This window comes from uncultured Anaerococcus sp., from assembly GCF_963510575.1.
In the GTDB taxonomy this organism is placed as follows: domain Bacteria; phylum Bacillota; class Clostridia; order Tissierellales; family Peptoniphilaceae; genus Anaerococcus.
Genome location: NZ_CAUPFR010000005.1, coordinates 1 through 40,972, shown reverse-complemented (window position 1 = coordinate 40,972; position 40,972 = coordinate 1). Strand labels below are relative to the sequence as shown.

The window sequence follows — 40,972 nt, the reverse complement described above, 5'->3', positions numbered from 1 at the left end:
TCGCTCTCGGCCGCTAGGGCAGGATGTTCCCACATCGGGTCCCCCTTAAACCCCCGACAAGCCCGTCGGCTCGTGTAGACTTACCCCCTCCGGGCGACCCCTAGCGGGGGATATTGTGTTTGCCTACGGCAAACCTCTTTATTAAGTGGAATGACTTCGTATTAGTTTTCTTAACTCCCAACTGATTTCTAATCGTCAGGTTGCTAAAACTGATAACTCGCTATCGCTCAGTCCTCAACGAGCCGGACGGGCTTGCCATCAGTTTTCTTGACGCAACCTTCGATTAAAAATCTTCGCTTGGTAAATAATAGAATTATTTTCTAAGTTCTAGATTTTGCTAGGCCCGTTTGGATTTTGCCATATTTTGCTTATTATTATCATATATCAATCACATTTTTAAAAGTATTTTTCTCGTGCTTCTTATGTGTCACAAATTAATCATATCTTTCAAATTTTATTTTATAATCCCAGTAACACCACTATCCAGGCCTGGACTATAGATGCTATTGGAATTAGTAATAATGGCATCAAGATGAAATGTTCCTTAATGGCCAAATGCTTCATCCAATTTCCAAATTCGTAGTCCTCATGTCCTTCTGTGCCTGGTATTACTATCTTATCCTTGTACTTTCCTTGGAACAAAAGTACATCCAATAGAAGGAAATCTCCCAAGTTTAATATTGTCCACTGAATATAGCTCATCCAAAAAAGATCTCTAAGTCCTCTAATTCCTGTATGTAAAAGTGAGGTCACTCCATATATAAATACGATTCCTGAAATTATAATCGTAAGTATTAAATTTATTCTTTTTTCTTCTTTTGTCATCTTTTCTGTAGCCGAATTTTGTATTCCCTTTGGATAGGAATCGAAGAAAAATCTCGGGTTAATCAGTACAAAAGCTGCCACCGAACCGTTAAATATAGCAGCCATTGCAATTCCATCTAATATTGCTCTTGTTATATCCATAATGTTCTCCTTATTTGTCTTTCAAAAATAGTTTTACTTTTTCAGCGTATTCTTTGGGATGTTCATGAAGAAATTGTCCGTGACCAATTCTTTCAAATACTTCTGTTCCCATTTGTGGAATATACTCTCTTAATATCTTTTCACTTTTTGCAGGAATTAGATCATCGCTTCCTCGCCAAAATAATACTGGATTTGAAAACCTACTTAAATTTTTTGGAATTTTGTAATAATAGATAAATTTACAGGCATTTTTAATCGTATTTTTTGATATTTGCGGATAGGTCATTTCTATTACACTTAAATTATCCTTGCCCATAAGCTTATCTAATAAAAATTTAAGTATGGGCTTCTTATTTTTGATCCTACTTGTCCCAATGATAAAGGCATAGGTAAAAGGCACTGCCATCAAGCCCAACTCATTTCTACTCCATTTATAATTAATTAATCACAATTTTACAAATTTTTACCAATTAATAATTTCTGAACCATACGCCTTGTCATATTTTTCTATAAGAAATTTCTTCATAGGACCTTTAAATAATAAGGAATAAAAACTCTTATATTTTATCTTGCATGCCCCAGAAATTTTCTAATTTTTTATACTAATTTATATTTAATTTTATTATTTTCTCCCAATAAGAAGAGTTGAGCCGTGAAGCCCTAACAATAAAGCTTCTTTAGGATCCATAAAAAGACCATCTGTTGTGTCAATTAATTGCACATCTTCATAGCCATCTTTTTTAAGCTTTTCAATAAATTTACTCATATCTCCGTATCTTGACTTATTCATCAAATCATGAATAACAAATACTCCACCTTTTTTTAGCACACGAAACGTTTCCAATAACAGTTTTTGTTTATTTTGCCCCATTATATTATGATAAACGTAGTTGCTAGTCACTAGGTCAAAACTTTCATCTTCAAAAGGAAGATTCACTGCATTTCCTTCTTCAAATCTCACATTTTCTACTTGCTCAGCCTTAGCATTGTCATAACAGAGCTTCTTTGAAAATTCGGCCTTGTATGGACCACTCCATATGTCACAACCCACCATGGTCGCTTTTGGATTTCTTTTTGCACAGGCTATAGTAAGGGCTCCACTGCCACAGCCCACATCTAAGCCCACTCCACCATCTTGGAGCTTTACATAGTCGGCAGTCCCCTCTATTATAACTTTAGCGAGCTTTCTTTTACCCTTGTAATCAAAGCTCCTATATAAGATGCTAACCCACATAGTTATTAATAGGAGTATAAGGCATCCTATTCCTAGGATAATTCCCCAGACAATCCTTTGCCTTCCTTGAAGGATAAGGTCACTTACACCAAATAAGATGAATAAAATAAGACATACTAGACTTTCAATAATCTTAACCTTCAACAATCTTTTAGGAAGCCAGTTTCCGTAATTAGGTTTTGTTTTCTTATCAAAAACATTGTATTCCCCATCCTTGTGAAATGGAGTCATCTTACCAAAGATTGCACTCTTATCAATATGCTCAAAAATCTTTGCAGAATAAGGATGTATTCCACTATGTCCGGTACAAACATATTTTAAATCATAATCTTTTAACCTATCTCTTAGTTTAACTAAAGACTCTTTATTCTTCTTTGAATCTTGATTGAAAAAGTCAAAGAAAGCATAACCACCATTTTCATTAATAGCAAGACAATCTCCAGAAATTAAAATCTTATCATCAACAACATAAACAGTATGGCCTACAGTATGCCCAGGAACAGGAATGGCTTCCACCTTTATTCCATCAACCTCAAAGATTGAAACATCTTTGATTGGAGTCCAACCATCTGCGATTTTCACACAGTTATGAAATATTGCCTTTCTTCGAATTTCTTTTGTCATATATTTCTCTTCATCGGCACCGATGTAGACATGAGCATTTGGAAAAATATTCCTGCCTGTTATATCAATTCCGCCGGCGTGATCAACATCTAGATGTGTTAAAAATAAATGTCTGATTTCATCTGGATTTATTTTTATTTTCTTAAACTCCTTATCTATACTATCATAGTTGATGTGACCGCTATCAAAAGCAATGGTTCTTCCATTTTTGGTATAAAACCATAGATTTACATCATATTCTCTAATGGCACTTATCCCATCAAGGAGGATGCCAGTATCTTCTGGCTTACAGTAAAATTTCCCACGCATGGTAATAGGCTTTACTTTATCATCAAAAAAATATAAAAGTTTCATAGATTTGCTCCTAAAAAATTCTAATTAAAACTAATAAGTAAAGATATCTAGTAAATAAAATATAATAAGTTAAACCAATCTCCGCGAATAATCATAGGAAGTCTCTCGATTATCGAAGTAAAAATAAGGAGGAATATAGGTATAAATAAAGCTTGCCAGCTTGGAAATACCGTAAATCCAAATAAAATCAGCAATGCAATTGCTATATTTGCTAAAACCAATTCCAAAAACTATTTTTGCCTGGAGTTTTAAAAATTTTAAAAATTCATAAAAAGCTCCCTTATTTTCGTATCTTGATAAAAAACCTAAGTAGGCACACTGAATCTGATAAGCACCTCCTAAGATTATGCCAAAAGCACTTATTAAAAATACAAACCATCCAAGCTTTAAATACTTTTCGTTTATGCTCAAAACAATATGAAAAATCCTTTATAATATATAAAAGCACATATGGAACCCAAAATACCTATCAATATACACTTTATAAGGTCACTATTAAGCGCCCTCTTTCATTAAATGATATCGATTATCAATTTAATTATACCACTGGTTTCCAAATATTTTATAATTTTCCACATAAAAACCACCACATTTAAAAACGTGGTGGTTGCTTTTTCCTTAGATTCTTTCTAATAGTTCTACTAAGAATTTAAAGTTATTTTCTACAGATTTTATGTTTACTCTTTCATCTGGGCTGTGGGCGCCTTCTATTTCTGGGCCGAAGGAGATCATTTCGGTGTCTTTTAGGGTTTTCTTGAAGAGTCCACATTCTAGACCACCGTGGGTTGTTGCTATTTGCATTTCATCGCCATGGACATCTTTCCAAACTTCTTTGGCTAGGTCAATTATTGGGCTGTCTTCTCTTTGCCAACCTGAATATTCGCTGGTAATTTCTGCCCTTGCTCCAAATTTTTCTACAATTTTCTTTGAGATTGCTGCTTTGTAGAATTTTTGGGAGTCTATTTCTGATCTGAACATTGAAGATATCCAAATTACCTTATCCCTATCTTCGATAAGACCAAGGTTTGAGCTGGTTACGATTGAATTTCCTACTTTTTTATAAAGGCCGTCTGGGATTACAAAGAGGAGGTCAATGATGTTTTTAGAAAGTTCTTTTGTTAGAACCTCTCCATCAAAACTAGCTTCTTTTACCCAAATTTCTCCATTTGGATCAACGTCTTTGTATTCATTCTTAACTTGAGCAATTCTTTCTTCTATAAGTTTGGTCACATCTTTTTTGTTAGGAACTGCAACAATAGCTCTAGCTGCAGATGCGATTGCATTTCTTTTAACTCCACCTGAAATTGTTGCGATTTGTAGGCCTTCGATGCCTTCTAATAGTCTGCCTAGAGTTTTATTGGCATTTAGCCTAAACTCGTCAATTTCCATACCTGAGTGGCCACCTGCAAAGCCCTTTAGGCCAACTTCAATAAAGTCGCCTTCTGCCTTTTCGAATTTCTTATCAAACTCGATTTCAAGGTCAAGTCCACCTGCACATCCTACTGTAAGGATGCCTTCTTCTTCGGAGTCGATATTCACTAGGTATTTGGCTGTAATTTGAGAAAGATCAAGCTTACCTGCCCCTCCCATAGAAGTTTCTTCTTCGGTTGTAATTATTGCTTCGATTGGGCCGTGTTTTAGGCTATCATCATCTAAAACTGCTAAGATAAAGGCAACACCAATTCCATCGTCAGCCCCTAAAGTAGTTCCATCTGCTGTAATCCAACCATCTTCTTCTAATAATTTGATTGGGTCTTTGGCAAAATCGTGGTCACTTCCTTCAACCTTTACACAAACCATATCCATGTGACCTTGGAGGGCAACAATAGCATGGTCTTCGTAGCCTGCGCTTGCTGGTTTTCTGATAATTACATTTAGGGCCTCATCTTGGCTGACTTCTAAATTTCTTTCCTTGGCAAAGTTTACCAAAAAGTCTGAAACCTCTTTTTCATTGCCAGATTCCCTAGGAATTTTAGCTAATTCTTTAAAATATTTTATAACTTGGTCAGAGTAATTCATTTTTTATCTCCTTAATTCTTCTATCATTTCATTCTTTGCCATGAGATTTTTTTCAAAATCCTGGTAATAATCCCTGAGATTTCTAGGGTTTCTAAACTTTTTACCAGATATCAATTTTGAATTGGCATTCATCCCAAGGCCTAGAATTGAACCAATTTCTTCATTTATGATTACATTATACCTCTGGGCTGTAGATTTTCTTTGGTAACCAACATTTTCGAGGTTTGAAATAATATTTTTTTGCCTGTATAGGTAGTAGGGTTCGTAGGCATTTTCCCTTGTAAACTCCCCTATCTTATCGGCAATTTTTATGGAATCTTCTCTCTCCCCGGTCTTACCTTTTTCGTTATATTTGGAACCTGATTTTATGGCGAGAGCGTGGAAGGTGATATTATCTGGGAGGAGGTCTTTTAAAATAGCAAAATTTTTAGCAAAATCTCCACTCCTTTCACCCTCAAGTCCCACTATAAAGTCCATATTTACGATAAAACCCAAGTCCTTAGCAAATTTATAAATCTTAAGAAAATGCTCCATATCTATGTCCCTATTTAGATTTTTCAAAATTTCTCTGTTAAAGGTCTGAGGATTTAAAGAAATCCTTGAAACTCCACCTGCCTTTAAAATTTCAAGCTTTTTAAAATCCAAGGTATCTTCCCTGCCAGCCTCAAAGGTAAGTTCCTGGTAGGTAAATTTTTGATTTATGGCTTGGAGAATTTTTTCAATTTCTCTATGACCTAAAAAAGAAGGAGTGCCCCCACCTATATAGATGGCATCTAATTTTTCCGGCAAATTTATCCCCTCAATTTCCTTGGCAAGGTAGTCTACTTAGGCTCCCTTGTCGTGGTGGGCGCCGGCCTAGGTCGGGTAGGAACAATAATCACACCTGGTCGGACAAAAAGGTATATTGATATAAAGGCTAAAATCTTCTGGAGAAATGTTGAGCCTATCCTGGTTTTCCTTTACCTTTGCCAGAAGCATTAATTTTTCATCAGAAAGTTTATAAGTATTTTTAATTTCTTCTAAAGTTTTATTTTTCAAAAGCTTTGACGGTTTAGAACCAGTAAGAGTCCCCCAAGGTGACTTGTAGCCGGTTTTTTCTGTCAAATATTCATATAAAATAATTTTTAAATCTTGGTTGGTTTTAAAAGCAAAATCTTTGCCAGAAATATTCACCGACTCATCTTCGATTTTGATTTCTGCACCATTTTTATCATCAGAAAAATCTATATCTTCGTGATCTAGGAAAATATTTAAGATATCATAGGATATTTTTCTTTTATTTTGATCTTTAAGGTATATTTTCATTTTGCCCCCATTATTTTTCAAGCAAAAAAGGGCCTAAGCCCTCTTTTAATTTGCCTTTAGGAAATTTTCTGCCCAGGCCCTGTCAACAAGGTAGGACCTATCTTTTTTGATAGCTTCTCCGTAATTACTTAGGATTGTCTCGTAAAGCAGGTCGGAAAAGTCTAATTTTAGCCCCACATTTAGGACAGTTTCTAGGTAAAATTCCTTTTTGTCAGTAAAAATAAAGTCCTTAACCTGGTCTGATTTATAGGAAAAATCTTCGCTATTGATTAGGAAATATTTCATAAGTTCGATTACCCTATCATCCAAACCTGCTTCGAAAATAGCTATTTTTTCCCTCAAAGCTTTGTAATTATAGGTAAGCCTTAGGGTGTGCTTGATAAGTTCGTCTTTGCGAGCTGCCCCAATGAGTCCCAAACCTGTTGAAAAAGCAAGTCTTGCCTTTTTATCCACAAAGGCTGGGTCATTTACAACCATAAAAAGATTCGCCTCATCCGTATAGGCAAAACGATAATTTAAAATAAATTCATTCGCACATGACGGACAGGTTATATTTCCAAATTTCCCCGAAAGAATCTCATCTTTTTCTACTGTTGAAGAAAAAATCGCTGTTGGCAGACTCTGTTCAAATTTATGACCACACTTAGGACAAGTTATTTCAAATACTTTTTCTCTTTTTTCCATATCAAACCTTTCTCTTTCTTAAGCTTACCTTATATTTACCCAAAAATTATCCTAATCTTCGAATTTTACAGCCTTAAGTAGAGGAATAGCTAGGATTGTCGCTACAATTACAGAAATAACAGCATTTACCATTGATACAGAACCCTTTTGGATAACTTCTGCCATGGTTGCTTCCATAGTCAAACCTAAAACAAGTCTGTTTTTGATAAATGTCTTGCCTAAGTATAAAATTACATAGGTGATTTGACCTAAAGCGCCTGCTATAACTAGCTTTGGTGGGTTTACAACCTTATCTCTGTTTTTGTAAATTATACCTGCCACAAAAGCCATAGCGAACTTGGTGATGAAGGTAATTGGTGCACTTGTAAAATATACCGGATCAAATAAATCAAAAAGCGCAGAACCAACTCCAGCTGAGATACCACCGTAAACTGGCCCTAATAAAATACCACCAAGTAGGCAAAATACGTTTCCTAAGTGGAACCTTGTTTGACCAAGAGGGGTTACTATAGGGATTTGGAAAAATCTCGAAAATATGTACACAAGAGCTGCAAAAAGCGCCATATATACAAGTTTCTGTGTGCTTAATTTTTTCATACTAACTCCTTTTTTCATATTTGACATCAAGTCTTATAAATTATACCATAAAGGAGTAAATTGTGAAAATTTTATCCAAACTAATTTCCTTAAAAAAATCAAAAGAAATGCGAATTCGATTTTTAATTTTTTTACGCCTTAGCTTTGAAATCAAAAAAGAAGCTAGACTTCCTAGCTTCTAAAATCTATGAAAAAATATTTTCTATCTTAACCACTAACCTTGTCAACTTTTTGGTTAGTATCTATTGCTTTTAGCCTATTTTCCTTGATTTCCTTTTTCCTATTATATTCGTGAAGGATTAATGATATTGTAACTATGGCATAGGATATAAAGGTTCTTAAAAATTCTCCAACCATGGCATCTCCTGTCACTTCCTTTCCAGCAAGTGGCATGATTATAAACATCAAGTGGAAGAGGGCTGTACCTATAATTGCATTAACTATAGAGGCCTTTAGGATTGATGCTCCTCCTACAAGGAGGGCCGCAGCTGCATATAAGGCTGCTTGGTCAAGGCCTGCATAAGTTGCAAGGGTGCCGATATTTTGAAGATAGATTAACTGACCAAAGGCTGCAAGAACTGTTGAATAAACAATAGATTTTACCCTAATCTTATCAGCATTTAAGCCTGAGTTATTGGCTACATCTTGGTCAAGGCCAACAGCTCTCATGTTTTGGCCTAGCTTAGTCTTTTTAAAGTAGGTGATAAATACACATAAGATTCCTATTATAAAAATAGTTAAAACTGGCACATCAAATTTTATTTGATCATTGCCTAAAGGTATTTGAATCCTGTATTTCAAAGCATTATCAAGAGCACCTGCTGTTGTAAGTGTAATAGAGTTTTTAATTCCAACTCCTGAAGATAAGAGCATTGACTTATCCCTGATTGGAATAATAGTTCCTGTAAAAAACATGATTACAAGCATATAAACACCAAGCATAAAAAATGAAAGCATCATAGATGTAATCATTTCTCTACCCTTGGCCCTATTAAGGACATTGCCCGAAAATAAACCAAGGACTATAGCAATAGGAAAAGCAATCACAGCAGCCACTGCTATTCCCAGGAGGCCTGTAAAACCTAAATCTTGGGAGAAAATTAGACCTACCTGGGCAGCCATGGCGCCTAGTGGAATACCAAAGTTTATACCCATACCTGCAATGATTGGGATAATCAAGCTTAAAACTAGGAAGGTATTACGGACAAGTCTATTTGCAAGCTCGCTTGTAATAAATCCTAGCTGGGCCCCACTAAGGATGTAACCCACCAAACAAATTACCATAAACATTACAGGGACAAGGTGTCTGGTTGAAAATTTATTTTTAATCATTGTCAATCCTCCTTGTGAGAGCGTAAACTATCATTCCGTTTGTTATGATAAGTCTCATAACTTCTGAAACATCTATAGACAAAAGTCCATTGATAACTGTAGGGGTAAGGGTTATTACCCCTTGAAATAAAAGGGTACCTATGATTACATGGCTAATCTTTGCCTTATTCAAGGTCGCCCCACCTATTAAAATTGATGCAACAGTCTGAAAGGTAAAGGATGCTGGTGCTTGGTAAAGCTGGATAAAACCATAGGATTGCTGGTAGACAACTATACCCATAGCTGCGATTGCTGTTGAAAGAACAATAGCTTTAAGTCTTACCTTTTTAATATTAATACCACTCGCCTTAGCGTATTCGTAGTTAGATCCTACTACGGACATGGCGGTACCTGTTTTTGTCCTAAAAAGTCCCCAAACTAGGAAAGCCATGATAGCAAAAAACAAAAGCATCCCGATAGGAATCCTAACTCCAAAAAGGTCAAAGGCCAAAAAATCCGAAAGAAGTCCTACAGAATTTACTCCTCCTGTAGCACTTTCAACATTTTTCATCCAATAATCAGAAACAGGGATTTGCTGACGAAGGCCGCTTCCCCCATAAGATAGGACTGAAACTGGATTCTTGAAAGGTAAAAATACATAGGCTATACACATAAAGGCTGTGAATGAAAATCCAACATAAGTTGAAATCAACATCTCATCACCGATGATTTTGTTAAGTAAAAGTCCATAAACAAAACCAAAAACCACTCCAATTATAGCGCCGATAGCCATGGCAAGGAAGATGCCTCCAAAGCCTGTGATATTAAATTCTAGGGAAATAACTGCACCTAAAATTCCTGCTACTATACCGATTGGGATGCCGAAGTTAAGACCGCATCCTGCTTCAATCATTGGAATCAGAGATAAAACTAGGATAGCAAACATACCAAATCTTGCAATTACGTTTTCTAGTGAACTTTTTACGCTAATCCCTGCGGCAGGAGCTGCTATAAATAAGCTTAGCAAAAATAGGGCAATAATAAATCTTGCTATACCAACTTTCGCAACGAAGTCTTTAATTTTATTCATTTCCTAGCTCCTCTCCACTCATTAGCAAACCAAAATCCTCCGCACTAGCATCAGGATCAAGGACATCCACGATTTTGCCCTCGCAGACAACTCCTATCCTATCACAAACCGATTGGAGTTCCTCAAGTTCTGAAGAAATCATAATTATAGTTGTGCCATCTTCTCTGTTAGTTTTTTTAAGGGAATCCAAAACCAGCCTCTTGGCTCCTATATCAATTCCCCTAGTTGGTTCAGATACAAATAATAAATCAGGATCCATTGAAAAGGCCTTGGCTAAGCACACTTTTTGTTGGTTTCCACCAGAAAGCCTACCTACAAGTTCATGAGGTCCCTGGGTCTTTATGGCAAGGCTATCTATATATTTGTTGGCATTATCCAGGATTGCCTGGTCATCCCTAAATTTAAAAGCAAAAATTTTCTTTATGAACTTATCGAAAACTTCCATGGCGTTAAAGGCTATATTTAGAGCTATATCTTCGCCAAGCAAAAGTCCCACACCACACCTGTCTTCAGATACAAAGGCGATTTTTTTCTTCAAAATAGAACTTGTATCCGCTAATTTTAGCTCTTGACCATTAAAGAAGGCTCTTCCCTTTACAGGGTAGGTTCCAAGAATACCGTTGGCAATACCGAGTTTACCCTGGCCAGCAAGACCTGCTAGACCAAAGATTTCCCCACGTCTAACCTTAAAATTAGCATCGTAGACCATCTCACCTGGCATTTCTACATAAAGATTTTGGGCTTCAAAGATTATGTCTTCCTCGTTGATTTTTCTTTGGTCATCATCTACATAGGCTGTCCTATTTGACTTGCCCATCATCCAACCTGCAATTTGCTTAATGTTAAGGCCTGCTGCCGGCTTATCTTCAACTATTTGCCCATCTCTAAGGACTATTACCTTATCACAAAGGTCTAGGATTTCTCTTAGTCTATGAGAAATAAAAATAATAGCTATGCCCTTTTCAGAAAGTTTTTTTAGGGAAGAGATTAAAATATCCGCTTCACTTTCAGTTAAAACTGCTGTTGGCTCATCCATTATCAAAAGTTTAATATTTTCCCTTTTTATTTCTCTGGCAATTTCTATAAATTGCTTGTGACCAACAGGTAGTTCACTCACATATTCCTTTGGGTTTAAATCAACTCCTAGCTTATCTAAGGTATTCTCTGTATCTTTTATATTAGCCTTGGCATCTATTAGCTCATAGCCCTTGCCAAAGACAGCTGACATCGGTGTCTTTTTAGTATTTTCCATGTTCAAAGTTACATTTTCAGCAACAGTAAAACCTGGTATGAGGGAAAATTCCTGGTGGACCATGCCTATTCCCGCCTTTAAGGCGTCAATTGGGTTTTTGAAGCTTATTTTTTCCCCATTGAGGATTATCTCTCCTTCATATCCACCAGTATTTTTAATAAATTCCATACCAAAGATAATATTCATTAAGGTAGACTTGCCAGCCCCGTTTTCTCCAACAAGACCTACAACTTCACCCTCATCGATAGTAAAATTTACATTTTTTAATACATTGTTTTGACCAAAGCTCTTACTCAGGCCCCTAATTTCCATTAACATCTATAACTCACTTCTCTTTTACTTAGCAAAGCCTAAGCAGGGTCGAAACATTCCGCTGCTTAGGCTAAAATTTTATTCGAATTTACCTTCGGATTCTTTTTGCTTTTCAACCATATCATCAACGTCTACGTTGATCTTTCTGTACTTATAATCAACTTTTTCTTCTGTCATTCCTAGGTAGCCCTTACCAAATACATAAGTATCTTGGGCAACAAGAGCGTAGTTTGGAAGTTCCTTACCGTCTGCCATATTGATCATCTTTGAAACAACCCACTTAGCTCCCTTAGTTTCACCTTCAAAGGCCTTTTTAATATCATCAGGATTATTTATATCAGCCTTGCCATTTAAAACATCTATAACTAGGTCAACAGCAGCAACTGTACTGGTATATCCAAGTGAATATGCCCATGTACCCATTCTGTCTTTGCCACCTTTTTCGATTACAACTTGCTCTACTCTCTTTAAGATTGCTGGCCAATCGCCTGCTATATCATCAAGACCTATAGAGAAAGCTGATGGATAACCCATGATTGGGCTTGGAAGGTCTGGTTCAACAAAGATTGCTCCACCTGCAGCAACTCCTCTTAAAAGTGGTTCTGTAAGAGCATCGTTAGTTGTGAAGAATGCTGTATCTTTTCCATATTTTTCAATCCATGGACCGATATTTTCAGCTAGGTATTGTTGAGCACCTGGTGTACCAATATCTGTTGTAGGGTCTGGTGCATTTAAAGAAATGAATTCCATGCCCAGGTCCTTACAAGCTTCTTCCATGATAGCACGTCTAATAGCAAGAGTTTCGATTGCCATGTGCCTTGGGAAGGTAATATGAGCAAATTTCTTAGCTCCCATCTTTTGAGCTGCCTTAATCATCCTGTAGCCCCTAGAAATATTATCAGCATCCACAACTAGGTCGGACACATTTGAAGTCATTAAGATGTCTTCTTGTGGAGTTAGGTTTACAAGGATAATATCAGGTCTAGATTTTCTAATATCTGTGAAAGCTGCTGTTGTACCTGGTACTGATTGGTTTACAATAATTGCCTTCATCTTTGGATCGTCAGCCATAGCCTTAATCTTGGAAATTGTTGTTTCCATTTCAGTTTCAATTTTGTCTGGGTATGTATCGTGAACGATTATTCCTCCTTCAGAAGCCTTACCATATTTTTCCATAGCAGCTTGAGCACCACGGAACTCATCCTCACTTTGAGATACTGTAGAACTTACAATTCCTATATGGAAGTCTTCCCCTTCTTTAAGCTTTTCAAACTTAGCCTTGTTATTTACTGCTACTTCGCCAGCATCTTTGTTAGTCTTATCATTAGACTCAGTCGCCTCTTGCTTTGAATCATTTTTTTCAGCTTTATCGTCTACTTTCTGACATCCAACTAGGCCCATAAATACAAAAGCCAATAAAAATAGTGATGTCATTTTCTTCATCATCGGTTTCATTTATTACTCCTTTATCATATTATAGTGATAATTATATACTCACTTTATTACATTGTCAAATAGATTTAATAAATTCTTTCGCAAGTATTTTGTACAAGTCTTAGTATCTTAACATTGTTATCATTTTCCCAGGAATTAATTTTTTTTATTTTTTTATTATTTTCATGCAAAAACGAAAAATTAATTTCAATATAAGGCAATTCTCAAAAAAATTCTCAAATAAAAAACCAAGCTAAAATCCTTCTATAGGATCCTTAGCTTGGAATGACTTGTATATTTTTTAAAGAAATTAAGCTTCTAATATTTCTTTTAATTTGAAATCTATATAATTTACATAAAAAGCGACAAGAACACCTATCAAGGTGTCAATAACCCTGTTTAGGGCAAAGTTAAAGGGGACAAGGTCGCCAGCATGGTTAATTGTTACAGACAAAAACACAATGCCAGCTATGGAAACAGCGTCCTTTTTATTTATCATGGACATCACCCAGATAATCATAGTAACAAGGATGGCAATTACAAAGAGGCCCACAATATCTGGAATTTTTTTATTTGGAAAGGTCAAAAGATAAGTTAGGCCAATTGTGCCACCAAAAAGTGTTCCAATTATCCTGCCTAGGCCCTTGTGGAAGGTCTGGTGGACATTTTGTTGCATGCAGATAATGGCTGCAATCGCTGAATAAAAGGCGAGGCCTTCGCCTGGTCTGTAGTGGGAAATTATCATCGATATCAAAACTGCAAGACCTGTTTTTCTTATCCTTGGACCTGGGAATTTTATTTGCATAGGACAGCTCTTAAATAATCGTAAAAACTTTCTTCGTTGACCTTATTTACCAGGTAGGCTTTCGGTCTGGAATTTGTTTTCTCAAGAATTTTCTCCTCGAAATTCACCTTAAGGCCCGCTTCTTCAAAAATGAAGGCTTCTGGCCTTTGGGATAGGTAGAGAAGTAGAGCGCCTATTAGTGGCTCCCCGTCGTAGGATTTCAAAAGTTTTTCCATTTGTGGATGGTTTTTTATGATATTTGCCAAATCTTTTTCTTCTAAGACAAAGTTTTTGGCAAAGTTTTGGTCAATGACAAATAAATCGATGCCTGAAGATAAAACCAAATCTAGGTCTGTCAAGTCCTCCTTTGATAAGTCCTTTAAATCCGGGATTAGTAAGAAAATATGGTCAATGAAGTCAGTGAAGTCTTCAAATTCACGAATGGCCTTAGCTATATTGGAAAGATCTCCAGATGCGATTATATCTAGCCTTCCACAATCAGATGCCAAGTCATAAAGATTTTCATAGGCGTCGACTTCTTCGAGATAGTCGGCCACTGGTGTGAAAATTTCCTCATCGTGCTTTGATTTCTTATCATCAAAATTCTTTGCTACTGACAAAAATAAATATTCGCTATTTACAAGGCCTAAAATATTTGCTCCAGCAGATTCACTTGACATATAGGACTTGTTAGCAGATAATCCTACAAGTTCAAAGTCAAAGGAATCTAGAGCCATTTTTACAAAAAGTCCGTCAGCTGGACTGAAGTTTGTATCTATATAAATAAAGGGTTTTTGATATTCCATAATTCTTCCTTTCTAGTTACCTACTATACTAAAAAATCCAGCTTTTTAAAGCCGGATTTTTATACGTCCATAAAGCCCCTGGTGTATTTTTTTAGACAAGCTTTTATAACTACAAAAGTAATAAGCAAGACAAGTAGGATAGCTACTCCTGCCCCTAAAAATATATTGTCACTTGCTTCAGTTATTACATAAACTATAAAGCCTATAAGAGCCAAGAAAGCAAAGGAAGCAAGATAAATACCTGCTGCTTTTAATCCTCCACCCTTCTGAATGTCTTGAGGTTTTTTCCACTGGGTGTAGATCATAAAAGTCCCCAAGTAAAGGCTGATTATAGTTGCAAAGGCGCCTGAAAGACAAAGTCCTAAAAATATTAACAAAGCTCCTAAAATTGTCAATTTTAACAAGATGCCAAAGGCTATGGCAATAATAAAGTTAAACCCACAAACTACTGAGTAGGATGAAACAAACCTTGCTAGCATGTGGCTTTTTGGGTCTATTGGCAAGGTCTGGATTAGGTAAAAACTCCTTCCTTCCCTTGAAAGAGATGAATTGGCAAGACCGCCGTTAAGCCAAATAAAAATACCAACTCCGATGGAAATCAAAAAGGCTGTTAGCAAAAATTCTGGAGCCTTGGTATCAATCTGAGTTTCCCTAAAAATAACCGAAGACTGACTTAAACCTATAGCTACAATCATGATTGTAGATGTGATTGGTGCTGCCAAAAAAACTACATTTGAAAAAAGCGTCTTTAAATCCTTTTTTAAAATAGCCTTAAATTGGCTTCCCGCTTCGATTTTTATATCCTTGCTGACACTTACTTCTTTCTTAGAAGTGTCGAGGTGTTCGTCAAAAACAGCTTCGTAATAAAACTTATCGGCTAGTTTATAGGAAATAAAAGTCAAAACCAAACACAATCCTAAAAGTAATCCTGTAAAAATTAGCCTTTGGGTAAGTGTTCCTGCAATAGCTAGGCCGTATATTTTTGCATTAAAAAATATATTTGATACTGTACTCAAAATGTCTGTAATCTGACTAAGATTGACATTCATTCCCATCCCTGTCTGTCTTCCACCATTGAAGGAAAAATAGTAAATCCCACCCATAAAGGTGAACATGATTAAATAGCCAATTGTCTTAAAGAGCTTAGCGTGCCTATTGACATTGGTAAACTTTTTAATTACAAGTAAGAAAAGTGATAAAATCCCATAAGGGAGGTAAACCATTGGCAAATACAATATTAGCCCCATGACTAAAACCCAAGGATCAAAGCCCGCTTGTTTAAAATATATAACAAGACCAATTATTAAATATAAGAAAAAGTCTACAAAGCTTATAACTCCACCAAAGACCCTGCCTACAAAGAGTTCGCCCTCCCTAATCGGCATAGTCTGATAGTTGGCTATGGCCGACTTGGTGTAGAGGCTTGAGAAAATTTGTGGTAGGTAAAATAAGAATACCATGAGGGTCATGGATATGGCAAAGTTCACAAAGTACATATAGGCCATATCATTTGCCACATAAAGGTGGGCAGAAGCCATAAAAACTCCTGTAAAGACTGTTCCAAAAAATATATAGGTCCAGATTAGAATCAAAAGCCTGGCCAAAAATGATTTTGGCATACCAGGGACAGTTTTTCTTGGCATATAAGGGAAAAATGTTTCCTTAAGGCTGTATTTGGCGAGTGTTAGGATATTAGACTTATTCATCTGTAAGCTCCAAGAAAATTGATTCAAGGGTGCCGTCATTGTTGGCTATGTGTTTGATTTCATCAAGAGTGCCCATGGCAATAATTTTGCCCTTAGAAATAATTGCAATTCTATCGCAAAGTTCCTGGGCAACTTCCATAACGTGGGTAGAAAACATGACGCACTTGCCAGCCTTTGCCCTCTCCCTTAAAATTTGTTTGAGATTGTAGGCAGATTTGGCATCAAGGCCAACCATAGGCTCGTCAAGGATTAAAACTTGTGGGTCATGGATTAGAGCACCGATTATGGCAAGTCTTTGGGCCATACCATGAGAATAGGTTGAAATTTGGTCTTTCATAGCATCTCTGATATCAAAAAAGTTTAGGTAATAATCTAGCCTTTCCTTCCTAGTCTCAGTGTCAATCCCGTAGATATCTGCGATGAAATTTATATATTCATTTCCTGAATAATTTTCGAATAATTCCGGATTATCTGGCACATAGGAAAACTGGTTTTTATAAGTCATAGGGTCATCTTCTAGGCTAATCCCATTTATAAAAATTTCGCCCTTGGTCTTTGAATTTATACCGACGATGGACTTAATGGTAGTAGATTTTCCTGCCCCATTTGGGCCTAAAAACCCAAAAATCTCCCCATCCTTAGCCTCAAAAGAAATATCATCAACAGCCTTTTTTTGAACTGTATATTCCTTGGTAAAGTTTTTTACTTCAATCATATTTCACTTCCTTTTTTTATATTATTTTACAACCACAACTAATAAAATTCATTCCATAAATATTCATAAAAATATACTCTTAAACATTTTACCAGTCGGAGAATTTTTTGCATAAAAAAAGCGTCCGCAAAAGACGCTTATAAATTTATCCAATTGAATCTGAATAATCCTTTAACTTACCTAAGGCCTGGTTTTCAATTTGTCTTATTCTCTCACGAGATAAGTCGTAAATTGAACCTATTTGCTCTAGAGTCTTTGGTTTTTCGTTGTCTAGGCCGTACCTGTAAATAATTATTTGCTTTTCCCTGTCTGTTAGCTGGTCAAGAGCCTGCATTAGGAAATTTTCCATATCCTTTTCCAGGATTAGCATATCTACTGGGGTTGACTCGTCGCCTACCATGTCCATCAGCTCATCACCTGTGGAGTCTTCACTATCCAAGTTGATGTTTAGGGATGTGGAATTTACTTGGTTTCTGTTGATTAAGAATAAATCATCTGCTTGTTTTTTATTTATTCCTTCATTTTCTAGAATTCTGTAAATCTCTTCATCGCTTGCTTCTGGATTGGCCTTTAGAATTTGTTTTAATTTATTTAATTTTAAGTACTTACCTGCTGGTATCCTGATTGTATGTCCTTCTTTGTTGATGGCCTTTCTGATTGCCTTGTCTATCCACTTGTAGGCGTAGGTTGTAAATTTGTATCCTAGGGTAAGGTCAAATTTCTCTGCAGCCCTTATCATGCCTAACATGCCGGATTGGACTAGGTCTTCTAGGTCAAGGTCGTTGCCGTGGGACCTAAAGAAATATGAGGCACGGCTTCTTACAAGTCCTTGGTTCTTTTCAACAAGGGCTGAAAGAGCGTTTTGGTTGCCAAGTTGGAATTGCTCCACTATCTCTTCGTTGTTTAGGTCAGATAATTTCATCATGTCCTTGCGTCTGATAGGGGCTAGAGAAGTATTTACTCCTTTTTTGGCAGAACCGATTAGGTCGTCATCGTCATCATCGAAGTCTTCGTCGTCATCTTCAGAAATAATATCTAGAATTTCTTCTCTTTGATCATCTGTCATAGCTTCTACAATTTCAATGAGCTCTTCATCGCTCAAATCGCTTGTATCAAGATAATCTCTAAGCTTTTCTAAAGTTTCCTTATCTTTTAAATTTATTTTATCCATCTTATCACCCGTTTGAATTTATTTACCCACCTAGTCGTCTAGGTCTATTTTCAGCTCATCTAGCTTGGCTTTTAGGGCCTTGGAAATGGGATAGGCGTTGTAATTTTGGTTGAAATTTGCCTTCTTAGTTTTTTTAATCTTGGCCCTTAGGCTATCAAGGTCAGTCTTTAGTTCCAGAGCTGTCATCCTCACTGCTCCCTTTACAAGGGCCATGTTTTGGACTTGGCCATCATCTGTGACCACCTTTACATTATGCCTTCTGGCAATTCTAGCTAGTTCTGCCTCGATATAGGTATCTGCCGTTTGAAACCTCTTGGTAAAAACTATTTTCATCCCATATTTTTCGATATTTGTTTCCTTAAGCCTATCAAGGTTGTAGGCATCAAAAACAATCACCAATTTTTCTCCAGATAAAAAGCTATATTCAGCCAAGTCTTCGATTAAATCTTCCCTAGCTGTTTCTAGACTTTCTCTGGAAGCTTCCCTTAATTTCGGCCACTTGTTAATAACATTATAGCCGTCGACATAGGTTATATTTTCCTTAACTAAAGCCATTTTGTCTTAAAACCTCATACATAGCAATGGCTGAGGCTACTGATGCATTTAAGCTATTTACAAAACCCTTCATAGGTATATTTATAAGTATATCACAATTTTCCCTTACAAGTCTAGATAGACCCTTGCCTTCATTGCCAACTATCAAACAAACCTTGCCCTTAAGGTCTACTTGGTCAATTGGGGAAGAAGCCTCGCCAGCGAGTCCATAGACCCAAAAACCGGCTTCTTTAATTTCTTCAATAGCCCTGTTGGTATTTTTAACCATGATAATATTTATATTGTTGATAGCTCCAGCACTAGTTTTATAAACAATTGGGCTTACTGAGGCACTCCTTCTTTCAGGAATAATCACCCCGTCAAAGCCAAAGCTCTCTGCGCTCCTGATTATAGCACCGAGGTTGTGAGGGTCTTCGATTTGGTCAAGTATAATCAGCCTTTGGTATTTATCCAAATCTGATAAATCTTTGTACTGAAAAGATTCGACCTCTACCATCACACCCTGGTGGTTCAATTCTATTTTATCAAAAAATCTCTTATCTACAAAATTTATCTCAACATTTTCCCTTTGAAGCTTAGAAATAATTTCGTCGATAATCTTAGAATTTTGTTTGATTAGGTAGGCTTTATAGATTTTTACACCTGAATCAATGGCATCAATTACAGGTTTTCTGCCGTAAATCTTATCCATCAGCCTATCTCCCACTTGGTACCTTCTCTGGTATCCTTAAGGATGATGCCCATTTCCTTAAGATCATCCCTAATCTTATCAGCTGTAGCAAAATCTTTTGCTTTTTTAGCAGCATTTCTCTCTGCGATTTTTTCTTCTATAAAGGATTCATCTACTTGGGCTTCTTTCTTTTTGGCAAGAAGGCCTAAAACTTCATAGAGTCTAGCATAAGTTTCGAAAGTTTTTTCCACAAATTCTTTAGAAGATTCGCTAGCTAAGTTTGTATTTATGAATTTTGCCAAATCAAATAAAACTGTAATAGCATCTGCTGTGTTTAGGTCATCTTCCATTACACTTACAAATTCATTTTCCTTTTCACTTAAGATTTGCAATAATTCTTTTTCTCCACTTGAGATTTCCTTTTCGCTTGCCTTTGAAAGAAGGTCTTCTGCCTTAAAATAGGCGTTGTTAAGCCTATCTAAGGAAGCTTGGGCCTGGTCGATTATTTCCTTGGTGAAGTTGATTGGTTGCCTATAAGAAGTTGTTAATAGCCAGAACCTAATGGTCATCAGGTCGTATTCTTTTTTGATATCGTCAAGGGTAAAGAAGTTTCCAACCGACTTACTCATCTTTGACCCATTTACCTGAATCATCCCGTTATGCATCCAATAATTTGCAAATTTTACGTCATTTAGGGCTTCGGATTGGGCAATTTCATTTTCGTGGTGAGGAAATTCCAAATCTTCTCCACCAGCGTGGATGTCGATTGTATCTCCCAAAATTTTCTTATTCATGGCAGAACATTCTATATGCCAACCTGGTCTACCCTTACCCCATGGGCTATCCCAAGCGACTTCGCCCTCAAGTTTAGTTGCCTTCCACAAGGTGAAGTCTGCAGGATTTTTCTTCTTTCCAGCGTCCTTGTCATCTAATCTTTGGCTTGCCCCGTGAACTAGGTCGTCAAGATTTTTTCTTGATAATTTTCCATAGTCGGCTTTTTTGCTTACATCAAAGTAAACATCACCATCTGAAACGTATGCCATGCCCTTGTCAATTAGACCCTTGACGAAATTTATAATATCATCCATAACCTCGGTTGCCCTTGGGTGGATGGTGTCTTCTTCGTCTAGATTTAGGGCCTTGGCGTCAGTCATATATTGGGCAATGTAACGGTCTGTGACTTCCTTGGTTGTGCTGCCTTCTTGGATAGATTTTTTTATAATCTTATCGTCAACATCAGTGAAGTTTACAACATAGGTCACATCATAACCCCTGTAAGTCATAAAACGCCTAAAGGTGTCAAAGATTACCAAAGGCCTAGCGTTTCCTATGTGCATATAATCATAAACTGTAGGTCCACAGACGTACATCTTTATCTTGTTTTCTTCAATTGGTTTAAATACTTCCTTAGTTCTGCTAAGAGTATTGTAAATCTTCATTAAAAATTATTCCTTACGTATTCTAATCTATCCTTAACTAGGTCCTTGCCCATGATTAAAAAGGCATTTGATAGGTCTGGGCCGTGAACAGAACCTGTAACGGCTGCCCTTACTGGGAACCATAGGTTTTTGCCCTTGATACCTGTTTCCTTTTGGATAGTTTTCATAACTGATTTTGCAAAGTCAGCGTCAATTTCATCTACTTGGTCAAGTTGATTCAAAAATGCAGCAAATAAGGTCCTAGCTTCATCTGTTGAAATTGCTTCCTTAGCGTCATCATCATAGTCAACATCTTCACTCTTGATATAGTAATTTTTAGCAAGTTCTGGTGCATCAGAGAACTTGTCGATGGCTGATTGCCATGTTTCTGCAAGGAGAACTAACTTATCTTCTGGATAAGATTCGTCAATCAAACCTGCCTTAAGCATGTATGGTTTGATGTCTTTGGCGAGTTCTTCTGGACTTAATTCTCTTACATAGTGACCGTTAACCCAGTCAAGTTTTTTCTTATCAAAAACAGCGCCAGTTTTATTTACCCTGTCAAAATCAAATTGTTTTGCTAATTCTTCCATAGAGAAGATTTCTTCTTCGCTATCTGGTGACCATCCCAATAGAGAAAGGAAGTTAATAAGGCCTTCTGGTGTGTAGCCTTCTTCTATAAAGTCTTCTACCATGCCATCGCCGTTTCTCTTTGAATATTTTTTGTGGTCTTTATTTAAAACGGTAGGTAGGTGGATATATTCTGGAGCTTGCCAGCCAAAGGCTTCGTAAAGGTAAACGTGCTTTGGTGTTGATGAAATCCACTCATCTCCACGAACAACGTGGGTAATACCCATCAAATGGTCATCTACAACTACTGCAAAGTGGTAGGTAGGAAATCCATCTCTCTTTATAAGAACTTGGTCATCTTGGTCGTCAGTATTAAAGGTAATCTTGCCCTTAATCCTATCATTAAAGGAAATATCATAGTCTTTTGGAAGCTTAAGTCTAACTGTGTGCTCTTCACCATTTGCCACTCTTTGTTTAGCTTCTTCTAGTGGAATAGACCTGCAAAGGCCATCGTATTTTGGTGTAAGACCGTCAGCTCTCATTTGATCCCTAACTTGATCTACTCTTTCTTGGGAGCAGAAGCAATAATAAGCCTTGCCTTCTTCGATTAATTGGTCGATGTATTTGTCATAGATGCCTGCTTTTACCCTTTCTGATTGGATATATGGACCAAAATCACCTTTTTCTGTAACATGGCCATTTTCATCGAGCATAACACCTTCGTCAATTTCAACACCAGACCATTTTAAAGCCTTAAGTAAATTCTCCAAAGCTCCTTCTACAAACCTAGTCCTGTCAGTATCTTCTATTCTCAAAAGCATCTTGCCACCAGTGTGTCTTGCGTATAAGTAGTTAAATAGGGCTGTCCTAAGTCCACCTATATGCAAATATCCTGTTGGGGATGGTGCAAATCTTACTCTAACTTCGCTCATTAATAACTCCTTTTAGTTTTCTTTTCAAATTATTCTTTTAGATGAATAAGTAAATAAGGGAAGTAAAACTTCCCCACAACTTAACCTTAACTCATCTAATTATAACATCTATTACTACAAAAATCAACCATGTCAAGGTTGATTTTTATTTTTTTGATAATTTTTTGCCTTTTATTAAATTATTTTTTCTTCATCGTCAAAAACCGAAGTCCTAATAAAAATTTTTGCCCCTTGGGCTTTGATTTTATCGAAAATTCTCAAATCATCTTCATCCACAGCTACAAGCTCTGTAAGAGATTTTTTGCCGATTGCCAAATGAATTATGCCAACATTAACTTCTTTAATTTCAACACCAGCATCCAAAATTTCCTCTAAGTCAGAAGTATTTTCCACCAAGAGAAAATACTCCCCCTCATTTTTGTCTAGAAAATCCTTCACATCTGCCACTGTTACATAAGTCGACTCAATCTCATCTGGAATTGTGAGGTCCATCACCTCGACTCTGATGGGGTCTTTCGCTGTAAGGTCATTGGCAATTATTACTTTTTTTAGACCATAAGTCTGACACCAATCTTTTACAAGATCCCCATGGGCAAGTCTAGAATCAATTCTCGCTAAGCTTATTTTTCCCATCAGGCTCTCCTGATGACCATTTGGCTTGGCTCATCTATTATAAGGTCAGGATTAGCTTCTTCAAGAACACTCCTATCCCTAAAACCCCAAGAGACCCCAACAGTAAAGATTCCTGCGTTTTTTCCACACTTCATATCCACTTCGCTATCACCAAAATAAATAATATCAGAAAAATCTACCCCAAACTTTTCCTTAAGGATTATAATGCCTTCTGGAGATGGTTTTCTCTGGTAATCTTGTCTGTAGCCTAAAATATCATCAAAATACCCCTCTCCAAAAACAACAGGAATGATCTTCTTACAAGTTTCGTCAGGTTTGTTTGAAAAACAAACAAGGGGTTTTCCTGTTTTCTTAAGCTCATCAAGGGCCTCCTTCACCCCATCATAGGCCTTGGTAAGGTGGGCTGGATTATCATCATAAGCCTTATTATAGGAATCAAGGAAATTTTTCCTAAAATCTTTATCTTTGCTTGCTCCAACATAGTCTAGGATTTTTTCGCATAAGACAACAGGTCCATTGCCAACAAAGGATTCAATCCTATTTTTTTCACAAGCTGGCAAGGCGAATTTTTTTAAAGTTTCATTTATAAAATAAGAAATGGTGTCTATTGTGTATAACAAAGTACCGTCAATATCAAATATATACATCTCATCCTCGCTTTTTTTCTATTATTGTACTTTTCTTTAAAAAATTGTGTACGGTAAATATTTAAAGAAAGTTTTAACTTTTAGGGTATAAATATAAGTAAGAAAATATTTGCAAGAAAATATTGAATGATAAATATTTAAGAAGGAGTATATGAAAGAAATTAGAAACCTAACCATGCTTAGTGATTTTTACGAATTTACTATGGCCAATGGTTATTATGAAAACGGAATGAAAGACTCTGTCGCAGTTTTCGATGCCTTTTACAGGAAAAACCCAGATGAGGCTGGCTATGCGATTTTTGCAGGCCTTAACGATATAATTTCCTATATCAAAAACCTCCATTTCACCGATGAAGACATAGAATATTTTAGGGCCCAGGGTGGCTTTTCCGACGGTTTTTTGGAATATTTAAGAAATTTTAAGTTTACTGGTGATGTTTACGCCTTTCCAGAAGGATCGGTTATGTTTCCAGGCGAACCAATCGTCACAGTCAAAGCCCCAATCATAGAATGTTCTATAATCGAAACCTACTTGCTTTTGTCAATGAATTTTAATTCACTTATAGCAACCAAGACAAATAGGATTGTATCTTCTGCAGGCGACAGGTTGGTTATGGAATTTGGTGCTAGACGTGCCCAGGGAGCTGACGCTTCAATCACAGGTGCAAGAGCTGCTTATATAGGAGGCGCTCCTATCACATCCAATACCTATTCAGCCAAAAAATATGGTTTTAAGGCATCAGGCACCATGGCCCACTCTTGGATTCAAGCCTTTGACTCTGAGTACGAAGCCTTTAAAACCTACGCAAAAATGTATCCGAATAATTGCATACTTTTAATCGATACCTACGACACCTTGGAATCTGGTCTTGTAAATGCAATGAAAGTTTTTACTGAGGAACTCGTGCCAAAAGGACTTACAGGTGGAGTTAGGATTGACTCAGGAGATTTGGCCTACCTTTCAAAAGAAGTCAGAAAAAGACTTGACGAAAATGGTTTTAAGGACTTTAAAATTGTAGCATCCAATTCCCTAGATGAATTTAAAATCGAATCCCTCCTAGCCCAAGGAGCTAAAATCGACTCTTTTGGTATAGGTGAAAGGCTAATTACAGCCAAGTCTGACCCTGTTTTTGGTGGAGTCTATAAGCTTGTAGCAATCGAAAAAAACGGTGATCTTGAAGCAAAAATCAAGGTTTCTGAAAACGTAGAAAAAATTACAACACCAGGTTTTAAGAAGGTTTACAGGCTCTATGACGAGGAAACTGGCAAGGCCGAAGCTGATTATATAGCTCTTAGAGATGAAGAAGTTGACGATTCCGAACCACTTGTAATCTTTGACCCACTTTTCACTTGGAAGATGAAAAAGATGAAAAATTACAAGGCAAGACAAATGCAAGTTAAAATTTTTGAAAAAGGCGAACTTGTCTACCAAGAACCTTCCCTAGAAGAAATTGCTAATTACAGAAAAAAAGAAGTCGCAAGCCTTTGGGATGAGGTAAAAAGGTATGACGCACCCCACAATTATTACGTTGACCTTTCCCAAAAACTTTGGAATTTAAAACAGAAATTAATTATAGAAGCAAAATCAATATAGGATTAGAACCATCAGGCAAAATAAAAGTCTGGTGGTTTTTTATTAGACTTTAACTATTGTTATTTTCCAACAACCTACAAATTTATTGAAAATAAAAAAGACCCCTCTGGGGAAATATAAAAGAGAAGTAATAAATAATAAAAAAACTGAAAATAGGTGAATTCTAAAATTGAGATTTGATAAATGTTCATAATTATGTATCAACCTATATCCTCATATAAGGGTAAGGGTTGATACATTTTTATTTTAGGAGATAAGCAATAATTTTTAAAATGCGTCGCTTAGAAGATTTCTAAGATCATATTTTATAACAATAGAAGGATTTGTAGGGGTGCACATATCATTCATAGCTGCTTCAGCCATCTTGTCCAAAGAGCTTTCGTATTGATATTGATCTATTTTTCCAAGCCCTCTCAAATTTGTTGGTATGCCCATAGAAGATGCCAAAGATCTGATCTTATCAATTAGGTCAATGTAGGATGAAAGACCATAATTTTCTGCTAGTTTATTTAATTTCAATCTAGCATATTCAGAATTCTCAGCATTATATTTTAATACATAAGGCAATAATATAGCGTTTAGCCTTCCGTGAGATATATGAAAATTGCCACCTATAGTATGGGCGAGGGAATGACATATACCAAGCCCTGCATTATTAAAAGCCATACCTGCCATGGCACTTGCTTCAATCATATTTTTTCTAAGACTTACCCTGTCGCCGTCATCATATACCTTCTTTAGGCTTGAAAATACCAAATCTATGGCCTTTAAAGCCAAAACATCTGTAAAAGTGTTGGCGTTTTTAGAAATATAAGCCTCTAGACCATGGGTAAGTACATCCATGCCTGTATCTGCACTTATAAAATTAGGGACTGACCTTGTTAGGCTAGGTATTAAAAGCGCATAATCTGCAAGCATAAGATCATCTATTAAAACTTTTTTGTTATCAGCTTCTGTAATAACGGCAAAATTTGTAAGCTCAGAACCTGTTCCCGCTGTGGTTGGTATTACGATAAATACTAGCTTAGATCCATTAGACCTATAATAATCATAAATACTAGCCTTGGATGCATCGATACAAGATCCTCCACCTATAGCTATTACATAATCTGCCCTAAAATCCATAAGGTCTTTTTTGATTTCCCTAACAATCTCAATGCTTGGGTCTGGTTTTATCTTATCATAAATTCTTATTTGGCTTTTAGGATTTACTAGAGAAGTAAATTTATCTATCATCCTGCTTTTTACAACAAAGGGGTCACATACAAATAAAACCCTAGAGTTTGTCAAGTTTTTTAGGAAGTCTAAATTTTCTTCTCCTATTTGTACTTTCGTTTTTACTGAAAAGCTCATTTTTTTCCTTTCAACTTCATTCTAATATTGGAATTAATATCTCAGTGACAAATTTTCTCTCATCTGAAAAACTCCAATAATCTGTTACAAATCTTTCAATACAAGATTTATCCAACTTATAATTTTTTATTTTAGCCCATTCAATTAATTTTTCATAAGACTTTTTCATATTTTTATGGCATCCGTAATGGTAGATGCTTGCATAAAAACCTTGTTTTTGATGGAAGATTGTTTCTTCCTTATTTATAGGACTAACAGTTTTTTGTATGTAAGTAACCTCTAAAGGCTCTTCATTTTCCTCTGCCCCTAGCCTTTCTTCATAAGAATTAAAAAAATGCATAACTGGGCCAGTTATCTTGTTATTTTCGTCTTTTACAAAAGATGCAAAGTCTACATCAAGTATGGAGTTTTTATAGTTAAAATCAAATTCTTTTTCGTATTTAATATAATCTTGGCTCTCTAAATATTTTACAACTGGACAATCAACTTCAATCATCATGCAGGATTCTGCTTCAGCTGCTAGGTCATACCAATCTTTTATCATTGTTAGCCTGTCATTTAGATCTTCAATTTGTTTTTTTGTTTTATCTAAAACCTTGGTGAAGCTGTTTTTTATATCTTTATAATCCACATCTTCTTTCAATTCTTTGATTTCTTCTAATCTGAAATCCATATATTGAAGATATTTAATTATAGGTACAGTGGTGAAGGTATCCTCGCTATAGTACCTATAGCCATTATCTTTAACAATATCTGGGTGGATTAGCCCAAGCTCTTCATAGTATCTAAGAGCTCTAGTAGACACCTTTGTTTTCTTTGCAACCTCTCCTATAGAATAGAGCCTGTTAGTAGTTTTGCAACACTTATCCATAATTTACCTGCCTTAAATAATCTCTGAGATTTTTACAGTATTGATGTAAATACTTTCTATAAAGCTTTTATTTTTCCCTAAATTTTCTTCTATAAACCATAGGGTTCTTAAGGAAAGAAAAGATAGCTCACTTATAAAATAATCTACCTTGCTTACCTGGTTTACTCTACTTTCATTTGGTCTAGAGTACGAATTAGAAATTACAAAATTTTTAGCAAATTTTTCACTATAAGTTTCTAACATATTTCTTATATGGTTAAGAAGGTTTTCTTTTATAGGTGAAATAGGTTCTAAAGAATATTTAAGATTTTCATATAAGTCCTTGTCGGTATATTTCATCATCCTAATATACTTGCCCTCGATTGGGTTTAGTCCCTTATCTAAAAGATTTTTGTAATCTTTTTTTATTGAATTAACTATTTTATAATCGAAAGCCAAGTATTGAGCAAGTCTCATATTAACAAAGGTAGTCGAATTATCTTGGCAAAAAGCCCTGCCTGATAAACCATTTACCTTATCAAAAAACAACCACTCCATCTCAATTACTTCTATAATATCGGACATATGACTACCATCTACAGTAGATTTTCTTATAAATTCTAATAAAGCTTTATTAGAAAAAACCTTATTTAAATTTCTCACTTAGCCCTCCATTATATGCATAGACCTTATTGTCTCATTTTGTATGTTTTCCATCAAATCTATAGCCACATTTACCAAAAAATTATCAGCAGTCCTTATAAGCTTCCTATGTCTTAGGATATCAGCAAGATATACTGAAATTTTTTCTATAAGTCCTATTGATAAATCACTATCCTGCATGCTTTGTAGTTTAATCATATCGTCTAAAAGCTCCTTGGGATAATAATTTAATTTGCTTAGGTGGGCGTGACTTAGCTTATAATAAGGTTTGTAGTTTCTACTTAATAAGTACAGGGCCTGGTAGGCATTTTCTACAAACTCAGCCTTAGAGAAAAAAATCGCTGATAAATCCCCTCTCTTGATAGATCTTGGATAATTATATTGACCAGCTTGACCCATCAAACTTAGGGCCTTGGCAAGTTTTTTAAGACACACATCCTTGGGATAATGTCCTTTTAGATAGGATCTTATCCTGGAAAATTCTCCCAGTTCATCCAAGAAAACTTCTCCATTTGTAGCTGTTGATAAAAAAGTTTCTGGAATCTTAAAATAAGCTAAGTCCTCTATAGGAAATTCCTTAAAAGAAGTATATCTTTGATAAAAATCCTTAGTAGCGATTGGACCTGTTCTGAAATTGCTATATCCATTATCATCATTGCTTAAGCTTGTCAAAAGCTCTTTTATGGCACAACCATAATTTTGATAATCATCTTCTTCCATCCAAATCATTAGCCTAGGATAAAAATCATGGTCTTTGGATAAATCATCATCAAGTCCATAACATTCGGAGCCTTCGCCTACCAAACCATAAGCAAGTCTCCCCCTAAGCTTTGGGAAATTTTCTTGGATAGAAGGATAGATTAGGTCAGCAAAATATTTTCTTGATAAAGCTAATCCCTTCATAGGCTTCTTCCTTTTCTGGCAAGGTCAATATTCTTATCAATCATTTCAAGGCTTTGGCCCTGGCCGATTTTTTCTTTTATAATTTTTCTCGCCTTTTGAAATTCTTCTATTGACCTATCGTATTCTCCAAGCTGGTAAAATATATCCCCGTAACTAGCATAAGCGTGGGCTAGGTGAATATCATTCGGATTATTTTTTAGAAAATATCCTATAGCATCTCTAACATTTTCTATAGCCTGGCTGTATTTTTTTTGCATATTTTGAATTTGAGAAAGATTTATCTTGCTAATTGCAATCTTAGAATCATTCTTCACTATTTTTATAGCTTGTCTTATATCTTCTTCTGCTAAGGCAAGTTCTCCCAACTGCCTATAGGCAGAAGACCTATTATTATAAGCACTTGCAACAAGATAGTCCACATCATCAAAATCTTTTAGTATAGCTAGGCAAGTCTTAAGCTTAGCTACTGCCAAGCCATAATTTTGGGCGACAATGTCAACATCTGCTAGATTTAACAAATAAGAGGCATATTCTTGAGATTCTTCTCCAAAATGTTTCTTAATTAATTTGCCAACTAGGTCATAAATTCTATAGCTTTCTTCCACCCTACCAGCTAGTCTCTGGTAAGATCCTAACTCATTGCCAACAGAGATTATGGCAAACTCGTCTTTAAGCTTTATTGCATTGGCAAATTCACTTAATAAGAAGGCCATAATCTCTTCGGCAGTAGATTTATCAAATTTTATCTTAAGTAAGCTATAAAACTTTGATAAATCATATTTTTCCATTATTTATTCTTTGGTAGAATTGCTTCAACTTCTGTATGTGGTCTTGGAATTACGTGAACTGATAATAGCTCACCAACTCTTTGAGCTGCTGTAGCTCCGGCATCAGTAGCAGCCTTAACTGCTCCAACATCTCCCCTAACCATTACTGTTACAATTCCGCCACCTACGTGCTCTTTGCCAACTAAGGTTACATTTGCTGCCTTAACCATAGCATCTGCTGCTTCAATGCTTCCAATTAAACCCTTTGTTTCTACCATTCCTAATGCTTCGTTCATTTTATTACTCCTTTATATTTTTTATTCGCCTTTGAAGGCGTTTACTAACTCATTAACAATATTTTGTAATTCTTCCAAATTTATTCCCTTGTCAGAATCATGGGAAGAATGAGAACAATCATCTTCTTTTTTGTTGCAACAGCATCCTGTTGAGTATTCGAAATAATTATTAGCTGATGAACCATATGATGGAAGATCATTGCTTCCATGGTCATCACATACATGGTATTTTTTAAATATTGGGTCATTTGCTACTAATGTTGAGCAGTCTTTAACCCCATAAACTAATTTTTTGATATTTACCAAATGACAAGGGCCAACATTTTCTGATACGCTTGATCCTCCCATAGTTCCGCAACCTAAGGTTAGGGCTATTGGTAGGTTTGTTGAAAGACCTGTACCTCCCATAGTTCCACCTGTATTTACAAGGATACGGCTTGCTGGCTTGATTGAGAATTTCATCACTACATCTTTATCCTCTGTATGTAAGCTCATTGTATGACCTATACCATTTTCTAGAAGTTTGAATGATAGGTCGCAAGCTTCTTGCCAATCATTTACAGTATAAAAACCTAAAACTGATGTTAGTTTTTCATAAGATAGAGGATAGTCAGGGCCAACTCCATATTGTTCACCAATTAAAACCCTAATATTATCTCCTATATTTATACCAGCAGCATCAGCTATTACCTTTGCACTTCTTCCCACGAATTTTGGGTTCATAGAAGTTCCATTTCTAAATAAGAGGTCACAAACTTTCTTAGTTTCATCTTGGTTCATGAAGTAGGCTCCTTGGTTTTTAAATTCCCTGATTACCTCTTCTCTATTGCAAGTTTCTACAATGATACTTTGTTCTGATGCGCAAATAGTACCATTATCAAAGGTCTTGCTTGCCATAATATTTGTGACTGCATTTTTTACATTGGCTGTTCTTTCTATATAAGCTGGTGAATTTCCTGCTCCTACGCCAATAGCTGGTTTGCCAGCACTATAGGCCGCCTTTACCATTCCTGGACCACCAGTTGCAATTATTAGTTTTACCTCTTTTGCATGCATTAATTCGTTGGTTGCTTCCATTGATAATTGGGTTAGACCTTGAACTACATTTTCTGGTGCACCTGCTTCTACTGCTGCCTTATTAACTATTTCAATTGCCCTATTAGTACATTTAGCTGCTGATGGATGTGGGCTGAATATTATAGGATTTCTTGATTTTATAGCTATCATTGACTTGTATAATACTGTAGCTGTTGGGTTTGTAGATGGAACTATACCCATTATTAGACCAACTGGGTCAGCAACTGTTATTACTTGCTCTTTTTCATCAGCATCAATGATTCCTATAGTTTTTTTGTTTCTAATTTGTTCATACAAGAGTCCACTAGCCATGTGGTTTTTGTATAACTTATCTTCTACCTTTCCAAATCCTGTTTCCTCAACAGCCATTCTAGCTAGTTCTAGGGCATGTCTTTCGCCGGCTTCTGCTATAGCTTTTATTATTTTATCAATTTGTTCAAAACTATAATTTTTTAAAGCTTCTTCGGCAATTTTTCCCTTCCTAGCTAGGTCTCTAGCTGCCTGGATAGAGGAAAGATCACGATCAAATTCTGTCATCTTTTAGTACCCTCTTTATTAGTTCTTTTTTGGTAATATTTCTTCAACTTCTATGTGTGGTCTTGGGATTACGTGAACTGAGATTAATTCACCAACTCTTTGAGCTGCTGCAGCTCCTGCATCTGTTGCTGCCTTTACTGCTCCAACATCTCCTCTTACCATTACTGTTACAAGGCCACCGCCTACACGTTCTTTGCCTATAAGTTCAACGTTAGCTGCTTTTACCATTGCATCAGCTGCTTCAATACTACCTATAAGTCCCTTTGTCTCGATCATTCCTAGTGCGTCTAATTGTGCCATTTTTACTTCCTTTCTTTCTTCTTGTTTTTTGACAACTTCTTCTTTTACTTCTTCTTTTGTTTCTTCTTTAATTTCTTCTTTTTTGTTTATTTTTTTATTTTTTTCTTCTGTCATTGCCTATCCTATTATCTTATTATTTCTGCATAGTCTTTAGATGTTATTCCAAAAGCATTTGCTTCTTCTTGGTCTATGTGGCAATCTAGATAAGATTCTTCTCCTGCTCTTATAGCAACATTTTCTAGTATTCCTCCACGCATTCCAGATAGTCTAATGGAAACTATGTCTCCATTTTTTAAGCCTCTTTCTTTGGCTTGGCTTGGACTGAAGTGGATATGTCTTTGAGAAACTATAACACCTTGTTCAATCTTTACTGCTCCATTAGGTCCTATTATGGTTATGCCCGGAGTATCATCTAGGTCTCCACTCAATCTAACAACCGGTTTTACTCCCAATTTAAAGGCATCTGACCTTAGTATTTCTACCTGAGTAGCTTTTCTTGCTGGGCCTATAATCCTAACTTTTTCTATAAAACCTTTTGGCCCTGCAAGCATCAACTGTTCTTTGCAAGCAAATTGTCCTGGTTGACTTAAATCCTTGATAGGTGTTAATTTGTAATCTTTACCGAATAGAGCATCTAAATCTTTTTGGCATAGGTGGATGTGTCGACCCGATATGCCAATGGGTATTTTATTAAGGTCTATGACTGGAGACTTATCCTTATAATTTTTTATAAGGATAGATACAAGTTCTTTTACATCATTACTCATTCTATAACATCTCACCCAATTCTTTAGGATCTAGACATCCACAATCTATCGCTTCTTTCAATAGCTTGTATATTTCATCTTCGCTTAAGATTGGTTCAGATGGTTTTTCTTCTATCTCCTTTATATTTTCCTCAGCATGTTTTTCTTTGCTATAGCACTCAATCTTTACCCCTAGGTCTCTAGCTAAGTCTCTAGCATACGGAGTAATTATAGTGTCTTTGTCTATGTATATTGGTTCCTTGGACTTGGCTTTTTCATAGACATCATCTCCTGATACAAGTCTTCTCATTTTCACTCCTTTATATCTTGCAGTCATCATCTATTATGGCAACTATTACAGCATCAATAGGTATTCTTTGTTCATCGCTTTGTTCGAGGATTCTTCTTGCACTTGATCCCTGACTAATAAGAACCCTGTCACCTATGCCAGCTCCTATTGTGTCTACCGCAACTAGTTGTTTTTTTTCTTTATTATTATCTAAAACTTCGACAAGCATGAATTTCATACCTTCTAGGGCCTCATATTTTCTAGTAGCCCAAACATTTCCTATAAGCTTTGCTACTATCATATTTTCATCTCCTCACTCTTTGCCTTTATTGACTCTAGGGCGACTCTTACCTCTTCAGCTTCACCAACTATTGCCAAAAGTACAAAGTTTTGAGGGCAAGAACCCCTAACATCACTTACCATTACCCCTGATGCCTTATAGGCTATATCACTTGCCACAAGCATCTCTATGATTTTTCCTTGAATCAAGCCCAGGGCTCCTGGTTTATAGGTATCAAAATTTAGTTTTGACCTGGTTTTTAAGATTTCCAAGGTTGCATCACTAGGTCTTTGTATTAGTCTAATATCCATCTATAAGCAACTTTCTATAAGACCAAAGCAGATTCCTATTGGAGTTACAAACATAGGATTGATTGGTTTTAGGGTTGGCAAGTGCAATTTATTTCCTATATAAGTTTCTATTCCACTTAGGAGGGCACTCCCTCCAACAAGAATTACCTTGTCAACTTCATCACCATTGATGGTATCTTGGATTATGGTTGCTATTTTGTCTAAAACAGGACTTACAGCTGGGAATATTTCCTTATGTCTTGTTACATCTCTCTTAAGATTTTCTGCTTGGTCTAAACTTGTTTTGTAGGCTCCAGCTAAAACTAAGGATAGGTGTCTACCACCAGTTGCTTCGTCAATTGTTTTTATTGTCTTACCATTTTCTAGGATGCTGACACCTGTTGTGCCTCCTCCTATGTCTACGATTACTCCACTGTCTATTTTTAGTAACTTATTAGCAGCACTTACCTCGTCAAATTTTGCCATGACTTCAAATCCACAGGCTTCGCATACATTTTTTACTACTCCGCCGTCTATAGATTCTGTTCCCGGAGGTATGGCAACTGCCGCCATAACTAGGTCTCTTCCGATCTTATCTTCAATTTCTTTTTTTAATTTACCGACTATATCGCATGCTCCCATGTAGTCTACAACCATCCCGTCTCTTACAACTTCTGCATATTGGTAGGCTCCAGCTATTGGATTTTTATCCTTGTCATATACAGTTAAGACTATGAAGGCTGTGCCAAGGTCAACTCCAGTATATAGGTCACCCTTGGGATTTTTTACAGGGTTTTTAATTTTTTCTTCGAAATCTTCTATGATTTTATTAACTTCATCTAACCTAATTATCATTGACTCCTTTCACACTTTTTATAAATAAGCTATATGTATAGGCCACTAGGGCTTCTACTATTTTCTTTTCTTCTTCATTTAGGCTAAGTTTATTAATCTCCCCAGCAAAATCATCAATTATTACAAATAAGTCCAAGTAGGGATTGGATATTTCCATATTCATAAATATCTCTTCTGCTAGCTTTTTTGCACCTTCTAAAATTTCTAATTCTTTAAGTTTAGATATTTTAAGGTCCTTTGATAGGTCAAATAGTTTTAAAGATATGAGCAAATCATATAGTCTAAGCCTGCACGATAGCTTTCTTAATAAAATTCCTATCCTATAAGTAGGGTCTGGTTTTGGCTTGAAAGTCTTGATTGGCGCTTTCTTTTCCTTATAGATTTTCCTTGTTTTTTCTATAAGGTCTAAGTCTAAGATTTCTATCTTAAAATCTATTAAGAATTGTCTTGCATTTGGGGTTAGCCTACTATCATCCGAGCATTTATAGCTCGTAAAGGGGCTTTTTTTATACAGGTCCCTAAGCTGTGCTTCTGTTATATATTTCATTTCAAGCCTCAGCTTCTTTTATTATTTCAATTAATTTCTCAAGGCCATCTTGGGTCTTATTTGATATGGCTACTATCTGGTCCAGGCCTAAGTCTTCTGCCATTTGGTAAGACTTTTTGTAATTTTTTTCATCCATCAAGTCTATCTTGGTTATTACACCTATATTTCTTTTGGTAAAAGAATTCGCAAAGGCCGGTGGGTAGTAAGAATTGTCTAAGGAGTTGATTAAAAACAAATTTATATAGGCTTGGTTTTGAGATACCATTATAAGGGCGTTGTTTAACCATGTCTGCTCCAAGAATTCTCCAGGAGCTATTATTGTTTTCTTTCTGTAGTACAAATCTAAGTTGTTTTTATTTGTAGTTTGCTCTCCTTCGATTAGGTTTGATAAAGTTCTCTTTCCTACTCCCTTAGCCCCCATTATAAGAATTCTTCTCATGTTTTGGTGACCTTGCATACATCAAAGCCTAAGAGCATTTGAAACTCTCTTGCCACTTCCTCTAGGGCGTTTACCACAGCTGACACATCACCTTGGATGATAACTGACCCGTTAAAGCGATCTATAAAACAAATATCTACAAGGCTTGCCTTAGCAGCTATGTCTGCAGCTATGATAGCCGTTTCTGTTGGGGTTAGGGTTAGGATTCCTATAGCATTTCCACTTTCTATGCCGAGTTTATCATTAACAGATATATCTGGTGATGATATTACATGGAGCAAACTTATTTGCTTGCCCGGAACAGATTCTTGTATAATTCTTTCTAAGTGTTCCATATCCTCAACTCCTAGTGTTTTACTATATTGACTTCTAGTCCTTCTTGATCAAGCCATTTTTGAATTCTATCTAGGTCTTCATCTGACAAGGAGAAGTCTCCTTCTATAGGATAAGTCATATCTAGCTGATCATACTTGCCAACGCCAAATCTGTGGTAGGGTAGTAGGTCAATTCCCTCAAAGTTTTTAAAACACTTATAGTCATTTAAGAAATTTACTACAGCCATTATTTCTTCCTTGCTATCATTGACACCCTTTAACATTGGCATTCTAACCTTTACTCTTTTTCCATTTTCTAAGAGGTATTTTAGGTTTTCTAGTATAATCTCGTTATTTACACCCGTTAGGTCTTTGTGTTTGATAGGGTCCATATGCTTTATATCAAATAAAAATATGTCTACATGGTCTTTGATTTTTTCTAAACTTTCTCTTTTGGTATAGCCACAAGTTTCTATAGCTGTATTTATGCCTTCAAGCCTGGATGCGTCTAGGAGGGCTATTAGAGATTCTGCTTGGCTGGTGCATTCACCGCCACCAACTGTTAGTCCTCCTCCGCTCATATTATAGAAGTCCTTATCTTCCCTAACTGTTTTCATTATTTCAGATATAGGTTTATCTTCGCCAACTATTTCTATGGCTTTTTGCATACAGTTTTTTTCGCATTGCCTACAACCTATACAGGTTATATCACGCTTTACCTTGTGGATTCCATCTTCTATATGGTGGATATTTTTAGGACATACATCCACACACTGGCCACAATTTATACAAAGATTTTTTTTCATCATAACCTGGTGTTCGCGCCTCAATCCTTCTGGGTTTGAACACCATTTACATCTTAGAGGACATCCTTTGAAAAAGACCAAAGACCTTACACCAGGACCATCGTGTACATTATATTTTTGGATATTGAATATCCTTGCTGTCCTTTCCTTTGGATCATTTTTTAGATTATCCATTACTATCTCTTTCTATATTAGAATTTTTCTAACATGGTACGGCTTATGATTTCATCCTGTACGTCTTTACATAGTTCAACAAAGAATGCTGAGTAACCAGCTACACGAACTACCAAGTCTCTATGTTTTTCTGGATGTATTTGAGCATCTTTCATTGTTTCATTGTCAATATAGTTAAATTGCATCTCTCCGTTGCCATACATACAAGCTGTTCTTAGGAGGGTTATTAATGCGTTTTCACCTTCTATTGAATCTAGTATTCCCTTATGAATCTTGAAGTTGTGTACCATACCCATATTCATTGAATCATTTGACATTTTTGATACAGATTTAATTATAGATGTAGGTCCCTTAAAGTCTGCGCCTTGAGTTGGTGATATACCATCTGATAGAGGTGTCCATGCTGCACGTCCGTTTGCTGATGCCCCTGTTAATTGACCAAATGGTGTATTGTTAGAAATTGATAGGGTTCCGTGGCATAGTCTTGAGAATAGGGTTCTGTATTTTGCGTGTTCTCTTTCTGTGAAGTTTATAATGTCATTGCAGAAGTTATCAGCAAAATCATCATCATTTCCATATTTTGGTGCGTCTAAGCAATCTCTTTTGATTTGTTCATAACCTTCAAAGTCAGCTTTTAAGGCTTCGTTTAGTTGTCTTAATGTATATTTCTTATCATCATAAACTAGCTTTTTAATCGCTGCCATGCTGTCTGCGTATGTTGCAAGACCTGACCAAACAACTCCTGGTCCAAAGTTATACATTGCACCACCTGCTGATACGTCCTTACCACTTTCCATACATCCTTCGTACATGATGCTCATAAGTGGCTTTGGTGCCATGTCTCTGTGTACTCTTTGAGATATGGTTGTTGCTGCAGCAGTTAGTTTTGTTATATATGAAATTTGTTCTTTAACAGCTTTTTCAAATTTTTCCCAAGTGTCAAAGTTGTCGATGTTGCCTAAGTCTGGTGTTACTTGTTTTTTATACCATAATGGCACACCGTTGTTTAAAGCTAATTCTATAGCTATTGGCCATTGGGTATAGGATGTTGATGTCCATTGGTAAAGTCTGCCTGATTTTTGTGGCTCAACACAACCCATCATGCAGTAGTCTCTAGCATCTTCTACAGATACTCCCTTGGCTAGCATCATCTTGATGTGGGTGTCGTCGAAGTGGCATGCAGGGAAGCCCATTCCTGCCCTTACTACATCTACAATTTTTCTTAAGTACTTATCTGGTGATTTGGTATGAATCCTAGTTGCTAGTGAAGGTTGGTAAACTTTTACGTGTCTAACTGCATCCATTAATAGGTAGGTTAGATCATTTGTTGCATCTCTACCTTCTCTTGTTACACCACCTACTGTCATGTTTACAAATGGTTGGTATCCTGCGAAGAATTTTGAAGCTCCTTCACTTGTTAACCACATCATCTCGCTCATTTTAATTAGCATACAGCCAGCTAGTTCAAATGCTTGGTATTGGTTTAATCTACCTGACTTGATGTCTGCTTCATAGAATGGATACATGTATTGGTCAACACGGCCTATACTCATTCCTGTTTGGTTTTCTTCTACAACTAGGAGTGATTCTACTGTCCAAACTGCTTGGATAGCTTCCCAGAAGTTTCTTGGTTTATGAGCTGGAACATGGGCGTTTACTATGGATATTTGTTCTAGTTCTTTCTTTCTCTTTGGATCTGTTTCTTTTCTTGCAAGTTCTGCTGCATATTCAGAAAGTCTTTTTGCATAGATCATAACACCTTCAGTAGTGTCAATGACTGCTTTATAGAAATAAATCTTGTCTATATCTTCTGGGTTTGAGTAATCAAGTTTTGCTAAATGTTCTTTAGCTTCGTTTTGAATATCTAGCATACCTTTTTTCATTAGGATTACGTCATAACCTGGGTTTGAGTCTCCTCCGCCATTTACTTGGTGGTAAGAACAATCAGATACAAATGATTCGCCTGATAATTCCCAAACGCCTGCGTCCCTGTATTGGTCTTCACAATGTTCATCTAGGGATTGACCTTCCCAGAATGGGAACAATACGTTTCTACAATATTCCTTATCTTCTTCAGATATATAGAATGGGTCTTGAGGTCTATCTCCTATTGTGTCCAATTCATCTCTTAGCCATCTCCAGCTGATATCAGGTGAGAAGGCTCCTGCCCTAGGTGAACCACATGGCGAACCTACTATTAATTCCTTATCTTGGATAACAAGTGGAGCTTGTTCACAGTTTTTTCTAAATGCCTTAGCTCTTAATACTATTTTTGGCATGCCTGGGTTTTGCCTGGTCATTTCTGTAACAACCTTTGCCCTATGTAGGGTAATAGCAGGTACTTGTTTTAGGAAATTAGCCTTTAAATCTACAAGTCTTTGTGTTGGTCCATTTGGTATTTCGGTTGGACCATCATGATCTACTACTATTTCTCCGCAACAATGATTAGCTTCTTTTTCAAGTTGCTCTGTCACTTTTTGAAACATTTGACGGACTTGATGTTTTTGTTCATCATCCATATGTTTAGTTGCATCTGCCAACTTTTTGGAAAATTCTCTTAAATCCATTTTCTCTCCTTATTTTTTATTATTTATACTAAATAAAACCTGGTTAAATAATTCATTATTGGCTTTATTTTGCCTATACTCTTTCAAAAATTCATCTAAACTTTCTTTGCTTCCTATGGCTATTTCTTTAAATTTATAAAAATGATTTATAGTTAAACTGTTTTGACTATGGCCTTTTTGCTTGTCAGTTGTTATGAAAAACGATAAGGGAAGGCTTGATCCTAGTCCCATACTCCCTAGGCCTGTCGTTGTATTTACAAGCACTCTTGCTACTGGTTTCTTTTCTATAAATTCTTCAATAACATGAGCATCATTTGAGTAAATTGATAGGCTTTGGCCCTTTTTATCATTTAATAAAAGCTCTATACATTTTTCACAAGCATTCAACCAATCATCTTCAGCATACATAGATATGACAGGCATGTACTTTTCCCTAGAATATGGGCTCTTGACTGATACATATGGTTTATTTACAACCAAGATTTTGCAATCATCTGGCACAGCTATTCCACATATGTGGCCTAATTCCTTTGCTGACCTGCCCACTAATTCTTTTCTAACATTTTGGTAATCATCATAGAGGATAGCTTGCATTTTTATGTGTTCATCTTTGGTTAAGAAATATGCTCCGTTTTCATGAAGCAATTCCTTCACTTGATTAAAAACGCTTGCTTCGACTACTACTGCCTGTTCTACTCCAACTGTTAGTCCATTGTTAAAACTTTTAGACCTAACTATTTCTCGGCAGGCCTTTTCTAGATCTGCACTCTTGTCTATAAATACTACATTGTTGCCGATTTCAGAAACAAATATATCCTTATCAGCCTTGTAAGTGCTGGCTTCTATGAAAGAACTTTCTATAATGAAGTCGATATATGGACTTTTTAGGAGTTCTTCCTTACCTGCTTTAGAATTTATATCTAAAAATCCTACCAAACCCTCTGGATAGTACTTATCTTTTATAATATTTTTCACATCATTGACTATGGTTTTTACAATGTTGTGACACCTATCTTCTGCTATGAAGATAAGAGGATTATGAGTTTTTATGGCAAATATTATAAGTTGCATACTCGATGCTAAAGATAAATACGGAGATATAAGTCCTAGGCAGATGCCTTTTGGGACTGACAATAAGAAGCTTTCGCCGTTTTTTGTTTGACTTACTTCATAAGGTTTTTGATATTTTTCGAAATCTTTGTGGATATTATCCAAAAAATACTTACATAGCCTATACTCATCTTCGGCTACTCCATAGGATGTCTCTTCCTGAGCCCTTATAGAAAGTTTATTTATATTATTTTTAAAATATGATAATATTTCTTCTAGCAAGGGCTCTAGCTTTCTTTGGGACTTATCTACCAGACAGTCCTTGGCCTTCCTTGCTTCTTCTACTAGAATTCTTCCTTCTTGTATAGAAAGTAGATCTCTATCTATTGTTATCATTTATAAATTCCTTCTATAACTCCTCGAGCCTGTATCTTTCTGTTATTTTCTCAAGTTGATAATGAGGGCTTGCTATTACCAAACTAGAAT

41 protein-coding genes and 3 pseudogenes are annotated in these 40,972 nt (G+C 36.1%); 1 reads left to right on the top strand and 43 read right to left on the bottom strand.

Annotation, left to right across the window (positions count from 1 at the left end; all coding sequences use genetic code 11):
* Positions 1 to 459: 459 nt before the first annotated feature.
* The 24 genes and pseudogenes from RQ907_RS01095 to RQ907_RS00980 form a co-directional block, all read right to left on the bottom strand.
* The gene (locus RQ907_RS01095; protein WP_311491558.1) at positions 460 to 966 is read right to left on the bottom strand and encodes a hypothetical protein; all 507 of its coding nucleotides are present in this window, start codon (positions 964 to 966) and stop codon (positions 460 to 462) included.
* Between the two features lie 10 nt (positions 967 to 976).
* Positions 977 to 1,384: pseudogene (locus tag RQ907_RS01090) on the bottom strand (alpha/beta fold hydrolase); the annotation flags it as partial.
* A 204-nt stretch (positions 1,385 to 1,588) separates the two neighbouring features.
* Complete coding sequence (locus RQ907_RS01085; protein ID WP_311491560.1) at positions 1,589 to 2,431, bottom strand: class I SAM-dependent methyltransferase; 843 nt, start codon at positions 2,429 to 2,431, stop codon at positions 1,589 to 1,591.
* A 78-nt stretch (positions 2,432 to 2,509) separates the two neighbouring features.
* Positions 2,510 to 3,133 (bottom strand): annotated as a pseudogene (locus tag RQ907_RS01080) (MBL fold metallo-hydrolase); the annotation flags it as partial.
* Between the two features lie 663 nt (positions 3,134 to 3,796).
* Positions 3,797 to 5,197, bottom strand: coding sequence for a beta-Ala-His dipeptidase (gene pepD, locus RQ907_RS01075; RefSeq protein WP_311491557.1), 1,401 nt, complete (start codon positions 5,195 to 5,197; stop codon positions 3,797 to 3,799).
* A gap of 3 nt (positions 5,198 to 5,200) precedes the next feature.
* Positions 5,201 to 6,004: pseudogene (locus RQ907_RS01070) on the bottom strand (radical SAM protein); the annotation flags it as partial.
* Positions 6,005 to 6,052: 48 nt separating this feature from the next.
* Entirely contained in the window at positions 6,053 to 6,502 is a 450-nt protein-coding gene (locus RQ907_RS01065; protein WP_311491556.1) for a hypothetical protein, read from the bottom strand.
* 45 nt (positions 6,503 to 6,547) lie between these two features.
* Entirely contained in the window at positions 6,548 to 7,186 is a 639-nt protein-coding gene (locus tag RQ907_RS01060) for a CpXC domain-containing protein (RefSeq protein WP_311491555.1), read from the bottom strand.
* Between the two features lie 51 nt (positions 7,187 to 7,237).
* Positions 7,238 to 7,783 carry an ECF transporter S component gene (locus RQ907_RS01055; RefSeq protein ID WP_311491554.1) on the bottom strand — a complete coding sequence of 182 codons (546 nt, stop codon included), beginning with the start codon at positions 7,781 to 7,783 and terminating at the stop codon, positions 7,238 to 7,240.
* 207 nt (positions 7,784 to 7,990) lie between these two features.
* Entirely contained in the window at positions 7,991 to 9,115 is a 1,125-nt protein-coding gene (locus tag RQ907_RS01050; RefSeq protein ID WP_311491553.1) for an ABC transporter permease subunit, read from the bottom strand.
* Positions 9,108 to 10,184 carry an ABC transporter permease subunit gene (locus RQ907_RS01045; RefSeq protein WP_311491552.1) on the bottom strand — a complete coding sequence of 359 codons (1,077 nt, stop codon included), beginning with the start codon at positions 10,182 to 10,184 and terminating at the stop codon, positions 9,108 to 9,110. Before RQ907_RS01045 ends, RQ907_RS01050 begins: the two co-directional genes overlap by 8 nt.
* Positions 10,177 to 11,754 carry a sugar ABC transporter ATP-binding protein gene (locus RQ907_RS01040; RefSeq protein WP_311491551.1) on the bottom strand — a complete coding sequence of 526 codons (1,578 nt, stop codon included), beginning with the start codon at positions 11,752 to 11,754 and terminating at the stop codon, positions 10,177 to 10,179. The genes RQ907_RS01045 and RQ907_RS01040 overlap by 8 nt, the downstream gene beginning before the upstream one ends.
* 72 nt (positions 11,755 to 11,826) lie before the next feature.
* On the bottom strand, positions 11,827 to 13,203 hold the full coding sequence (locus RQ907_RS01035; protein WP_311491550.1) for a DUF3798 domain-containing protein: 1,377 nt from the start codon (positions 13,201 to 13,203) through the stop codon (positions 11,827 to 11,829).
* A 289-nt stretch (positions 13,204 to 13,492) separates the two neighbouring features.
* The gene (locus RQ907_RS01030; RefSeq protein WP_311491549.1) at positions 13,493 to 13,987 is read right to left on the bottom strand and encodes an FUSC family protein; all 495 of its coding nucleotides are present in this window, start codon (positions 13,985 to 13,987) and stop codon (positions 13,493 to 13,495) included.
* Positions 13,978 to 14,772, bottom strand: coding sequence for a nucleoside hydrolase (locus RQ907_RS01025; protein WP_311491548.1), 795 nt, complete (start codon positions 14,770 to 14,772; stop codon positions 13,978 to 13,980). Before RQ907_RS01025 ends, RQ907_RS01030 begins: the two co-directional genes overlap by 10 nt.
* A 59-nt stretch (positions 14,773 to 14,831) precedes the next feature.
* Entirely contained in the window at positions 14,832 to 16,478 is a 1,647-nt protein-coding gene (locus RQ907_RS01020; RefSeq protein WP_311491547.1) for a hypothetical protein, read from the bottom strand.
* Positions 16,471 to 17,193: an ABC transporter ATP-binding protein gene (locus RQ907_RS01015; RefSeq protein WP_311491546.1), complete on the bottom strand. Its 723-nt coding sequence runs from the start codon at positions 17,191 to 17,193 to the stop codon at positions 16,471 to 16,473. Before RQ907_RS01015 ends, RQ907_RS01020 begins: the two co-directional genes overlap by 8 nt.
* A 145-nt stretch (positions 17,194 to 17,338) precedes the next feature.
* Positions 17,339 to 18,364 carry a sigma-70 family RNA polymerase sigma factor gene (locus RQ907_RS01010; RefSeq protein WP_311491545.1) on the bottom strand — a complete coding sequence of 342 codons (1,026 nt, stop codon included), beginning with the start codon at positions 18,362 to 18,364 and terminating at the stop codon, positions 17,339 to 17,341.
* A 30-nt stretch (positions 18,365 to 18,394) separates the two neighbouring features.
* Entirely contained in the window at positions 18,395 to 18,919 is a 525-nt protein-coding gene (locus tag RQ907_RS01005) for an NYN domain-containing protein (RefSeq protein WP_311491544.1), read from the bottom strand.
* A complete protein-coding gene (gene rlmB / locus RQ907_RS01000) occupies positions 18,906 to 19,610 on the bottom strand; it encodes a 23S rRNA (guanosine(2251)-2'-O)-methyltransferase RlmB (RefSeq protein WP_311491543.1) in 705 nt (234 codons plus the stop codon). Before rlmB ends, RQ907_RS01005 begins: the two co-directional genes overlap by 14 nt.
* Positions 19,610 to 21,028, bottom strand: coding sequence for a cysteine--tRNA ligase (cysS, locus tag RQ907_RS00995; protein ID WP_311491542.1), 1,419 nt, complete (start codon positions 21,026 to 21,028; stop codon positions 19,610 to 19,612). The genes rlmB and cysS overlap by 1 nt, the downstream gene beginning before the upstream one ends.
* On the bottom strand, positions 21,028 to 22,509 hold the full coding sequence (gene gltX, locus RQ907_RS00990; protein WP_311491541.1) for a glutamate--tRNA ligase: 1,482 nt from the start codon (positions 22,507 to 22,509) through the stop codon (positions 21,028 to 21,030). Before gltX ends, cysS begins: the two co-directional genes overlap by 1 nt.
* Positions 22,510 to 22,683: 174 nt before the next feature.
* Entirely contained in the window at positions 22,684 to 23,142 is a 459-nt protein-coding gene (locus RQ907_RS00985; RefSeq protein ID WP_311491540.1) for a PTS sugar transporter subunit IIB, read from the bottom strand.
* Entirely contained in the window at positions 23,142 to 23,789 is a 648-nt protein-coding gene (locus RQ907_RS00980) for an HAD family hydrolase (protein ID WP_311491539.1), read from the bottom strand. Before RQ907_RS00980 ends, RQ907_RS00985 begins: the two co-directional genes overlap by 1 nt.
* A 151-nt stretch (positions 23,790 to 23,940) precedes the next feature.
* Between RQ907_RS00980 and RQ907_RS00975 the strand changes: the two genes are divergently transcribed.
* Positions 23,941 to 25,383, top strand: coding sequence for a nicotinate phosphoribosyltransferase (locus tag RQ907_RS00975; RefSeq protein WP_311491538.1), 1,443 nt, complete (start codon positions 23,941 to 23,943; stop codon positions 25,381 to 25,383).
* Positions 25,384 to 25,650: 267 nt separating this feature from the next.
* Here RQ907_RS00975 and RQ907_RS00970 read toward each other — a convergent pair whose 3' ends face one another.
* The 19 genes from RQ907_RS00970 to RQ907_RS00880 form a co-directional block, all read right to left on the bottom strand.
* Positions 25,651 to 26,736: a 1-propanol dehydrogenase PduQ gene (locus tag RQ907_RS00970; RefSeq protein ID WP_311491537.1), complete on the bottom strand. Its 1,086-nt coding sequence runs from the start codon at positions 26,734 to 26,736 to the stop codon at positions 25,651 to 25,653.
* Between the two features lie 16 nt (positions 26,737 to 26,752).
* Entirely contained in the window at positions 26,753 to 27,607 is an 855-nt protein-coding gene (locus tag RQ907_RS00965) for a MerR family transcriptional regulator (protein ID WP_311491536.1), read from the bottom strand.
* A gap of 12 nt (positions 27,608 to 27,619) precedes the next feature.
* Positions 27,620 to 28,249: a DUF4125 family protein gene (locus RQ907_RS00960; protein ID WP_311491535.1), complete on the bottom strand. Its 630-nt coding sequence runs from the start codon at positions 28,247 to 28,249 to the stop codon at positions 27,620 to 27,622.
* A complete protein-coding gene (locus tag RQ907_RS00955) occupies positions 28,250 to 29,152 on the bottom strand; it encodes a DUF4037 domain-containing protein (protein ID WP_311491534.1) in 903 nt (300 codons plus the stop codon).
* The gene (locus RQ907_RS00950) at positions 29,149 to 29,940 is read right to left on the bottom strand and encodes a tetratricopeptide repeat protein (protein WP_311491533.1); all 792 of its coding nucleotides are present in this window, start codon (positions 29,938 to 29,940) and stop codon (positions 29,149 to 29,151) included. Before RQ907_RS00950 ends, RQ907_RS00955 begins: the two co-directional genes overlap by 4 nt.
* Positions 29,940 to 30,215, bottom strand: coding sequence for a BMC domain-containing protein (locus tag RQ907_RS00945; RefSeq protein WP_311491532.1), 276 nt, complete (start codon positions 30,213 to 30,215; stop codon positions 29,940 to 29,942). Before RQ907_RS00945 ends, RQ907_RS00950 begins: the two co-directional genes overlap by 1 nt.
* Positions 30,216 to 30,236: 21 nt before the next feature.
* Positions 30,237 to 31,829, bottom strand: a complete 1,593-nt coding sequence (locus RQ907_RS00940; protein ID WP_311491531.1) for an acetaldehyde dehydrogenase (acetylating) — start codon at positions 31,827 to 31,829, stop codon at positions 30,237 to 30,239.
* A gap of 18 nt (positions 31,830 to 31,847) precedes the next feature.
* Positions 31,848 to 32,129 carry an ethanolamine utilization microcompartment protein EutM gene (eutM, locus tag RQ907_RS00935; RefSeq protein ID WP_311491559.1) on the bottom strand — a complete coding sequence of 94 codons (282 nt, stop codon included), beginning with the start codon at positions 32,127 to 32,129 and terminating at the stop codon, positions 31,848 to 31,850.
* A 125-nt stretch (positions 32,130 to 32,254) separates the two neighbouring features.
* Complete coding sequence (locus RQ907_RS00930; RefSeq protein WP_311491530.1) at positions 32,255 to 32,896, bottom strand: phosphate propanoyltransferase; 642 nt, start codon at positions 32,894 to 32,896, stop codon at positions 32,255 to 32,257.
* A gap of 1 nt (position 32,897) precedes the next feature.
* Positions 32,898 to 33,185, bottom strand: coding sequence for a hypothetical protein (locus RQ907_RS00925; RefSeq protein WP_311491529.1), 288 nt, complete (start codon positions 33,183 to 33,185; stop codon positions 32,898 to 32,900).
* A 10-nt stretch (positions 33,186 to 33,195) separates the two neighbouring features.
* On the bottom strand, positions 33,196 to 33,465 hold the full coding sequence (locus RQ907_RS00920) for a EutN/CcmL family microcompartment protein (RefSeq protein WP_311491528.1): 270 nt from the start codon (positions 33,463 to 33,465) through the stop codon (positions 33,196 to 33,198).
* Complete coding sequence (locus tag RQ907_RS00915; protein WP_311491527.1) at positions 33,462 to 33,755, bottom strand: BMC domain-containing protein; 294 nt, start codon at positions 33,753 to 33,755, stop codon at positions 33,462 to 33,464. The genes RQ907_RS00920 and RQ907_RS00915 overlap by 4 nt, the downstream gene beginning before the upstream one ends.
* Positions 33,756 to 34,589, bottom strand: coding sequence for an ethanolamine utilization protein EutJ (gene eutJ / locus RQ907_RS00910; protein WP_311491526.1), 834 nt, complete (start codon positions 34,587 to 34,589; stop codon positions 33,756 to 33,758).
* Positions 34,579 to 35,136: a hypothetical protein gene (locus RQ907_RS00905; RefSeq protein ID WP_311491525.1), complete on the bottom strand. Its 558-nt coding sequence runs from the start codon at positions 35,134 to 35,136 to the stop codon at positions 34,579 to 34,581. The genes eutJ and RQ907_RS00905 overlap by 11 nt, the downstream gene beginning before the upstream one ends.
* 1 nt (position 35,137) lies before the next feature.
* Positions 35,138 to 35,575 carry a EutP/PduV family microcompartment system protein gene (locus RQ907_RS00900; protein WP_311491524.1) on the bottom strand — a complete coding sequence of 146 codons (438 nt, stop codon included), beginning with the start codon at positions 35,573 to 35,575 and terminating at the stop codon, positions 35,138 to 35,140.
* A complete protein-coding gene (locus RQ907_RS00895) occupies positions 35,572 to 35,910 on the bottom strand; it encodes a BMC domain-containing protein (protein WP_311491523.1) in 339 nt (112 codons plus the stop codon). The genes RQ907_RS00900 and RQ907_RS00895 overlap by 4 nt, the downstream gene beginning before the upstream one ends.
* Before the next feature lie 11 nt (positions 35,911 to 35,921).
* Positions 35,922 to 36,869 (bottom strand): choline TMA-lyase-activating enzyme, encoded by a 948-nt coding sequence (cutD, locus tag RQ907_RS00890; protein ID WP_311491522.1) that lies wholly within the window; start codon positions 36,867 to 36,869, stop codon positions 35,922 to 35,924.
* Between the two features lie 17 nt (positions 36,870 to 36,886).
* Complete coding sequence (gene cutC / locus RQ907_RS00885) at positions 36,887 to 39,436, bottom strand: choline trimethylamine-lyase (protein WP_311491521.1); 2,550 nt, start codon at positions 39,434 to 39,436, stop codon at positions 36,887 to 36,889.
* 9 nt (positions 39,437 to 39,445) lie between these two features.
* Positions 39,446 to 40,882 (bottom strand): aldehyde dehydrogenase family protein, encoded by a 1,437-nt coding sequence (locus RQ907_RS00880; RefSeq protein ID WP_311491520.1) that lies wholly within the window; start codon positions 40,880 to 40,882, stop codon positions 39,446 to 39,448.
* Positions 40,883 to 40,972: the final 90 nt, after the last annotated feature.

What these genes read in the sequence shown, in the direction of transcription:
- eutJ (WP_311491526.1), bottom strand. Translation starts at nt 34,589, where the DNA reads ATGATAATTAGGTTAGATGAAGTTAATAAAATCATAGAAGATTTCGAA.
- RQ907_RS01040 (WP_311491551.1), bottom strand. Translation starts at nt 11,754, where the DNA reads ATGTTAATGGAAATTAGGGGCCTGAGTAAGAGCTTTGGTCAAAACAAT.
- RQ907_RS00985 (WP_311491540.1), bottom strand. Translation starts at nt 23,142, where the DNA reads ATGGGAAAAATAAGCTTAGCGAGAATTGATTCTAGACTTGCCCATGGG.
- RQ907_RS01050 (WP_311491553.1), bottom strand. Translation starts at nt 9,115, where the DNA reads ATGATTAAAAATAAATTTTCAACCAGACACCTTGTCCCTGTAATGTTT.
- RQ907_RS00880 (WP_311491520.1), bottom strand. Translation starts at nt 40,882, where the DNA reads ATGATAACAATAGATAGAGATCTACTTTCTATACAAGAAGGAAGAATT.
- RQ907_RS00945 (WP_311491532.1), bottom strand. Translation starts at nt 30,215, where the DNA reads ATGAACGAAGCATTAGGAATGGTAGAAACAAAGGGTTTAATTGGAAGC.
- RQ907_RS00950 (WP_311491533.1), bottom strand. Translation starts at nt 29,940, where the DNA reads ATGGAAAAATATGATTTATCAAAGTTTTATAGCTTACTTAAGATAAAA.
- eutM (WP_311491559.1), bottom strand. Translation starts at nt 32,129, where the DNA reads ATGGCACAATTAGACGCACTAGGAATGATCGAGACAAAGGGACTTATA.
- RQ907_RS01045 (WP_311491552.1), bottom strand. Translation starts at nt 10,184, where the DNA reads ATGAATAAAATTAAAGACTTCGTTGCGAAAGTTGGTATAGCAAGATTT.
- RQ907_RS00940 (WP_311491531.1), bottom strand. Translation starts at nt 31,829, where the DNA reads ATGACAGAATTTGATCGTGATCTTTCCTCTATCCAGGCAGCTAGAGAC.
- RQ907_RS01015 (WP_311491546.1), bottom strand. Translation starts at nt 17,193, where the DNA reads ATGATTGAAGTAAAAAACTTTACCAAGGAATATACAGTTCAAAAAAAG.
- RQ907_RS01010 (WP_311491545.1), bottom strand. Translation starts at nt 18,364, where the DNA reads ATGGATAAAATAAATTTAAAAGATAAGGAAACTTTAGAAAAGCTTAGA.
- RQ907_RS01085 (WP_311491560.1), bottom strand. Translation starts at nt 2,431, where the DNA reads ATGACTCCATTTCACAAGGATGGGGAATACAATGTTTTTGATAAGAAA.
- RQ907_RS01055 (WP_311491554.1), bottom strand. Translation starts at nt 7,783, where the DNA reads ATGAAAAAATTAAGCACACAGAAACTTGTATATATGGCGCTTTTTGCA.
- RQ907_RS00900 (WP_311491524.1), bottom strand. Translation starts at nt 35,575, where the DNA reads ATGAGAAGAATTCTTATAATGGGGGCTAAGGGAGTAGGAAAGAGAACT.
- RQ907_RS00930 (WP_311491530.1), bottom strand. Translation starts at nt 32,896, where the DNA reads ATGAGTAATGATGTAAAAGAACTTGTATCTATCCTTATAAAAAATTAT.
- RQ907_RS00970 (WP_311491537.1), bottom strand. Translation starts at nt 26,736, where the DNA reads ATGAGCTTTTCAGTAAAAACGAAAGTACAAATAGGAGAAGAAAATTTA.
- RQ907_RS01005 (WP_311491544.1), bottom strand. Translation starts at nt 18,919, where the DNA reads ATGGCTTTAGTTAAGGAAAATATAACCTATGTCGACGGCTATAATGTT.
- RQ907_RS00895 (WP_311491523.1), bottom strand. Translation starts at nt 35,910, where the DNA reads ATGGAACACTTAGAAAGAATTATACAAGAATCTGTTCCGGGCAAGCAA.
- cysS (WP_311491542.1), bottom strand. Translation starts at nt 21,028, where the DNA reads ATGAAGATTTACAATACTCTTAGCAGAACTAAGGAAGTATTTAAACCA.
- gltX (WP_311491541.1), bottom strand. Translation starts at nt 22,509, where the DNA reads ATGAGCGAAGTTAGAGTAAGATTTGCACCATCCCCAACAGGATATTTG.
- RQ907_RS01035 (WP_311491550.1), bottom strand. Translation starts at nt 13,203, where the DNA reads ATGAAACCGATGATGAAGAAAATGACATCACTATTTTTATTGGCTTTT.
- RQ907_RS00915 (WP_311491527.1), bottom strand. Translation starts at nt 33,755, where the DNA reads ATGGATATTAGACTAATACAAAGACCTAGTGATGCAACCTTGGAAATC.
- RQ907_RS00965 (WP_311491536.1), bottom strand. Translation starts at nt 27,607, where the DNA reads ATGGATAAGTGTTGCAAAACTACTAACAGGCTCTATTCTATAGGAGAG.
- RQ907_RS01020 (WP_311491547.1), bottom strand. Translation starts at nt 16,478, where the DNA reads ATGAATAAGTCTAATATCCTAACACTCGCCAAATACAGCCTTAAGGAA.
- pepD (WP_311491557.1), bottom strand. Translation starts at nt 5,197, where the DNA reads ATGAATTACTCTGACCAAGTTATAAAATATTTTAAAGAATTAGCTAAA.
- RQ907_RS00980 (WP_311491539.1), bottom strand. Translation starts at nt 23,789, where the DNA reads ATGTATATATTTGATATTGACGGTACTTTGTTATACACAATAGACACC.
- cutD (WP_311491522.1), bottom strand. Translation starts at nt 36,869, where the DNA reads ATGGATAATCTAAAAAATGATCCAAAGGAAAGGACAGCAAGGATATTC.
- RQ907_RS01025 (WP_311491548.1), bottom strand. Translation starts at nt 14,772, where the DNA reads ATGGAATATCAAAAACCCTTTATTTATATAGATACAAACTTCAGTCCA.
- RQ907_RS00955 (WP_311491534.1), bottom strand. Translation starts at nt 29,152, where the DNA reads ATGAAGGGATTAGCTTTATCAAGAAAATATTTTGCTGACCTAATCTAT.
- RQ907_RS00975 (WP_311491538.1), top strand. Translation starts at nt 23,941, where the DNA reads ATGAAAGAAATTAGAAACCTAACCATGCTTAGTGATTTTTACGAATTT.
- cutC (WP_311491521.1), bottom strand. Translation starts at nt 39,436, where the DNA reads ATGGATTTAAGAGAATTTTCCAAAAAGTTGGCAGATGCAACTAAACAT.
- RQ907_RS00905 (WP_311491525.1), bottom strand. Translation starts at nt 35,136, where the DNA reads ATGAAATATATAACAGAAGCACAGCTTAGGGACCTGTATAAAAAAAGC.
- RQ907_RS01095 (WP_311491558.1), bottom strand. Translation starts at nt 966, where the DNA reads ATGGATATAACAAGAGCAATATTAGATGGAATTGCAATGGCTGCTATA.
- RQ907_RS01065 (WP_311491556.1), bottom strand. Translation starts at nt 6,502, where the DNA reads ATGAAAATATACCTTAAAGATCAAAATAAAAGAAAAATATCCTATGAT.
- RQ907_RS01030 (WP_311491549.1), bottom strand. Translation starts at nt 13,987, where the DNA reads ATGCAAATAAAATTCCCAGGTCCAAGGATAAGAAAAACAGGTCTTGCA.
- RQ907_RS00920 (WP_311491528.1), bottom strand. Translation starts at nt 33,465, where the DNA reads ATGATAGTAGCAAAGCTTATAGGAAATGTTTGGGCTACTAGAAAATAT.
- RQ907_RS00925 (WP_311491529.1), bottom strand. Translation starts at nt 33,185, where the DNA reads ATGAGAAGACTTGTATCAGGAGATGATGTCTATGAAAAAGCCAAGTCC.
- rlmB (WP_311491543.1), bottom strand. Translation starts at nt 19,610, where the DNA reads ATGGATAAGATTTACGGCAGAAAACCTGTAATTGATGCCATTGATTCA.
- RQ907_RS01060 (WP_311491555.1), bottom strand. Translation starts at nt 7,186, where the DNA reads ATGGAAAAAAGAGAAAAAGTATTTGAAATAACTTGTCCTAAGTGTGGT.